General features: G+C 36.8%; 65 protein-coding genes, 1 pseudogene, 2 riboswitches and 1 other annotated feature (2 of these 69 only partly in view). Of the genes and pseudogenes, 20 read left to right on the forward strand and 46 right to left on the reverse strand.

What is annotated here, in order from left to right; all coding sequences use genetic code 11:
- The 11 genes and pseudogenes from IEW44_RS10280 to IEW44_RS10330 form a co-directional block, all read right to left on the reverse strand.
- Positions 1–5 carry the 5' end (the start) of a methionine ABC transporter permease gene (locus tag IEW44_RS10280; protein WP_188614961.1) on the reverse strand. It extends 658 nt beyond the left edge of the window, so only the first 5 of its 663 coding nucleotides appear in the window; the start codon lies at positions 3–5; its stop codon lies beyond the left edge, outside the window.
- Positions 2–1,012 carry a methionine ABC transporter ATP-binding protein gene (locus IEW44_RS10285; RefSeq protein ID WP_188614962.1) on the reverse strand — a complete coding sequence of 337 codons (1,011 nt, stop codon included), beginning with the start codon at positions 1,010–1,012 and terminating at the stop codon, positions 2–4. The genes IEW44_RS10280 and IEW44_RS10285 overlap by 4 nt, the downstream gene beginning before the upstream one ends.
- A gap of 104 nt (positions 1,013–1,116) precedes the next feature.
- A riboswitch (SAM riboswitch) is annotated at positions 1,117–1,222 on the reverse strand.
- A gap of 70 nt (positions 1,223–1,292) precedes the next feature.
- Complete coding sequence (gene speB / locus IEW44_RS10290) at positions 1,293–2,141, reverse strand: agmatinase (RefSeq protein ID WP_188614963.1); 849 nt, start codon at positions 2,139–2,141, stop codon at positions 1,293–1,295.
- Positions 2,134–2,985 (reverse strand): polyamine aminopropyltransferase, encoded by an 852-nt coding sequence (gene speE / locus IEW44_RS10295; protein WP_188614964.1) that lies wholly within the window; start codon positions 2,983–2,985, stop codon positions 2,134–2,136. The genes speB and speE overlap by 8 nt, the downstream gene beginning before the upstream one ends.
- The gene (speD, locus tag IEW44_RS10300; RefSeq protein WP_188614965.1) at positions 2,985–3,416 is read right to left on the reverse strand and encodes an adenosylmethionine decarboxylase; all 432 of its coding nucleotides are present in this window, start codon (positions 3,414–3,416) and stop codon (positions 2,985–2,987) included. Before speD ends, speE begins: the two co-directional genes overlap by 1 nt.
- Positions 3,416–4,906, reverse strand: coding sequence for an aminotransferase class I/II-fold pyridoxal phosphate-dependent enzyme (locus IEW44_RS10305; protein ID WP_188614966.1), 1,491 nt, complete (start codon positions 4,904–4,906; stop codon positions 3,416–3,418). The genes speD and IEW44_RS10305 overlap by 1 nt, the downstream gene beginning before the upstream one ends.
- On the reverse strand, positions 4,903–6,072 hold the full coding sequence (metK, locus tag IEW44_RS10310; protein WP_188614967.1) for a methionine adenosyltransferase: 1,170 nt from the start codon (positions 6,070–6,072) through the stop codon (positions 4,903–4,905). Before metK ends, IEW44_RS10305 begins: the two co-directional genes overlap by 4 nt.
- Positions 6,073–6,452: 380 nt before the next feature.
- A pseudogene (locus tag IEW44_RS10315) lies at positions 6,453–6,893 on the reverse strand (SMI1/KNR4 family protein); the annotation flags it as partial.
- A 116-nt stretch (positions 6,894–7,009) separates the two neighbouring features.
- On the reverse strand, positions 7,010–7,939 hold the full coding sequence (locus IEW44_RS10320) for a bile acid:sodium symporter family protein (protein ID WP_188614969.1): 930 nt from the start codon (positions 7,937–7,939) through the stop codon (positions 7,010–7,012).
- A complete protein-coding gene (locus IEW44_RS10325; protein WP_188614970.1) occupies positions 7,936–9,312 on the reverse strand; it encodes an FAD-binding oxidoreductase in 1,377 nt (458 codons plus the stop codon). Before IEW44_RS10325 ends, IEW44_RS10320 begins: the two co-directional genes overlap by 4 nt.
- Before the next feature lie 66 nt (positions 9,313–9,378).
- On the reverse strand, positions 9,379–10,947 hold the full coding sequence (locus IEW44_RS10330) for a 2-isopropylmalate synthase (RefSeq protein WP_188614971.1): 1,569 nt from the start codon (positions 10,945–10,947) through the stop codon (positions 9,379–9,381).
- Between the two features lie 56 nt (positions 10,948–11,003).
- Positions 11,004–11,247, reverse strand: a binding site (T-box leader).
- A 217-nt stretch (positions 11,248–11,464) separates the two neighbouring features.
- Here IEW44_RS10330 and IEW44_RS10335 point away from each other — a divergent pair.
- Positions 11,465–12,112: an N-acetylmuramoyl-L-alanine amidase family protein gene (locus IEW44_RS10335; protein WP_188614972.1), complete on the forward strand. Its 648-nt coding sequence runs from the start codon at positions 11,465–11,467 to the stop codon at positions 12,110–12,112.
- Between the two features lie 42 nt (positions 12,113–12,154).
- Here the strand turns inward: IEW44_RS10335 and IEW44_RS10340 are convergent, their stop codons facing one another.
- Genes IEW44_RS10340 through IEW44_RS10350 form a run of 3 tightly spaced genes read right to left on the reverse strand, consistent with a single transcriptional unit; the run spans position 12,155 to position 13,388 of the window.
- The gene (locus IEW44_RS10340; protein WP_188614973.1) at positions 12,155–12,472 is read right to left on the reverse strand and encodes a hypothetical protein; all 318 of its coding nucleotides are present in this window, start codon (positions 12,470–12,472) and stop codon (positions 12,155–12,157) included.
- 9 nt (positions 12,473–12,481) lie between these two features.
- Positions 12,482–12,991: a DNA-deoxyinosine glycosylase gene (locus IEW44_RS10345; protein ID WP_229704220.1), complete on the reverse strand. Its 510-nt coding sequence runs from the start codon at positions 12,989–12,991 to the stop codon at positions 12,482–12,484.
- Entirely contained in the window at positions 12,984–13,388 is a 405-nt protein-coding gene (locus IEW44_RS10350; protein ID WP_188614975.1) for a GNAT family N-acetyltransferase, read from the reverse strand. The genes IEW44_RS10345 and IEW44_RS10350 overlap by 8 nt, the downstream gene beginning before the upstream one ends.
- A gap of 425 nt (positions 13,389–13,813) precedes the next feature.
- On the opposite strand from IEW44_RS10350, the gene IEW44_RS10355 reads away from it, so the two are divergent.
- From IEW44_RS10355 to IEW44_RS10365, 3 genes are all read left to right on the forward strand, one after another.
- A complete protein-coding gene (locus IEW44_RS10355) occupies positions 13,814–15,187 on the forward strand; it encodes a hypothetical protein (RefSeq protein WP_188614976.1) in 1,374 nt (457 codons plus the stop codon).
- 73 nt (positions 15,188–15,260) lie between these two features.
- On the forward strand, positions 15,261–15,671 hold the full coding sequence (locus IEW44_RS10360; protein ID WP_188614977.1) for an Rrf2 family transcriptional regulator: 411 nt from the start codon (positions 15,261–15,263) through the stop codon (positions 15,669–15,671).
- A gap of 90 nt (positions 15,672–15,761) precedes the next feature.
- On the forward strand, positions 15,762–16,148 hold the full coding sequence (locus IEW44_RS10365) for a DoxX family protein (RefSeq protein ID WP_188614978.1): 387 nt from the start codon (positions 15,762–15,764) through the stop codon (positions 16,146–16,148).
- A 143-nt stretch (positions 16,149–16,291) separates the two neighbouring features.
- On the opposite strand, the gene abc-f (IEW44_RS10370) is transcribed toward IEW44_RS10365, so the two are convergent.
- The 9 genes from abc-f (IEW44_RS10370) to IEW44_RS10410 all read right to left on the reverse strand — a co-directional run bounded on the left by abc-f (IEW44_RS10370) (position 16,292) and on the right by IEW44_RS10410 (position 24,010).
- Positions 16,292–17,692: a ribosomal protection-like ABC-F family protein gene (gene abc-f / locus IEW44_RS10370; protein ID WP_188614979.1), complete on the reverse strand. Its 1,401-nt coding sequence runs from the start codon at positions 17,690–17,692 to the stop codon at positions 16,292–16,294.
- Between the two features lie 325 nt (positions 17,693–18,017).
- Positions 18,018–18,731 (reverse strand): HAD-IIB family hydrolase, encoded by a 714-nt coding sequence (locus tag IEW44_RS10375; protein ID WP_188614980.1) that lies wholly within the window; start codon positions 18,729–18,731, stop codon positions 18,018–18,020.
- Positions 18,715–19,173: a ribonuclease FAU-1 family protein gene (locus tag IEW44_RS10380; protein ID WP_188614981.1), complete on the reverse strand. Its 459-nt coding sequence runs from the start codon at positions 19,171–19,173 to the stop codon at positions 18,715–18,717. The genes IEW44_RS10375 and IEW44_RS10380 overlap by 17 nt, the downstream gene beginning before the upstream one ends.
- Complete coding sequence (locus IEW44_RS10385; RefSeq protein ID WP_188614982.1) at positions 19,170–19,664, reverse strand: GNAT family N-acetyltransferase; 495 nt, start codon at positions 19,662–19,664, stop codon at positions 19,170–19,172. The genes IEW44_RS10380 and IEW44_RS10385 overlap by 4 nt, the downstream gene beginning before the upstream one ends.
- A 16-nt stretch (positions 19,665–19,680) precedes the next feature.
- A complete protein-coding gene (locus tag IEW44_RS10390) occupies positions 19,681–21,435 on the reverse strand; it encodes a GGDEF domain-containing protein (RefSeq protein ID WP_188614983.1) in 1,755 nt (584 codons plus the stop codon).
- Between the two features lie 153 nt (positions 21,436–21,588).
- Entirely contained in the window at positions 21,589–22,110 is a 522-nt protein-coding gene (locus IEW44_RS10395) for a GNAT family N-acetyltransferase (protein ID WP_188614984.1), read from the reverse strand.
- Between the two features lie 130 nt (positions 22,111–22,240).
- A complete protein-coding gene (locus IEW44_RS10400; RefSeq protein WP_188614985.1) occupies positions 22,241–23,074 on the reverse strand; it encodes an AraC family transcriptional regulator in 834 nt (277 codons plus the stop codon).
- A gap of 123 nt (positions 23,075–23,197) precedes the next feature.
- A complete protein-coding gene (locus tag IEW44_RS10405) occupies positions 23,198–23,623 on the reverse strand; it encodes a MarR family winged helix-turn-helix transcriptional regulator (RefSeq protein WP_188614986.1) in 426 nt (141 codons plus the stop codon).
- A gap of 66 nt (positions 23,624–23,689) precedes the next feature.
- Positions 23,690–24,010 carry a heavy metal-binding domain-containing protein gene (locus tag IEW44_RS10410; protein WP_188614987.1) on the reverse strand — a complete coding sequence of 107 codons (321 nt, stop codon included), beginning with the start codon at positions 24,008–24,010 and terminating at the stop codon, positions 23,690–23,692.
- A 132-nt stretch (positions 24,011–24,142) separates the two neighbouring features.
- Here IEW44_RS10410 and IEW44_RS10415 point away from each other — a divergent pair, with 132 nt between their 5' ends.
- The 3 genes from IEW44_RS10415 (at position 24,143) to IEW44_RS10425 (ending at position 27,471) form a co-directional block, all read left to right on the forward strand.
- Positions 24,143–25,183 (forward strand): hypothetical protein, encoded by a 1,041-nt coding sequence (locus IEW44_RS10415; protein WP_188614988.1) that lies wholly within the window; start codon positions 24,143–24,145, stop codon positions 25,181–25,183.
- 12 nt (positions 25,184–25,195) lie between these two features.
- On the forward strand, positions 25,196–26,434 hold the full coding sequence (locus tag IEW44_RS10420; RefSeq protein ID WP_188614989.1) for a DUF6138 family protein: 1,239 nt from the start codon (positions 25,196–25,198) through the stop codon (positions 26,432–26,434).
- A gap of 107 nt (positions 26,435–26,541) precedes the next feature.
- Positions 26,542–26,642, forward strand: a riboswitch (SAM riboswitch).
- Positions 26,643–26,733: 91 nt separating this feature from the next.
- Positions 26,734–27,471, forward strand: a complete 738-nt coding sequence (locus IEW44_RS10425; protein WP_188614990.1) for a cyclase family protein — start codon at positions 26,734–26,736, stop codon at positions 27,469–27,471.
- Positions 27,472–27,511: 40 nt separating this feature from the next.
- Here the strand turns inward: IEW44_RS10425 and IEW44_RS10430 are convergent, their stop codons facing one another.
- The 5 genes from IEW44_RS10430 to IEW44_RS10445 all read right to left on the reverse strand — a co-directional run bounded on the left by IEW44_RS10430 (position 27,512) and on the right by IEW44_RS10445 (position 31,821).
- Positions 27,512–28,525, reverse strand: coding sequence for a saccharopine dehydrogenase family protein (locus IEW44_RS10430; protein WP_188614991.1), 1,014 nt, complete (start codon positions 28,523–28,525; stop codon positions 27,512–27,514).
- The gene (locus IEW44_RS10435) at positions 28,518–28,949 is read right to left on the reverse strand and encodes a MarR family winged helix-turn-helix transcriptional regulator (RefSeq protein WP_188614992.1); all 432 of its coding nucleotides are present in this window, start codon (positions 28,947–28,949) and stop codon (positions 28,518–28,520) included. The genes IEW44_RS10430 and IEW44_RS10435 overlap by 8 nt, the downstream gene beginning before the upstream one ends.
- A gap of 92 nt (positions 28,950–29,041) precedes the next feature.
- Positions 29,042–30,658, reverse strand: a complete 1,617-nt coding sequence (gene abc-f, locus IEW44_RS10440; RefSeq protein WP_188614993.1) for a ribosomal protection-like ABC-F family protein — start codon at positions 30,656–30,658, stop codon at positions 29,042–29,044.
- Positions 30,659–30,755: 97 nt separating this feature from the next.
- Complete coding sequence (locus IEW44_RS16015) at positions 30,756–30,884, reverse strand: RAxF-45 family protein (RefSeq protein ID WP_268236367.1); 129 nt, start codon at positions 30,882–30,884, stop codon at positions 30,756–30,758.
- Between the two features lie 43 nt (positions 30,885–30,927).
- Positions 30,928–31,821, reverse strand: coding sequence for an NAD-dependent epimerase/dehydratase family protein (locus IEW44_RS10445; protein WP_188614994.1), 894 nt, complete (start codon positions 31,819–31,821; stop codon positions 30,928–30,930).
- Between the two features lie 132 nt (positions 31,822–31,953).
- Here IEW44_RS10445 and IEW44_RS10450 point away from each other — a divergent pair, with 132 nt between their 5' ends.
- Entirely contained in the window at positions 31,954–32,790 is an 837-nt protein-coding gene (locus IEW44_RS10450; protein ID WP_188614995.1) for a methyl-accepting chemotaxis protein, read from the forward strand.
- 40 nt (positions 32,791–32,830) lie between these two features.
- On the opposite strand, the gene IEW44_RS10455 is transcribed toward IEW44_RS10450, so the two are convergent.
- Positions 32,831–33,418, reverse strand: a complete 588-nt coding sequence (locus tag IEW44_RS10455) for an ankyrin repeat domain-containing protein (RefSeq protein ID WP_188614996.1) — start codon at positions 33,416–33,418, stop codon at positions 32,831–32,833.
- Positions 33,419–33,589: 171 nt separating this feature from the next.
- Between IEW44_RS10455 and IEW44_RS10460 the strand changes: the two genes are divergently transcribed.
- Positions 33,590–33,964, forward strand: a complete 375-nt coding sequence (locus IEW44_RS10460; protein ID WP_188614997.1) for a DUF423 domain-containing protein — start codon at positions 33,590–33,592, stop codon at positions 33,962–33,964.
- A 76-nt stretch (positions 33,965–34,040) separates the two neighbouring features.
- Here IEW44_RS10460 and IEW44_RS10465 read toward each other — a convergent pair whose 3' ends face one another.
- The 3 genes from IEW44_RS10465 to IEW44_RS10475 form a co-directional block, all read right to left on the reverse strand.
- Entirely contained in the window at positions 34,041–35,300 is a 1,260-nt protein-coding gene (locus IEW44_RS10465; protein WP_188614998.1) for an NtaA/DmoA family FMN-dependent monooxygenase, read from the reverse strand.
- A 259-nt stretch (positions 35,301–35,559) separates the two neighbouring features.
- Positions 35,560–36,105: a phosphoribosyltransferase family protein gene (locus IEW44_RS10470; RefSeq protein ID WP_188614999.1), complete on the reverse strand. Its 546-nt coding sequence runs from the start codon at positions 36,103–36,105 to the stop codon at positions 35,560–35,562.
- A gap of 16 nt (positions 36,106–36,121) precedes the next feature.
- Complete coding sequence (locus tag IEW44_RS10475; protein WP_188615000.1) at positions 36,122–37,177, reverse strand: solute carrier family 23 protein; 1,056 nt, start codon at positions 37,175–37,177, stop codon at positions 36,122–36,124.
- Between the two features lie 315 nt (positions 37,178–37,492).
- Here IEW44_RS10475 and IEW44_RS10480 point away from each other — a divergent pair, with 315 nt between their 5' ends.
- The 4 genes from IEW44_RS10480 to IEW44_RS10495 all read left to right on the forward strand — a co-directional run bounded on the left by IEW44_RS10480 (position 37,493) and on the right by IEW44_RS10495 (position 40,440).
- Entirely contained in the window at positions 37,493–38,185 is a 693-nt protein-coding gene (locus IEW44_RS10480; RefSeq protein WP_188615001.1) for an AraC family transcriptional regulator, read from the forward strand.
- An 80-nt stretch (positions 38,186–38,265) separates the two neighbouring features.
- Positions 38,266–39,153, forward strand: a complete 888-nt coding sequence (locus IEW44_RS10485; protein ID WP_188615002.1) for a DMT family transporter — start codon at positions 38,266–38,268, stop codon at positions 39,151–39,153.
- Positions 39,154–39,486, forward strand: a complete 333-nt coding sequence (locus IEW44_RS10490) for a tRNA-binding protein (RefSeq protein ID WP_188615003.1) — start codon at positions 39,154–39,156, stop codon at positions 39,484–39,486.
- Positions 39,487–39,675: 189 nt separating this feature from the next.
- Positions 39,676–40,440, forward strand: coding sequence for a TSUP family transporter (locus tag IEW44_RS10495; RefSeq protein ID WP_188615004.1), 765 nt, complete (start codon positions 39,676–39,678; stop codon positions 40,438–40,440).
- Here the strand turns inward: IEW44_RS10495 and IEW44_RS10500 are convergent.
- Both IEW44_RS10500 and rsgA read right to left on the reverse strand, forming a co-directional pair.
- On the reverse strand, positions 40,433–41,080 hold the full coding sequence (locus IEW44_RS10500) for a uridine kinase family protein (RefSeq protein ID WP_188615005.1): 648 nt from the start codon (positions 41,078–41,080) through the stop codon (positions 40,433–40,435). The genes IEW44_RS10495 and IEW44_RS10500 overlap by 8 nt on opposite strands.
- Positions 41,046–42,020: a ribosome small subunit-dependent GTPase A gene (rsgA, locus tag IEW44_RS10505; protein WP_188615006.1), complete on the reverse strand. Its 975-nt coding sequence runs from the start codon at positions 42,018–42,020 to the stop codon at positions 41,046–41,048. Before rsgA ends, IEW44_RS10500 begins: the two co-directional genes overlap by 35 nt.
- A gap of 303 nt (positions 42,021–42,323) precedes the next feature.
- Between rsgA and IEW44_RS10510 the strand changes: the two genes are divergently transcribed.
- The 3 genes from IEW44_RS10510 to IEW44_RS10520 all read left to right on the forward strand — a co-directional run bounded on the left by IEW44_RS10510 (position 42,324) and on the right by IEW44_RS10520 (position 43,871).
- Positions 42,324–42,875: a PadR family transcriptional regulator gene (locus IEW44_RS10510; RefSeq protein WP_188615007.1), complete on the forward strand. Its 552-nt coding sequence runs from the start codon at positions 42,324–42,326 to the stop codon at positions 42,873–42,875.
- A complete protein-coding gene (locus tag IEW44_RS10515; protein WP_188615008.1) occupies positions 42,872–43,342 on the forward strand; it encodes a DUF4188 domain-containing protein in 471 nt (156 codons plus the stop codon). The genes IEW44_RS10510 and IEW44_RS10515 overlap by 4 nt, the downstream gene beginning before the upstream one ends.
- An 82-nt stretch (positions 43,343–43,424) precedes the next feature.
- A complete protein-coding gene (locus tag IEW44_RS10520) occupies positions 43,425–43,871 on the forward strand; it encodes a GNAT family N-acetyltransferase (protein WP_188615009.1) in 447 nt (148 codons plus the stop codon).
- Positions 43,872–43,985: 114 nt separating this feature from the next.
- Here the strand turns inward: IEW44_RS10520 and IEW44_RS10525 are convergent, their stop codons facing one another.
- Genes IEW44_RS10525 through IEW44_RS10535 form a run of 3 tightly spaced genes read right to left on the reverse strand, consistent with a single transcriptional unit; the run spans position 43,986 to position 47,195 of the window.
- Entirely contained in the window at positions 43,986–44,888 is a 903-nt protein-coding gene (locus IEW44_RS10525) for an ABC transporter ATP-binding protein (RefSeq protein WP_188615010.1), read from the reverse strand.
- 12 nt (positions 44,889–44,900) lie between these two features.
- Positions 44,901–46,091: an ABC transporter permease gene (locus IEW44_RS10530; RefSeq protein WP_188615011.1), complete on the reverse strand. Its 1,191-nt coding sequence runs from the start codon at positions 46,089–46,091 to the stop codon at positions 44,901–44,903.
- Positions 46,092–46,097: 6 nt separating this feature from the next.
- Positions 46,098–47,195 (reverse strand): hypothetical protein, encoded by a 1,098-nt coding sequence (locus IEW44_RS10535; protein WP_188615012.1) that lies wholly within the window; start codon positions 47,193–47,195, stop codon positions 46,098–46,100.
- Between the two features lie 108 nt (positions 47,196–47,303).
- Here IEW44_RS10535 and IEW44_RS10540 point away from each other — a divergent pair, with 108 nt between their 5' ends.
- Both IEW44_RS10540 and IEW44_RS10545 read left to right on the forward strand, forming a co-directional pair.
- Positions 47,304–47,984: an AraC family transcriptional regulator gene (locus IEW44_RS10540; RefSeq protein WP_188615013.1), complete on the forward strand. Its 681-nt coding sequence runs from the start codon at positions 47,304–47,306 to the stop codon at positions 47,982–47,984.
- A 52-nt stretch (positions 47,985–48,036) separates the two neighbouring features.
- Positions 48,037–48,741 (forward strand): transglutaminase-like domain-containing protein, encoded by a 705-nt coding sequence (locus tag IEW44_RS10545; RefSeq protein WP_188615014.1) that lies wholly within the window; start codon positions 48,037–48,039, stop codon positions 48,739–48,741.
- 40 nt (positions 48,742–48,781) lie between these two features.
- Here IEW44_RS10545 and IEW44_RS10550 read toward each other — a convergent pair whose 3' ends face one another.
- A complete protein-coding gene (locus tag IEW44_RS10550; RefSeq protein WP_188615015.1) occupies positions 48,782–49,759 on the reverse strand; it encodes an ABC transporter substrate-binding protein in 978 nt (325 codons plus the stop codon).
- A gap of 362 nt (positions 49,760–50,121) precedes the next feature.
- Between IEW44_RS10550 and fabZ the strand changes: the two genes are divergently transcribed.
- On the forward strand, positions 50,122–50,553 hold the full coding sequence (fabZ, locus tag IEW44_RS10555; RefSeq protein WP_188615016.1) for a 3-hydroxyacyl-ACP dehydratase FabZ: 432 nt from the start codon (positions 50,122–50,124) through the stop codon (positions 50,551–50,553).
- A gap of 111 nt (positions 50,554–50,664) precedes the next feature.
- On the opposite strand, the gene IEW44_RS10560 is transcribed toward fabZ, so the two are convergent.
- The 5 genes from IEW44_RS10560 to IEW44_RS10580 form a co-directional block, all read right to left on the reverse strand.
- The gene (locus IEW44_RS10560) at positions 50,665–51,372 is read right to left on the reverse strand and encodes a metallophosphoesterase family protein (RefSeq protein WP_188615017.1); all 708 of its coding nucleotides are present in this window, start codon (positions 51,370–51,372) and stop codon (positions 50,665–50,667) included.
- A gap of 122 nt (positions 51,373–51,494) precedes the next feature.
- Positions 51,495–53,267 (reverse strand): glycerophosphoryl diester phosphodiesterase membrane domain-containing protein, encoded by a 1,773-nt coding sequence (locus IEW44_RS10565; protein WP_188615018.1) that lies wholly within the window; start codon positions 53,265–53,267, stop codon positions 51,495–51,497.
- Between the two features lie 226 nt (positions 53,268–53,493).
- Positions 53,494–53,970 carry a GNAT family N-acetyltransferase gene (locus IEW44_RS10570; protein WP_188615019.1) on the reverse strand — a complete coding sequence of 159 codons (477 nt, stop codon included), beginning with the start codon at positions 53,968–53,970 and terminating at the stop codon, positions 53,494–53,496.
- Positions 53,971–53,982: 12 nt separating this feature from the next.
- Positions 53,983–54,456, reverse strand: coding sequence for a hypothetical protein (locus IEW44_RS10575; RefSeq protein WP_188615020.1), 474 nt, complete (start codon positions 54,454–54,456; stop codon positions 53,983–53,985).
- 247 nt (positions 54,457–54,703) lie between these two features.
- Positions 54,704–54,973 (reverse strand): hypothetical protein, encoded by a 270-nt coding sequence (locus IEW44_RS10580; RefSeq protein WP_188615021.1) that lies wholly within the window; start codon positions 54,971–54,973, stop codon positions 54,704–54,706.
- Positions 54,974–55,175: 202 nt separating this feature from the next.
- On the opposite strand from IEW44_RS10580, the gene IEW44_RS10585 reads away from it, so the two are divergent.
- Positions 55,176–55,505 (forward strand): DUF1700 domain-containing protein, encoded by a 330-nt coding sequence (locus IEW44_RS10585; RefSeq protein WP_188615022.1) that lies wholly within the window; start codon positions 55,176–55,178, stop codon positions 55,503–55,505.
- Positions 55,506–55,570: 65 nt separating this feature from the next.
- On the opposite strand, the gene IEW44_RS10590 is transcribed toward IEW44_RS10585, so the two are convergent.
- From IEW44_RS10590 to IEW44_RS10600, 3 genes are all read right to left on the reverse strand, one after another.
- Positions 55,571–55,921, reverse strand: coding sequence for a DUF2200 domain-containing protein (locus tag IEW44_RS10590; RefSeq protein ID WP_188615023.1), 351 nt, complete (start codon positions 55,919–55,921; stop codon positions 55,571–55,573).
- A gap of 191 nt (positions 55,922–56,112) precedes the next feature.
- Complete coding sequence (locus tag IEW44_RS10595; protein ID WP_188615024.1) at positions 56,113–56,796, reverse strand: MBL fold metallo-hydrolase; 684 nt, start codon at positions 56,794–56,796, stop codon at positions 56,113–56,115.
- A gap of 116 nt (positions 56,797–56,912) precedes the next feature.
- Positions 56,913–57,101 carry the 3' end of a ketoacyl-ACP synthase III gene (locus IEW44_RS10600; protein WP_188615025.1) on the reverse strand. It continues 798 nt past the right edge of the window, so 189 of the gene's 987 nt are visible here — the last part of the coding sequence; its start codon lies beyond the right edge, outside the window; the stop codon is at positions 56,913–56,915.

Raw genomic sequence — 57,101 nt, forward strand, 5'->3', positions numbered from 1 at the left:
TTCATGCGATTGCCACCTCTTTCACTTCAATTGCTTGCCTTAGCTCTTGCAAAACCGCTTGAATTTTTTGTTCTTCGCCTTCAAAAGATACAATGAGATTACCGAAGAAGCGCTGTTGTAACTCTTTTACTGTGCCATAAATAATATTGACATCTACTTGATGTTTTCTCGTAGCCTGTGATAATAAAGGGTCACTTGCTTTATCTCCTTTAAAGATTAAACGGTATAACTGACTACCACTCCACTTTTCTAACAAATGAGCTGATGGTAAGTCTTGCTCTGTCGCGCTAATAAAACGCTTTGTTGTAGCATGTTGAGGATTAGTAAAGGTATCAAAAACGGTACCACTCTCAATAACACGCCCTTCTTCCATAACGGCTACTCGATTACAAATCGCTTCAATTACTTGCATCTCATGCGTAATGAGTAAAACCGTAATACCCAACTCTTTATTTACTTTTTGAATCAGCTGTAAAATATCCGCTGTTGTATTTGGATCTAGTGCTGAAGTTGCTTCATCACAGATTAAAATGCGAGGCGATGTAGCCAATGCTCTCGCAATACCAACACGTTGTTTTTGCCCACCAGACAACTGCTCCGGATAATGTTTAGCCTTATCAGACAAACCAACAAAACGTAGTAACTCCTCCACTTTATGTTTAATTTCCGCTTTTGCTACGCCAGCTAATTCAAGCGGATAAGCGATATTTTTTGCTACCGTGCGAGAGGTAAATAAATTAAAGTTTTGAAAAATCATACCGATGTCGCGGCGTTGTTGACGTAATTCTTTTTTTGTATAGTCGGTTAGAGATTTATCATTAATCAAAACTTCGCCTTCTGTTGGCTTTTCTAATAAGTTGACTAAGCGTAGCAGCGTACTCTTGCCTGCTCCACTAAATCCGATAATGCCAAAAATGTCTCCTGCTTCGACTGTTAGTGATACTTTCTCCACAGCTGTAATAGCTTGGCCTTTTGTTTGGAATGTTTTTGTTACATTTCTAAATTCAATCATGATGATCAACCTCTCTCACATGTTAAAAAGAAAAAACCCTTCTTTTTCTATCTTGTTGAAAGATAAAAAAAGAAGGGTTCATAAATATAATAGTGAAACCTCTTTTCTCATCTTTCAAACAATACTTGTTTGCAGGAATTGGCACAGTATTTATATAAACCTGTTGCCGAGATATCATAGGGCCTGTCCCTCAATCTCTCTGGATAAGAAAAAATAAATTATTAATTTTTTAAGTTGATTACCACTTTACTCGTTGCCTTTTAAAAAGTCAACTAGTTTTTTAAACAAGTGTTAATAACATCTCACGAATTGTTTTACAAGCCATGGCTGTTGAGGCACCTGATGGATCATACTGGGGGGATAACTCTACAACGTCTGCTGAGACGATGTGTTGCAAGGTTTGAAATTGTTGTATCGCATCTAGCAACTCACGATACGTAATGCCACCTGGTTCGGGTGTACCTGTTCCTGCAAAAAATGCAGGGTCTAAAATATCTAAATCAATCGTAATATAGACAGGTACCTCTTTTAGCTTTTCAATCGTTTGTTGTAATGTGTTTAGGGTGAATTTTTCTAAATGTGTATGGGTATTAGCCCACTCAAACTCCTCTTTCGTACCTGAACGAATCCCGAATTGATAAATGCGCTCATCTCCTAAAAAATCATGACAACGCCTAATAACCGATGCATGTGACAATCTTTCACCCATATATTCATCTCTTAAATCGGTATGAGCATCTAAATGAATCACATGTAAATCAGGATATTTTTCATAGGCTGCTTGTATGGCAGGTAAACTTACTAAATGTTCCCCACCTACCATGTAAAATTTTTTATTTGCTTGTAATACATTTTTACAATACTGATGAATTTGTTCCATTACGTTTTCTGTATTACCAAAGGGAAGCTCTAGATCGCCACCATCAAAAATTTGATAATCTTCTAGATCAGCATTCAAATAAGGTGAATACGTTTCTAAACCGTATGAGTCTGGGCGGATGGCTTGCATAGCAAACCGTGTTCCAGGTCTAAAACTCGTTGTACCATCAAAAGGCACACCAAATAAAACGACCTCAGCCTCTTCATAATCTGCCTCACATGCTATAAAAGTACTGACATTTTTATTCATGTGTTAATTGCTCCTTCACATAACTAGATAGTGCAAAAGAACCTTTATGCAAATCTACATTGTAATATTTCGTTTTCAGACCGTAACGCTCCCACTGTGCTAAATCAGCATCTTGTAAAGGATCTAATGATTTAGAAGCGAAGCCAAATAACCAGTGCCCAGAAGGATACGTTGGCATATGGTATTGATACACATGAGTAATAGGAAAAATATCTTTTATTTTTTGATGTGCTTTCTTCATATTCTCTGCATACTCTGCAAAATACGGGGATTCATGTTGGTTAATCAATATCCCTTTATCATTTAACACACGAAAACATTCTTGATAGAATGCCGTTGTAAATAAGCCTTCACCAACTGAAATTGGGTCTGTTGAATCCACTAAAATTAAATCAAATGAATGATCTGGTGCATTCTTCACATAGGCTAAGCCATCTTCAAAATGTAGCGTCATACGTGGGTCTTCTTCCACACCTAAAGCTGTAATTGGCAAATACTCTTGGCTGAGACGGAAAACACGCTCATCAATCTCTGCCATCACGACATTTTCGACATGCCCATAACGTAGCACTTCACGAGCTGTACCCCCGTCGCCCCCGCCAATAATCAATACATTTTTAATAGCAGGATTAGTGGCCATTGCTGGATGTACAATCATATCGTGGTAAATGAACTCGTCTTTTTCATTGACCATCATTAAACCATCTAATGTGAAAAATGTACCAAACTCTTCACCTTTATAAAAATCAATTTGCTGAAAATCTGACTTTTCACTATGCAAATGTTCGTCATATGCGATTGAAAACTTACATTCCTTACTCCACTCTTCTGTATACCATTTCATTATATAACACCTTCTAATTCAGATTTAACTTGAATTTTTTCAATTTCTTTTTCAGCAAACTGACGTATTTTATCGGCCATACCTCTTGGTACTTCAAATGATTCTGTTTGTTTAGCTTTTAATTTTTCGGATAAATAGTCAGCCGCTTTCCACGGATTTACGGAATCACCACAAGTATAGACATCTACTGAGGCAAAACCATATTCTGGCCATGTATGAATGGTTAAATGTGATTCTTCTATAATAACTGCACCCGATACACCATAAGGATTAAAATGATGAAAAACCGACTCTACAATGGTTGCTCCTGAATAGTCAGCAGCTTCTCTCATATACTGTTCAATTAACGCATTGTCTTCCATAATATCACTTGGACAACCATAAAACTCAATTAACACGTGACGACCTAAAGTACGTAATTCTAAACTCATTATGCATGCTCCTTTACGACTGTGATATGATGTTTAACACTGGTTTCCATAAGCACATTGCCGATTGTTTTATTGTAGTAATGATATTGCGAAATAACATCTGCCGTAATTGTTTCACCTGGAATGACTAAAGGTATACCTGGTGGATAAATCATTAAAGTATCTGCACTAACACGCCCCATTGCCTCGTCAATAGCTAACGTATCATGTTCTGCATAATAAGCTTCTCTTGGCAATAAGACTAACTCATTCATGGTGCTAGGTGTAACGTGCAAAGAAAGTACAGTCATACCTTTAGCATATTTCTGCTCAATATCTTGCAATGCGTGTACTAGCTTTTGAATGGATGGTTCTGCATCCCCCATAGTAATAACTGCCATCACAACATACCCCTCCGCTAACTCCATTTGAATATGGTAGTTCTCTTTAAGTAAGGTATATACTTCAAACCCCGTTAGCCCCAAGCGATTGACTCGTATAACCAATTTTGTGAAATCATGTTCTTGTGCAAACTTTTCCTTTAAATATTTAGCTGTCAATACTTCATAATGACCGCCTTCTTCAATTTGTTGAATCGCTTGTTGTATTAGCGGTTTAAGCGATGCATAACGAGGTTTAGCAAACAATGCTAATTCGCGTCTTGCAATGTCGAGCGAGCCCATTAGTAAATAACTCGCACTTGTACTTTGTAACATGCCTAATACTTTTTGCATTTTTTCTTTAGAAATGCGCTTACTCTGCATTAATAATAAGGAGCTTTGTGTGAGTGAACCTGCTGTTTTGTGCATACTTGTTGTGACAGCATCCGCCCCGCAAGCTAATGCATCTTCATAACCTGTCATAAAACCGATGTGTGCACCATGTGCGCTATCAACAATTACTGTCATCTGATGTGCATGTGCTAGCTCGCAGATTTGGCTTAATTCACTCATCGCACCGAAATAAGTAGGATATGTGAGAAGTAATACTTTTGCATTTGGATGTTGTGCAATGGCTTGTTGAATAGCCGTTAAAGAAAGACCATGAGCAATGCCAAAGTGCAAATCTACTTCAGGTTGAATAAAGACGGGCTTAGCACCACTTAAAATAATGCCATCCATTACTGATTTATGCCCATTTCTTGGCACAAGTAACTCATCGCCTGGGGCACAAGTAGCCATAATCATAGCTAAAATACCAACCGTTGTTCCGTTTACAAGAAAGAAAGCCTCATCTGCACCAAAGGCATTTGCTGCTAACAACTGTGCTTCTTTAATAACGGACTGAGGATGACTAAGTAAATCAAGCTCTTTCATCGAATTGACGTCGAAACGTAAAGCGTTACCCATCATATTGTTTAAAGGTGAGGGTTGAGCGCCCATTTTATGACCGGGTACATCAAAAGGTGTAGGATCTGATTTTGCATAACATTGTAAAGCGTTATAAAGGGGCATATCTTGTTGTGTCAACGGTTGCTCTTTTTGCGTCACCTGTTGCACACTAACTGTCATTGCATTGCACCTACTGCTAATGCTTGTTGTAATACATTTACTTTATTTAATCGCTCCCATGGCAAATCTAAATCATTACGTCCAAAGTGGCCATACGCTGCTACTTGTTGATAAATTGGTGTTCGTAAATCTAACATGGCAATAATGCCTGCTGGTGTTAAGTCAAAGTGCTCTCGTACTACTTTTAGCAAAGTCTCCTCTTCCACTTTGGCTGTACCAAATGTTTGAAGTGCAATACTAATTGGCTCACTCACACCAATGGCATACGATAATTGTATTTCACATCTGTCTGCTAAATCTGCAGCTACAATATTTTTCGCAACATAACGTGCCGCATAAGCAGCAGAGCGGTCTACTTTTGTACAATCCTTCCCAGAAAAAGCGCCACCACCATGGCGAGCGGCTCCACCATACGTATCTACAATAATTTTTCGTCCTGTTAAGCCTGCATCACCATGAGGACCACCTACAACAAAACGTCCTGTTGGGTTAATCAAAATGCGGAAATCTTCCGAAAATCCATAAGAGGCAGCTGTTGCTTTGATAATATGTTGTTCGACATATTCCTTAAATTGCACTTCATCATAATCTTCGTCATGTTGAATGGACATCAAAACGGTATCAATTTTAGGAGATTGCGTGTAATCAATCGTTACTTGTGATTTCATATCTGGGCGTGCCCATACAAACTCACCTGACTTGCGTAGTTCGGTTGCTTTACGTACTAGGCTATGCGCCATTTCGATAGCTAAGGGCATATAACTTGTTGTTTCGTTGGTCGCATAACCAAACATAATACCTTGGTCGCCTGCGCCAATATTTTGTGTATCACTCGAAGCATCAACACCTATAGCAATATCAGGAGATTGCGTATGCACAAGTACTTGTATGTCACAAGTATTTGCATTAATGCCATAACTCTCATCTGTATACCCAATAGTTTTTAATGTTTTACGAGCGATTGCCTCAATATCTAACACCGCTTTTGTGGTAATTTCGCCACCTATAATGACACAGTTAGTCGTTGTAAACACTTCACATGCCACACGAGAATAAGGATCCATGGCTAAAGCGGCATCTAATACAGCGTCTGAGATTTGGTCAGCGATTTTATCAGGGTGCCCCTCTGATACCGATTCCGAAGTAAATAAAATCTTTTCAAACATTTAATAACTCCCCTAACATAAAATGTAATTTTATGCATAGAAAAAAGCTCTCCTACAACCAAAGGAAAGCTTCGATGACAATTATCAGCTGCTTATCCTCTTATTGTTCACAAAGCGGTATATACTTTGCGCTCAGGTTGGGCCCCAGTCCTTAACTTAGTTAAGTTGGTTTGCCACCGTATCTTCGACCCCTCGTCTCAACGGCTACTAATAAGATAGACTTTATTCAATGCTGAGGTTAATAATAGGCTATATTTTTTTAGCTGTCAATTTATTTTTCCAGTTTATTTTTGCTCGCAAACTGCAATTTATTCGATAATACGCTCTATTTATACGAATATTTATATATGTAGAAAGTGATAAAATTCGTCATAAGTGATTCATTCAAATTGTGCAAAAAAATTTTCTTCCTCCACAAGACCTGCAACAAATTGTGCGAAATTAGATGCAATAAAAGTGACTTCAAAATCGCCTTCTTGATCTACATGAACTACAGCTGGCTCTCCTTCACTATCCAATTGTCGATAGTCTAGAAATAATAAATCATGTCCTGCTGATGGCGTATCCGCAATGACTATTAATATATTAGGATAATTATATTCCGTTAACCAAAAGGTCCTTCCTAAACTGCCACATCGTGCGTTTGCTTTACGTTTACCAATACTAAATAAGCCTAAAATTTGTATATGTGCATCATCCCAATCTTCACTTTCTAATGGATAGATGGTTTGTTTTGGCACACCTCCATTATGTTTTTTCATAAAATCGATATACGTTTTAGGCAATGGATAACCTAATCGTTGTTCCACTTCATTAATCGTTTTGTCTGTTGGATATTCATCTTCGTACGATGCTACCCATGTTAGCGTGTGCTACCTCCTATTAGCTGTAGTGCCATAAAAAAAGCACATCTCAAGTTGAAATGTGCTTTTTTTTACTATTCTACTTCTTTTTTAGACCAAATTGTTGCAATTATCGGTCCTGAAATATTATGCCAAACAGCTCCAAATGTACTTGGTAATGCGGCAAGCGGTCCTAAATGTGCGGTAGCTAATGCTACACCTAATCCTGAATTTTGCATACCTACTTCAATTGCAAGCGCACGTTGGTCGCTTAATTTTAAACCAAATAATTTGCCGATATAATATCCTAATATCAACCCAAAACTATTGTGTAAAAATACAGCAATAAACACTAAAAAGCCTGCTGTTGCAATTTTCTCCTGATTGGCAGATACTACTGCACCAACAATTACGATAATGGCCATAACCGAAATTAAAGGTACAATCGCAATGCTCTTTCGGATTACTGTTGGCGCTACCTTTTGCGCAATGATACCTAATATAATTGGGAATATAATGACTTGAATAATCATAATAAACATAGACTTAGCATCCACTGGCATCCATTGCCCTGCAAACAGCAATAATAATAATGGCGTCATAATAGGTGCAAGCAATGTAGAAACAGACGTCATAGTAATGGATAATGGTACATTCCCTTTAGCCAAATATACCATCACATTTGAAGCTGTCCCTCCTGGCACAGAGCCTAGTAATACAAGCCCAGCTGCTAATTCTGGTGGCAAACGTAATAAATAAGCGATAGCTACAGCTGTTAATGGCATGATTGTAAATTGTGCTACCACCCCTATTAATACAGCTAGTGGTCGTGTTAAGACTAATTTGAAATCTGCGCCGCTTAATGTTAGCCCCATCCCAAACATTACAACACCTAGTAAAATCGAAATATAGGCCCCGAACGGGAGAAAAGGGGTTGGGAATAAATAAGCTGTGATTGCCATGATCATGACAAGAAGTGCAAAATACTTTCCTGCTAGTTGACTAATTTTTGCTAGTACTTTCATACAGGGTCCACCTTTATAATCTTGCCTGGGTTCATAATATTATTGGGGTCTAATGTTTGTTTAATACTAGCCATCACATCATAGGCTGCCCCATGTTCTTTACGTTGATATTTTTGTTTACCTACACCTACACCATGCTCGCCTGTGCAAGTACCATTTTTGGATAAAGCATATTCTACAATCGCTTCATTCAAAGCATTCGCTCGTGCTACTTCATCTGTATTTTTCATATCTACCATTACAAGCGCATGAAAATTACCGTCTCCAACATGCCCTAATAAGCCACCTGCTAGTTGATACTTTGTCAGCTGCTCACGCGCATGATGAATAGCATGCGCTAATTCTGAAATAGGTACACAAACATCTGTCACCATCATCTTTTTACCTTTATGTGAATGAATATAGGAATACGCTAAATTATGTCTTGCTGTCCATAACTGATTGCGTGCTGCTGTATCTGTTTCAAAAATAATTTCTGTACAACCTGCGTCTTGCATAAGTTCCGTTGTAAATGCTACATCTTGAGCCAAACCTGCTTCATTCCCGTGGAATTCTAAAAACAATGTTGGCTTCTCTGCAAAACTCGTTTCATTATGAGCATTCACTTGGCGAATAGACTCTTCATCGACTAACTCTACTCGTGCAATAGGAATACCTACTTGTAATACGCTCGTTACTGCCTCCACTGCTTCTTCTACAGTGTTAAATGTGGCGCGAGCAGCCGTTTCAAATTCTGGGATACCGTAAACACGTAACGTTAATTCTGTAAAGCAACCTAATGTCCCTTCAGACCCTGTAAATAAACCATTCAAATGATAACCAGATGCAGATTTTGCGGCTAGACTACCCGTATGTATCACTGTACCGTCCGCCAAAACAACTTCTAAATCTCTTACTTGGTCACGCATTACACCGTAGCGTACAGCAGTTGTACCACTTGCATTTGTGGCAACCATGCCTCCTAAAGTCGCATCTGCTCCAGGGTCAACAGAGAAAAATAACCCATGTTGTTTTAATGCTTGATTAAGTTGTGTGCGTGTCACGCCTGGTTGTACCACAACTAATAAATCCTCTGGTTGTATGGCAATAATTTTATCCATTAATGAAAAATCAATCGTAATGCCGTTATCATATGGGATAATATGCCCTTCTAAACTAGAGCCCCGACCAAAAGGCACAACAGGGATTTTATGCGTATTAGCATATTGTAAAATACGACTCACTTCTTCCGTTGTTTTAGGGAATACTACCACATCTGGTTTAGCTACGTCATGATACGACTCATCTTGGCTATGTTGTTCTAAAATTGTTTCATTAATACTTACTTGCTCTTCACTTAATAACTCTTTTAATTGATTAATCATCGTTGTCATCTCCTAAATAGTAGAAAATGAATGAGGCATGGCTGTTGCCTCCCTCATTCATATTTATGTTGTCATTTAAACTGTCGCTGTTTCTGGCATCATTTTTTCCACTATAATGGTATTAATAGCGTTAATATATGCCATGGCACTTGCCATCATAATGTCGGTATGTGTTGCCTTAGCGAGATAAGTTTCTCCTTCGTAAGCTACTTGGATTTTCACCTTACCTAACGCCTCTTTACCACGTGAGACGCTACTAATGTTATATTCTACAAGTTTTGTTTCGATTTCTGTCATCTCTGTAATGGCTGTGTATAATGCAGCAATTGGGCCCGAACCACTTGCGCTATGTTTAATTATAGCTTCACCTTTACGTAATTTGACACTTGCTGATGGGAAAATACTATTACTAATCACTTGTAAGTCTTCAATTTCATAGAAATAATCGCTATATGTTGTTTCTGTCGCCATATTATGCTTTTTAAAATAATCTTCTACTAGGACGTAAAGGTCATGATTGTATACTTCTTTTTTAGCATCTGCTAATGTTAGGAAGTTTTCAAATACACCTTCAAACTGCTCTGCTGTTAAATCAAGATTCAATTTTTCAAGCGCATTTTTTACCGCATGTCGTCCTGAGCGCGCGGTTAGTACTAACTCCATATCGTCCAAACCTACTGCTGTTGGGCTAATAATTTCATAAGCATCACGAGATTTCAGCAGACCATCTTGGTGAATACCTGATGAGTGCGCAAAGGCGTTATCACCTGTAATTGCTTTGTTGACTTGAACATCTAATCCCATGAAGCTACTTACTAAACGAGATGTATTCATAATTTCTTTTGCATTAATATTCGTTTGTGCCCCGTACACTTTATCTCTTGTAATCATGGCCATTACGACTTCTTCTAACGCTGCATTACCTGCACGTTCACCAATACCGTTAATCGTACACTCTACCTTATCAGCACCATTCTTCACAGCAGCTAACGTATTAGCCGTAGCCATCCCTAAGTCATTATGGCAATGCACACTTAGTAAAACCTTGTCATTTAAATTTTTCATGCGATCATTTAATTTATAAATCATCTCGCCAAACTCTTGAGGCTCTGCATATCCTACTGTATCCGGAACGTTAATCATTGTTGCCCCTGCTTTCATCACAGCTTCAATAGTTGACCATAAATATTCAAAGTCTGAGCGAGAAGCATCTTCCGTTGAATACTGTACTTCATTTGTTAATGTCTTAGCGTACTTTACAGCATCAACACCAATTTGAAGGATTTGGTCTTTAGATTTATTAAACTTCTTTTCTACATGAATATCTGATGTACCAAGTACAATATGAATCATCGGATTATTCGCATATTTCACACTATTATAAACAGCATCAATGTCTTGTTTTACTGCACGAGCAAGAGCTGTAATCATAATATCACTTGTATTACCAACTTGTTTTGCCACTTCCATTACAGCATTAAAGTCACCTGTTGAAGATGCGGGGAAACCAGCTTCAATAATATCGACTTGTAATTTTTTAAGCTGTTTAGCTACTTCTACTTTTTCATATAAATTTAATTTTGCACCTGGCACTTGCTCTCCATCTCTTAGCGTCGTATCAAATACCCAAATTTTTCTCGTCATCATCATCTACTCCTTATTTAATCAATATAAATAAAAAAGCCCCGCCTCTATATCACTATAGAGACGAGACATAGCTCGCGGTACCACTCTAATTAGCCAATTATTATTGGCTCACCTTAAACCTACAACTTATAAATTGTAGCTTCTCGTTAACGGGAGAAAGTCGACACAGCCTACGTAAACTTCATTCGGTGTGTTTGCTCATGGATGAGTTCAAAAGAGATAACGTTCAGTTTGCACCAACCACTGACTCTCTTAGCGCTTATCTTACTTTTTACTAGTTCCAATCAACGCAGATATAATTGAATTAATTGCAATACTATATCGAATTATCAAAAAAGTCAATCTATTATTATGATTATTTTATTAAAATTTACCGCTTTGCCACTTTACGAACATTTTTGAGCAATAATCGTTATAAAAGATAGCTTTCTCTCCAAACTGTATTGAAAGCTATAATTCTATACATTTTTTATTTATAATCATGTGTAGCAAGGACAAAACAAAGGAGTTTAAAATGAAGCGAAAAATCCTCTATATTATTCCTATTATTTTAATCGTTAGTTGCATTTTTTTGTTATTTTATGATAACAAAAAACTGACGATTATGATTGATCCGGGGCATGGAGACCAAGACCCTGGCACTATTAGTATACATGGTACTTATGAAAAAGATATTAATTTATCGCTAGCTAAAAAGACAGCTGAAACACTTGCTAAACAGGGTCACACCATTATTTTAACGCGTCATGAAGATACCACTATGTCATTAAAAGAACGTTATCAATTAGCTAATGAAAAACAAGTTGACTTATTTATTAGTGTACATGCTAATGCCATTGAAAATAAACCAGACATCCATGGTATGCAAGTATTATATTATCCTGATGAAACAAATCGTAATGAAGTTTTAGCGTCCGAAATGCTGAAATCTTTGCTCACTACAACTAATGCTGTTGATAAGGGAGCCATTGCGCGCCCCGATTTGGCCGTATTGCGCGGTACAAGGATGCCATCCTTATTGATTGAAAGTGGCTTTTTAACTAATGCACAAGAAGCAACACGTTTAGAAGATCCAAACTATCAACAAAAAATCGCTGATGGTGTAGCACAAGCTGTTCAACATTATTTTGATGAAGAACTTATTGTGAAAAATCAAAAATAACACTAGCCCATGACAAGAAAAATAGTGTCATGGGCTAGTGTCTTATTTTCTTCGCATAATTAAACGCGAACCATCATTAGCTTCTACTTCCACTTTAAACTTTTGCAAAATAGTGATAAAAGGAGCCACACCAATAGCACGAATCATCTGCATAGCCGTGCGAAGTGTCAATCCTGCTTTTTGTGCATACATTGTGGCTACAGATGGTGTGAGTGTATCTTTACCATCCGTAATTGGTAAAGGAGCTGCTTTACCTAGAGGGCGCAATACAATAGCTAATGCACCTTCAATAATAATAGTTGTATTTTCCTGTTTAAGTGCTTGTTGCAAATGTGCCTTGGTTGTTACAACGTTATACATATCTTCACCTCATTGTAAGTAGGGGGTAATGGCGCGCCATAGAACTACTTTTTCGTCAAATGTTTTATTATACTTCCCCGGGACAGGGCTAGATGAGGGGAGTTGTGTATAGAAGCGATGCTGCAAAATCGAAAAGCCCAAATGTTTTTTAAAGACAGCTTGAGCCTTTGTGCCATTAAAAAAGATCGCTTCAATCTGAGGATACGTAGCAAATAGCCAAACAAAATCGTTAGGTACTTCATTTTTTATTTTTGTATCTAGACTGCCCTCTCGCTCACAGGATTGAATAGCATCCCATAAGCCAATACGATGTCGCTTAAGCCATATAAGGCGTTGTTCATACTGTTCTGGTACTTCTTCATTAACAATTTGAGCAATGATTGGCCAAAAATGATTGCGTGGGTGACCATAATATTGCGCTTTTTCTAGTGACTGCACACCTGGCATAGAACCTATAATCATCACTTTAGTTTGTTGGTTCACTAATGGTGGCAGCACATTTTTTAGTATGTTATTCACGATTATATTCCATTCCCATTGATTCTGGTTCCGCTGCTTCAAACCCAAATTTCTCATATAAATGATGCGCTGGTTTATCCGCTATTAACGAAACAAAGGCTTTTTTATTAATATTCGTATCCAAATATTGTTTAATTTCCTTCATAATAATTTTACCTAAACCATTGCCTTGCTCATCAGGGTGTACAGCAATATCAACGACAAAATATGCCGTACCACCATCTCCTATAACACGCCCCATACCGATTAATTCATTATTTTCATTGCGCAAAGTAACAGAAAAATAGCTGTTATCTAAACCTTGTTGCACATAATTAGCATCTCTCTCTCCCATCCCTGCTAATTTACGTAATCTTATATATTCTTCAACACTTGGTACATCATGTACGATTTTCATTATATCATCTCCTTCTATTCAAGCGCTTTGCTTGAATATTATGTGTAAAAAACGTATCGTTACAGTATGGGGCAATATTATGACACTCCCCCCAAACATCATACGCAAAGTTACTTTTAACCGTTTCAAACCTGCTTATAGCAGGTTTTTTTTCATACTAAATGCTCATCGTTATTACTCCTAATATAACGCTATTGTGGCATTGTCAGCCTAGTTATAGTCTTATAAACTTATGAGGAAATGGAGGTTTTATTATAAAAAAGTATAAATCATTATGGAAACTGATTGGTGTTGTCATCATACCAATTGCCCTATTATTTCTCTATACGGCGTCACATCTTTCTGACTTTAACCCGTTCCAAGAAAAAATCGAACAATTACAGCATGAAAATGAAACATTAGCTAGTGAAGCCAACCAAAAAACGATGTTATATCCCTTCCTTAATCACCAAGCACTCTGGCTTAAACCTGCTATCGCGAATGAAGAGAGTCAATTCATTGCTTATGACAAGAAAAATAATAAAGTCGCTCATACACACCCATACGCCTCTGATATTTTCCAACGTTTCATTTATACGTATGAAAATCATTTATTCACTTTTATTACAAAAGATGAGGCCCTCCATGCGTACACATATAATGGCAATAAAGTACAAAAACTCTCCTTACCTCAACTTAAAGTGGAAGATTATTTAGAACAAGCATCACGAACAGATCAAGGCACAATCTATGTGCTAGCAAAAGATGAAGTTGGACAAAGTGTGGCAGTGGCTATTAAAGGAGATAAAGTAGCAACCATAAACCTACAAGACATATTACAACTACCTACCTTAACAGATGTTGCGTTTAGTGTTTTCACAGACCTCCCTATTATTGAAGCGAAAAATTATGAAGGAGAGTCATTCATCTATGGCTTTAGTTTTGATGCATCTTTTCAGGCAAAAAAAGCAAGTGCTACTAGCTTTGAAGGCATCGCTGAAGTAGAGGCACAGCTTTATCATCAAGGCATAACTATTGAACAGGAAAGTAATGATATTGTTGCACTTAATGTATTAAGCAACACAGCAACTAAAATCCCCTTACCTATTTATTTTCCTAAAGTAATGCCCTTAAACACAGAAAATTATCTTGTGGTAGGACAAGCTAACTTTCAAGCAGATGGTCAAATTAAAGCTATGATTATTTCCGCTACAGGAGATAGGATTAAAGAAATACCTGAGGCATCTACTTTATTTGGCTCGTATAAAGAAAGCAACATTTCTGCAAATATTATGGATAATACCTTGTATATCGCCTCTGAATCTAGAGCCGCTACTATTCACCTACAAACAGATGAAATAATGATATTTACCGATAAAGACCGACAACATTATTTTGAAACGCAAATGAATGATAATACCAAAGAAATAGCGCAATTAGAGAGCGATGGTAAGTCATGGAGTTGGTATAAGTTTAAAACATTTTTATTCCATGAAACACGCGGACAAATTTTACTTGTCAATGTGGGTGTTTTTGTCTTTATTATTTCCATTGTATTATTTGCTGCCGCTATTAATTATCGCCGCACTAAAGAAGCACAATATCAAGAAGCCATTATGGTAGAGGCTGTTGTTACGGATGTGATTTCTCCTGAACGCATCCATTTGCCTTATAAAATTACAGTGAATTTTACGTATGATAATGTGTTACTAGAAGGTATGGTTGATTTAATGCCAGAGGAACACTTTGTGCCAGATGTTGGTGAACATATTATGATTGCTTATCATCCTACAAGTAAAAAAATATTTTTAGTCACTTGAGAGATGTTTAAAACATCTCTCTTGACTTTTATATCAGCTGTAACTATTATAGTTACATACAGGTGGTGAGCATATGATTAACACACGTTTTTCTGTCGCGATTCATATTATTTCATTAATTGCATCCAATCCGCATGAGGCAATGTCTTCTGAATGGATTGCAGGTAGTGTCAATACGAATCCCGTAGTTATTCGTCGCATCACTGGTCTTTTAAAGAGAGCAGGTATTGTTGATACAGTACCTGGTGTTGCTGGCATAACATTAAAAAAATGCCCAAGTGAAATTACATTGTTAGATATTTATCATGCTGTCATTTCAGATGATGCTTTATTTTCCATCCATGACGAAACAAATCCCAATTGTTTAGTTGGTCGTAACATTCAAGCTACACTCGATGATAAATTTCAACAAGCACAACACGCAATGGAAGCGGAACTTGCAAAGACCTCAGTGGCAGACGTAGTAACACAGTTAAAAAAATAGTCGGTTAATAGGCTATTGTTTTTCATATCCTACTTGTAACTAATATAATCACATGTTAACTGTATGTGTTTAAAAGGAGTTTATCATTTTATGAACGAAAAAACAATTGGCCTTGTGATTGCTCGGGTTATTTTAGGTATTACATTTGCTTTACATGGGCTAGCCAAATTTCAAGATGGTATTAATGGTACAGCAGAATTTTTTAGCAGTGTTGGTATCCCTTCATTCTTAGCATACATTGTAGCTGGTATTGAGTTAGTTGGCGGTATTTTAATGGTGCTTGGTATATTTACTAAAGTTGTTGCTGCATTACTCATTGTAATTATGTTAGGTGCAATTGGCACAGTAAAATATAGCATGGGCTTTTTAGATGGTTTTGAACTTGATTTAGCGTTATTAGCATTAGCTGTTGTAGCATTTACAACGAACTCATGGACACAATGGTTTGCTTTTACACCTCCTACAAAAGCAGAGTAAGATTAGGTATTTAAAAAAAGCGAAAACCATTTATCGCTTGCTCACTATGTTGAGTAGTGTATATCTGCTTATATTAAAAAATGTTAGACCTGTATAATTGGTCTAACATTTTTTCGTGCTTTTTCCCTCTATCATGTTATGCCTTATAAAGTAGTGATTTTTTGGTCATTAATATGCAATGTTTTTGTTGCATGTCGTTGTAAAAAATAAGCATCATGAGATACGAATATAATCGTCGCCTCATACCCCTCCATAAATTGAGATAGCGCGTCTAATGTTTGAATATCTAAAAAATTCGTTGGTTCATCTAATAATAAAATATTGTATTCACCTAAAAATAATTCACATAAACGTAATCGCATAGCCTCGCCACCGCTTAATGTTTGTACATTTTGTGTGAGGTCATGTAACGCCATACGATGCAGCACCGCGCGCACTAATTTTTCAGGTTGGGTTGTACGGTTTTTTACGTAATGATAAACGGTTTCCACTTGTGCAAAACGATAGCTATGTTGAGTAAAGTAGCCTATCTTTGCTTTAGGTGAAATAGTAATTTGCGCATGCCCTTCATAAATATGCCGAAGCAATGTACTCTTGCCACAACCATTAGGACCTGTAATGGCTACATGCTCTCCTAATAGAATCTGAAACTGCCCTTCTGTAATTAATGTACGCTCACCTGCTGTAAGAGTTAATGCTTGTGCTACGATTGGTGTTTTATTGTGCAATTGTAGCGCTGTTGGTGTATGAAACATAATCGCTTGTTCTTGTTGATTGTCACTTACTTCAGGCAGACGTTCTAAACGCTGTTGAATCGCTTTCGCAGCCCTTTGTATGGATTTTTCACTTGTGCCTTTTGATTTTGTCTCAAACATACGGTTTGCTTTTGCCTTTTTCTCTGACTTGCTCATACTTTTACTTGTGGCTAATTTTTGCGCTTTTTTCTTCTTTTCTTCTACTGCGCTTGTCAAGCGTGCTTTTTCTTTTTGATATATCAAATATTGCTCATGTTGCTGTTGTTTTTGCAGTGCTTTTTGTTGCTCATAGTCACTATAATTCCCTTGATATACTGTAACCTTACCATCATCTATTTCCCATATTGTTGTTACCATATCATCTAAAAAAGCACGGTCATGACTTACTACTAATAATGCGCCATAATAATAAGCTAGCTTCTCACGTAACAATGTCTTTCCTTGTTGGTCTAAGTGCGTGGTTGGTTCATCTAATAATAACAGTGCATAATATTGGCTAAATAAATCTGCTAGTTTCCACTTTGTTTGTTCTCCACCACTATGCATACCTTGTACATTAAATTCACTAAGTAATTTGCCATCTACTTCATATGTTTCCGGCAGTGTGGCTTGTGCGAATAACTTGCTCTGTGCGTATTGGGATGCGATATATTGTAATAATGTACTTTTCCCTGCACCATTTTTACCTACAATACCAATGCGGTCAAAGTCTTGAATAATCAGTTGATCAATAGTAAGAATTAGTTTATCTTGACGAGTTAATTGTTGAGATGTAATTTGAATTGTCATTTTTGCTACCTCCGAAATCGTATTTCGTATCAGTAGCGTTGTACTGATACGTGTCGTTTATGAAGCAACACGTATCAGCTAAATAATAATGTCATCATATCGTTATTCCTCCTTAATAAAAAAAGAGTACGCAAAAATGCGCACTCAAAAAGAATAAACGTATTGCCATTCAAACGTCCACTCTTTCTAAATTAACGCACACTAAAGAAACCGCTGTTTACGGTTAATAGGCGTTAAATTAGAAGTATAGTGGTAATGCCATTTGAATCGCTCCTTCATTAAAGTAGTATCTTTACCCTAAAATAAAACATAAGCATTGTCAAGATTAAAGATAACTTTGTATTTTGGCTGCCACTTGTTGTGCTGTCACACGATAAGTAGCCAAATCGCCCACCTCATGCTCGCCAACACAAATACTTTCTAGCGCCATGTTAAAAAGAGAAATGTCATTTGCATCATTGCCAAATGCAATAAACTCTGTAATACCTAGCTTTTGTAAGCCTTGATATTTTGTTACACCTTGTGGACTAATATCTAAAATATTTTCACCATGATGAATGTTAATTTCTACTGGTAAATGGCGTAATTGCTCCACAATATGGTCGTCTATCGTAAATAAGATCAGTTTTACAACTTCAGATAACGCTGTCAAATCTGCACGACGTGTTGCTACCTGCCATACGTCAATATTTTTCCACAGGCTATGTTCTTCATCACCTGTAAAAGCATAATCCCAAGAGGAGTCTGCCAAATAAGTAAGCTCATAATCATTAATTAAATTTTGCAAATCTTGTAAACATGAAAAAGCCTCAACCTCTGTCGTGTCCTGTTGTTTAACAATAGCGCCATTGCCACCAATCATGGATAAATCCTGCATCCATGTTGGAATTACAGGGTAAATATCGCGAATGGGGCGGGCTGAAGCAATAATGATAGTATGCCCTGCTTGTTGCAATGCTTGTAAACTATCCGTAATAGCCGTCGTTAATGGCTGCCCTTTAAAACAAATCGTGCCATCTAAATCAAATACAAAGTTCATCATTTACCTCTAACTGCTTAGCATGTGCCAAAGCTTCATTCAAGTACTGCTGAGCTAAACCATTCTCAAATTGGTCAAGTGAGCATGGTAGCTCATCTTCATCAAGCACAAAACATTGCCCATCTGGTAATACTAAAACATCGACAATCCAATCATCAAACTGTACCATGTCAGCTGTAATCGTTGTAGCGCCAACAATATTGTAATAAGCACCGATATAAGTTTGATTTCTAAACCAAATGTATAAATTATATGGGCGATCGATCCAGTAATAAGCATAGGTAATATCGCCTTGCTCAATAGTTAATGAAGCGTCCTCTACATTCATAGTGAAAGCTACTTCATTATAATGCACTAGTTTTAATGCCCTTTCTGTTTGCTGTATACGAGTCGTTTTCACATCTACAGTAGTACCATCATAACGCACTTTGCGCTCAATCATTTTGCCCACTCTTCAGCTAATATAGCGTAGTAATATTCGTCCCACCACTCATCTTTATAAGGGATACACTTTTTAAAGAAAGCCTCTCGTCTCATACCAATCTTCTCCATAATGCGGTAAGAACCAATATTTTCGGGTTGGCATGTGGCTACTATACGATGTAATTTTTGCGTCGCAAAACCATAATCAACAACGGCTTGCGCTGCTTCTGTAGCAAAACCTTTATGATAATAATCAGGATTGAATACCCAACCAATCTCATACGTATGCCCACCAAAATAGTCAATAAATGAAATATGGCCAATCACTTTATCTTCATATTGCACGGCAAACATATCTTTCTTTTGTACAAATTGTTTCGCTTCTTCCTCAGTAAATACATCCTCTGGTAAGTAATGCATCACAGCCTCTTGTGATGTATAAGCTAAGACATCTTGCCAATCTGATGCCTGAAAAGCTCTAATTTTTAAACGTTTTGTTGTAATCAACATTATCACCTCTTACTTATTATACTAAAGAGACACCTGTTGTTGACATGTAGTTGCTACCTTTTTGCTGTTTACATTGCTTTTTTAAATGGCTGGCGCATGCTGCAATCTCAAATGTGTTTTCAAAAAATGTATCAATAATTCCAGCAATGGATACTGAAAGTAAGGGATAAACTTCCTCCACACCATGTCGATTTTTGCTTACAATATAGTTTCGTTGTTGGTCCTGCTCATGATATAAGTGATATACAGCCTCATCAAATAACGTGATAAACTGTGTTGTCACCATTTGCACTTCTTCTGCATCCATAATAACAATAAAATCATCGCCACCGATATGACCAATGAAAGCTGTTGATGGTACAACCATTTTTAGTAGTTTTGCGACTAATTTAATAACAACATCACCTTTTTCAAAACCGTATACGTCATTAAAAGGTTTAAAGTTATCTAAGTCAAAATATAATACTGCATATGATTTTTGTTGATATAAACATTGCTCCAATTCTCGCTCAATCAATAAGTTACCTGGCAACTCTGTTAAAGGATTTAATTGCTTGGCATTGTCGCGCTCAATTTGAATCGTCTTTTCTAGTAAATCTTTTACCGTCACAATACCAAGATATTTCCCCTCTTTTGTTACAGTAATAAAATCGTATAATTCATCGACACTTCGATTCATCGCTTTCTTTGCTACTACATCGATAGGCATTAAATAATCGACAGCTAAAAACTGTTTAGCCATAATATGGCGCACAGAACGTTTAGCAAATAGACTATACCCATACTGACCACTCATCTTCTCGTGTACGCGCCTTCTTGTAATAACGCCTATGACTTTATGGTCTTGTGTAATACAAAAGCCTGGTAAAGCTACATCTTGTTTTAATTTGGCATCTACTGCATCTAGTAAATGGGCAGGCTGTATAGCTGGTAAAAAAGTAGTAATCGAATGGATCGTAATATCCGATATACGTACACCTGGCATATTATTACGCTTAGCATTTGCCTTTTGTACGATTTGAATAAATGTAGGTGTAATAGGTTGAATCATTGCTTGCGGACGTTGAATGAAATATCCTTGCCCGTAATGTACACCTAAATCAATTAACTTTAAAAGTTCGCCTTCTGTTTCAATGCCTTCAGCAATTAATAATGTATTAGACATGCTCGCAAAATCGCACATACTCTTAACTAAAGAATGTTTTGTGGTATCTCGGTCAATATCTCTTATTAAATTCATATCTAATTTAATAAAATGTGGCTTAATATCTGAAATCATATTTAAACCTGAGTAACCTGCACCAGCATCATCAATTGCTATGCGATACTCTTGTTCTTTATAATGATCTACCGTTTTTCGGAAATCGGTAATATTGTCTACTGCCTCTCGCTCTGTAATTTCAAAGACAATATTTTCAGACTGCAAAGCATAATTTTGTAAATACGCTTTTGTAAAACCTGTCCGAAATTTGCGATCATGCATCACATTAGGATTAACATTTAAAAAAAGTTTTCCTTGTATTTGCTGTGCTGCTGCCGCTTCTAACGCCTTTGAACGACAAAGTTGCTCTAACTCCCATACTTTATTAAAATGTTTAGCACTTGTAAACAAAATCTCTGGGTTTTGCATTTCTTTAGGGCCTCTACTTAGTGCCTCATACCCAATAGTTTGCCCATCTCGTAACGAAACAATGGGTTGAAATACTGTAGTAATTGTTTCATTTTGTAATACTGCAAGGAATTGCTCCTTGTATGCTTCATAAGCTGCCATATGAGTGTCCGCTCCTCAATTGTGTTATATCATAAGTATGACCTACAAAAGCACTATTCATATTAAATTCATGTAAAATTACTGTAAATCACTAAAAAAAGACATGCCTCAATCGACATGTCTTTTCCTATTATAGAATACACTACTCATACATTAAAATGGCCACTCTTCACGTAAAACACCCATGCGAACGGAATCATAATACTGTCCTTCAAATAAACGTACTTTACGAATGCGAGCCTCTTCACGCATGCCAAGCTTCTCACCAACACGTATCATACGCTCATTACCAGACCACGTTGTGAAACCTACTCGCACTAAAGGTATTGTCGTAAAGAGCTGCGTCATCCATTTTGTTAAAGCTACCGTGCCAATACCTTTGCCCCAATGCTTTGCCTCATGTAAAACAATGCCTACCTCTAACCACAGAGAAGGCTCATGCTCCCAGTAATACGTCACAATACCACACACTTCTTCATTCACTGTAACAACCCAAATATCATCTGCATGACACCATGTCTCCCCTTGCGGTAAAAAAGCCTCATACGTCATCGGCTGATGCGGGAAATAAGGGGCATCCCAACGTTTCCACTCTGGTGCTTGCTCTTTATAAATGAGCTCCCATAACAAAAATAAGTCATTTTTTTGAATGGGGCGAATCGCCACTTTATTCATACTCGTCCTCTTTTCATTAGTCGTTTGTCTATAACGATTGAAAAGAGTCAGTTGACTACTTTTCAATCACGCTCGTTAACTGTGTCATATTGCATCATCCTTTCGTTTTTCATGACCATATTTTAACATATTATTTTACAGGTAGCCATATCTCTGAATAACATGTATCAGTCATCGGATCATCATCTGTGTATAATTCAAATTCTACTGTATGGGCTAATTCATACTGACTTGATGGTAGCCATTCCTTGTAAATACGTTGCCATGTGTGACGCATCGCATGTGGCATGGCACCAATTACCTCGAATACAGCCCATTCCGCTTGTGGTACTTGAATAGCTTCAAAACCTTCAGGTACATCTCCCTCATACGCTACACCAATCATATATTGCATGCCTTCTTTGTGTGGTAAACATACCCCTAATACGCCTTTGATTGGGGTATTGTTTAATAATGCTAAGCGCTCTGTAGTACCATCACGATTTAGCTCATCCCATAATGCTGGAATAGCCTCGTTATTTGGCATTGTTGTTAATCTTCCAATCACTTGAAAAGTATCTTGTTTTGTCATTTGATAGTTCATAGGTTCCGCTCCTTTTAATTGCACCTCTATAGTAAGAGGGTAATATGATGTGATTTTACCTTGTGATTTCCGAACTTGCATAGGTGTTAAACCATGCTGTCTACGAAAAGCCTTCGTAAAAGCTTCTGGTGTTTCATAACCATACTTTAGCGCAATATCAATCACCTTATATGTTGTGCGTTGCAGTTCTTCCGCAGCGAGAGTTAATCGCCTACGCCTTACATATTCCCTTACTGTGATACCTGTTAATAAATGAAATGTGCGTTGAAAGTGAAAACTAGAAAAGCCACTACTACGCGCTAACTCATCCATACTAAATGTCGTTGTTAAATGACTTTCCATGTAGGTGATTGCCTTTTGCAATGATGTTAACCAAACCATAGTTATTCAACTCCTTGTCACTCATTGTAAAATTTTCATCTCGGATAAACCTGTCTTTTTATGTGTTGTTTTGTCCACTATGATAGTAAAAAGGTGGGTACCTATTATGCACCCACCTTTCATTTATGTTGTTGCTTGTAAAATACGCTGTAAAAACTGTTGATACTGCTCAAGTTCTGCTGGTGTAAATTGCTGATACAATTGTGTGATAATTTGTTGTTCAATGGCTGCTCTTTGTTCAAAATAACGATGCCCTTGTTCATCAAGAGATAAAAATACAATGCGTCGATTGTGTTGATTAGCCATGCGCATAATGTATTGCTTGCGCTCTAACTTAGCGACAAGTTGACTTACAGCACTTGAACCAATCCCCATCTCTCTTGCTACATCACTCACCATAATGCGTTCTTTATTATGTACAATTTGTAGTAATGTCTCTTGCTGTATGGTTAAAGTGTCAAACATATGTTGCTCCAATTGAGATTGGATCCATTGATTTTTCTTATGCTCCGCTTCATTGATGTCTTTCACTTGTTTGTACAAAGTCATAAAAATCTCCCTTTAACTTCATTTTGCACCTAACATGCTAAAGGGTTTCATATAAGGTGTCAATTATTATACTGGCTCTACAACAACAGCTGTACCATATGCTATAATTTCACTCATATTTTGACCAATCTCGCCTGAGTCAAAACGCATCATGACAATAGCATTCGCTCCTAAATCTTTTGCATGCTCTTCCATGCGTTGCATAGCCTCACCGCGTGCTTGTTCAAGCATTTCAGTATATTCATCAATCTCGCCACCTACAAATCCTTTAAAGGTGGCAACAATATCTCTACCTATGCCTCTTGCTCGCACTGTAATGCCATAAACAACGCCTTTAGTTGCTATAATTTTATAATGAGGCACTTGCTCAGATGTCACAATTAACACATAATCACTTCCTTTTTGTTATATATTCATTATAACAAAAAGAATAAAGCGATGTAAAATAGCTATTTTTTTATTTTGTCATTCACGTTATACTTAAAAGCGAACATAAGTACGGATAAAGGAGGCTTCATTATGAAGCGAGAAGCAAGGCTTTGCCCTAATTGTTTAGAGCGCACCATTTATTTTGAAGGGATTTGTTTTGATTGTAGGAGCGAAAAGGAATTACATTATTGGCAAACGCAACAACCTACACAATTGATTAAACAGTTTGCTCACCAATTAGAGGATGATGATTTACTCACCGCACTTGCTGTACAAGGCAACATACCATATCCTTTGCAACTTGCTGGCATTCAGCAACGATTTTATGAACAAGAACTTCTCTATTGGCATGCTGATGACGCAATTGTTAATGAGTTGATTGCACAGCTTTTTACTACTACACAACTTGATATTGGCGCAGCTTTATTATGTTGTCTCGCTTTCACACAACACCCTAAAGTGCCTGAAGCATTCGCCCGTTTAGAAACTTACCAACCGTTATGGATAACACAGCTCTATATTACGCCATCTGCTTATGCGCAAGTGGCAGGGTGGCATAGTCATCATGGCACATGTAAAAAGTTACATTATGATGATTGCTATGTATTTGAACGTAAACAAACCAAAACACCTATCGCTACTATTTTTACGAAAGCTGAAGGAAATTGCCCATCTTGTCACTCACCACTCACCATGGTATTAAGTATAGATAATCGCCAACAACAGCTTCCTTTTTTGCAAAAAGGGTGGCTAAACATAACAACTTGTTTACAATGCGTCTGTTATGAGGAGGCTATTTTCAATGATTATTCGTTAGACGGCACAACAACAATACGGCCTTTTCAAGGTGAGACATCACCCTATACATATGAAGATGATCTCTCACATGCCTATCAATTAAACATCATACCTAAACCTGCGACTTTTGGTTTGACGCCTTATGATCTTTCTTTTATTGGTGGTTTACCTCACTGGGTGCAAGACTTTCACTTTCCTAATTGCCCGCACTGCCAACAACCGATGACATTTTTAGCTCAAGCTGACCAAAACATTTTGCAAGCGGAGGGTGTTATTTATATGATGATTTGTGAAGAAGATCGTATAACCGCTTGTACTTATCAACAAACCTAAAGGAGAGCATATATGACAACCGTTAATCCATTACTAACAGACACCTCGTTATGGAAAAATATCGAAAAACAAATTACAGCAAAACTTTACACAATAGATGAACGTACTTATCCACATAAATGTCTTGTAGAAGGGCATTCATTCTCTATTTTTAATTTGTATGAAGCGCTATGTTACAATCAACACTTTGAATTATTACATCATTTTAGACAAACAAGAGGTTTTGAAGAACAACGTTATGCACTAGCACGTTTCACTGAAAACAATAAAACGACACAATACAAAGAAGTTTGGCAGTATTATATTGCCATGTTAAGTAAATTTGGCGCGAGTTTCGAGTCGCTCACTGTTGAACGACTCTTACAAGATCTCCAATTGATAGATGCAAGCACCTATCAACAATTCATAACGACTGGGTCAAACCTTATGAAGGCGCACCATCAATATCAAGAAACAACTTATTTCATTGGTAAGGCAAATGATATTTTAGCTACTATCTACATCGAAATAAAACAAGAAACATTGCAAGCTTACAAGGAGGCTATCACTTATATTAACGCTGTTTTAACAGACGATTTCCCTAAAAGTTTCGGCATTACTTATAACGGTGAAAGTACACTAACCTTACCTATAAAGACGCTACCCATTACTTCATCGCATCACTTCTTTGCCAAAGTGTTACGTTATCCCGCTTTACACGGTGCATTACAAGAATATAGTTACAAAGCTATGGCTGAATATCACTTTTATCATGATGTAGATGAGGAAGAAGCAGCAATGCCTAGTACCTTTGCTGTCTTTGGTCTTGGCTTAACTAACCTCTCCTACCAAAAGCTTGTTATAGATTATATGATGGAGTGCGATGGCGATCACTCGCCAATGCCAGAATACTTTGCCATGGCCATTACCGAACACTATGGTTTAACACCACAATCGTTACCTATGTTTGTCGCTTCTGTCTTAGCGGTTCAAGAAGTGGCTTATCACCCTATTTTTACAACCGCCATACTAGAACATGAAGAAAACTTACATTGGTTAGCGCAATTTATGACAAAACCATTTTATACAATATGTAGCGAAGTGACACAAGAGCAAACCGCACATTGGGAAGAGTATAAAGATATGACGATTAGTCAAATATTATATACGTTATTTGGTATTATCCATCTCAATGATTTTGAGAGCGCACCTTTTAAACGCATACCAGAACCATACCGCACGCGCTATCAACAAATCATTAAAACATTATAGCGTTATCCACATGTGTATAACTTATCATTTAAAACCAAGTGTATCAGTTGACTTTATTTCTTTTTTCATGATAAGATACCATACAACTATTCACAATAATTTTACTTTTCTTATCATGAGAGATGGAGGGACTTGGCCCGACGAAATCTCAGCAACCAGCTAGCAGTATGGTGCTACATCCAAATGGCTTATGCCATAAAGATGAGAATTGAGCGTTTATAGACAAAGTTGCCAGCGCCCTTCTCATGATAAGAAGGGCGTTTTTTGTAATAGAATATAACGCAAAAGTAGGGATGATAATGACCAACGATATTTTACAAGCACTCCAAACATTAAAATCAAAACAATGGGTAGACCTCACACATACCTTTGGCCCTAGCTCACCACATTTCTCTATGTTTAATGATGCTCAATTCAACACATTGTTCTCTCACAACGATGGATTTTTCGCACAACAATTTTCGTTTGCAGGACAGTATGGTACACATATTGATCCACCTATTCATTTTGTTGAAAATGCAAGATATTTGGAAGATATAGAACTAGAAGAATTGGTTTTGCCACTCATTGTGCTTGATTATGCTAATGAAGCGGCACTAGATGCAGACTTCACACTGCATATTGAACACGTTTTAGCTTTTGAAGCCGAGCATGGCATTATTGAGCCCGATACTTTTGTTGCCTTGCGTACAGATTGGAGTAAACGTTGGCCTAATAAAGAATTATTTAATAATCAAGATGATGAAGGTAATAATCACATCCCGGGATGGGGATTAGATGCATTGCAATTTCTATTTGAAGAGCGTGGCATTAAAGCAGTAGGGCACGAAACTTATGATACCGACTCTGCGGTAGACTTTCGAAAAAAAGGCACACTAGAAGGCGAGTACTATGTGCTAGCCCAAGATACTTATCAAGTGGAACTACTCACAAATTTACACTTATTACCTGCTAAAGGTGCTATTATCTTTAATATTGTAGCCAAGCCTGAAAAAGCTTCTGGTTTCCCTGTGCGTTCCTTTGCCATCTTGCCTTAAAAAAACCTATTGGAAATAGATTTTCCAATAGGTTTTTTATTTAAGACTGAAAAGTTACACCTGTTAATAACGATTCAAAATCTGTCCAATCAAATAACTGGTCAATATGATAAATACCTTGAGGCAATGACGTCATCATAACTTTTTGCACTACTGCAGCTGCCATCTGTGCCGTTATTAGTGCCTCTTGATGACCTATTAATAAAGCTTGTGCTCGTTTGCCATCTTTGTTAGCCTCCACTTTAACAGCAAAAATTTCTTTACCAACAATTGGTGTACGCAGTAACGCTAGCATCATTTTTCTCACTTTAGCGTACTGTAAGACTTTTACTACGCCTATTTTTTGGATTATTCGAAAAGCTTGCATCGCTACAGGTACTTCTACACAAAACCTTGTGTCAACAGGTACTTGAAGTGTCTCGGATAAAATATGTTGGTCTGAAAAATTAAAGCGATAGGCTTGATGTGTACCTAATGGTTGAAAGTCGATGGTCTTACCTTGTGTTAATGGCTGTACATACTCGCCTCTTAACATAAATGGTTGAATTAAGCTTTGCAGCGTCCAATCAATCGCTGCATCCCCATGTTGGTCACCTAAACCTAGCATAATGGAAATATCAATTTGTTGTGCACCGTGCAGTAAACGATTGACTTCTTTAGCAAGTAAATTTGTAATACCAGGTGCTAAACCAACGCTTAAAATTGCTGTACCTGTCGTTTGTTTTGTGGATAACTTTTTTAATACCGTATAATTAGCAGAGATATCCACATAATGAATACCATGCGCCATACAAGCCTCTGCAAAAACAGGATTCTCTTGGTCAATACACATCACAACTAATGCTGTAGTAGCTAAAAAATCTGAATGAGGTAGTTGTGTGACGTCTAATTGTAAGGGTTGTACATCCCCACCAAATTGCGCTGCTACTTGCGCCGCCTTTTGTGCACTGCGCCCTGCAATAACAATACGTCCTGCAAAATACTTTGTGAGTTGTTTGGCTATCATTTGCCCTACATGTCCGTACCCACCAACGATAACAATATTTTTAGCCATGTTTTGCATCCTCCAATGCTTTAATTAAAACTTGTAATCCTTTGTGAAAAACAGTGATCGCTTCTTCTGATGATAGCTCAGTCATAAGGCGCGCAATTAATTGGTCATGCATACTTTGATGCTGTAGATAAGCCTCTCGTCCACAAGTTGTTAATGTCACTAATTGTGAGCGTCTATCTTTTGGATTAGGGATTTTTTCTACAATCTCTTTGTCAACTAAATGATTGATCTGTTGCGTCACCGCTCCTTTTGTAATTTGTAAACGTTCAGCAATTACACGCAGCATAACAGCTTCTGTTCCTATCGCATCAATAACATGTAGCTCACTTGCTGATAATGTCACACAGTCAAAATCTTGTCCTTGTTCCATCTTTTGAATTTGGAAAATTAAACGACCAATGTCGTACGATAATATATTTTTCATAAATTTAGTTTAGTAGCTAAACTAAATAAAATCAACTCATATAACTTATAATATAAATAAGGCGTAAAAGGAGAACCTTTTACGCCTGTACACTACAATGAAAATTGTGCTAATTGCTTTTCCTTTGCCCAATCATAATTACCATTATGCATCGTAACTTGCTGGGCCATAATCCATGCCGTCTTATTAAAGAGCTTTCGTAAGAAATAACGGTCATGGCTAACAGCGATTAACGTGCCTTTGAAATTTTCTAATGTTTCTTCTAATACTTCGCAAGAATCAATATCCAAATGATTCGTCGGTTCATCTAATAGTAATACGTTGCAGTCCTCTTGCATCAATTGCGCTAAACGCAAACGCATTTTTTCGCCACCGCTTAAATCCTTTACTTGTTTAAACACATCTTGTCCATAAAACAAAAACTTAGCCAACACATGACGCGCCTCAGGCTCTGTCATCATACAATGCTCTCTAAAAGCATCGATTAAGCGCATTTTAGGCTGAAGCATTTCGAATTGTTGTGAGAGGTAGCCTACCTTTACATTACTGCCTTGTTGGATACTACCTGTTGTTGGTTTTATTTGTTGTAACAGCAACTTTAATAATGTCGACTTACCTGTGCCATTATCACCTACAATCGCTAAGCGATCTTGCCAATAGATAGCAAAATTCACATCATAAAATAAAAAGTCATCTCGTACAATATAAGACATCTCATCCACAGTATAGACACGTTTACCACTGCGTTCTTTTGCCTCTAATTGCAACTGCATATGCTTTGTTATTGCTGGGCGTTTTACCTTCTCCATGCGATGCAACATTTTTTCCATCACTTTAGCTTTGCGGTATAAATCAGGATTAGGTGGGCTCGCTTCATTTGCCCATTGTCTTAGACGTTTAATGGCTTCTTGGATTTTCTTTATTTTCTTTTGTTGTTCCTTATATTGCTCAAATTGTTGAGCATATCTTGCTTCTCGATTACGTAAATAATCATCGTAATTTCCTCTACTCTCCCACAACTCACCCTCTTCTAACTCTACTACTTTATGAATCGTATGATTTAAAAACTCACGGTCATGAGACACAATCACAACAGAGCCTTTATATTGTTGAATAAACTGTTCTAACCATTCAATCGCTGATAAATCTAGGTGATTGGTAGGCTCGTCTAATAATATGGTATCAGGATTACCTAATAAGACGTGTGCTAACATTACTTTTGTTTTCTCACCGCCACTTAATTGTTCAAAGTCTTGCGCTAACAGTGAGGTAATTCCTAAACCATTAGCTACTGTTTGGATTTGGTGGTCAATCTCATAACCCCCTAATTGTATAAACTCTTCTTGTACTTCTCCATACTGTGCGAGTAATTGCTCGGTTGTTGTAACCTGCATTTGTTGTTCATATTGTTGAAGTTGTTGTTCCATTTCGATTAGTGATGAAAATGCTAATCGCAGTACTTCTTGCACCGTAATATTGTGATAGATTGGAATTTGATGGAGATAACTGACTTTACTATTTTTTGCTTTAATGACTCTTCCCGCATCTACAGCTTCAACACCTGCTAGTAATTGAAGTAATGTTGTTTTGCCACAACCATTTCTCCCTACGATTGCTAGACGTTCACCATGTGCAATGGCTAATGTTAAGTCTTTAAATATCGTGTTACCACCTAAAATTTTTGTAATGTTTTCTGCTTTGATTTGCATACTATTTGCCTCCATAGGCATAGCTAAAAGCATACAAAAAAGACTACTCATTAACGAGCAGTCTCCTCTTTGTTGTGAAAAGAATGTAGTTAATCAGCTATGACATATTATTTTGATTTTCTCTAAAAATGGACAGACGAATCCCGTTAGTAGCAAAATCAAAAGTAATGACACGTGAAAAATACATGGCTGTATCTACACTTGTCGTCATAACTAAATCGCTCATTCTCCCCACCTCCGTTCAAAATTTTCTTTATAATAGCAGATTTTTAATCTTTATGCAAACGAATTTCTCTTGTCATAGCTTGAATTAATTGTGGTAACCACTGCGATAATTGAGTAAATTCAAACCCTGCTTTTGTCGCCTTGGCATTACTCATATACCAAGACTGTGAGATTGCATAAGGCGAGCGTGATGTACTATCTCCTAGTAAACTAATCTTTGCATGTTGACCTGTAGCTTCTTCAACTAAAGTGATCAATGCTTGCAATGAGACAGTGCCATTTGCGGTTGCATTATAGGGCCCTTCTAAATTAGATAAGCCGATAAATAATAAAAATGTTGCCGCCTCATCTGCCGTAATAAAGGACATCTCTGCCTCCATATTGCTAAAACCCATCGGCTTTTGTTGTAATACATGTTCAATATGAAAATGGAGGCGACGTGTATAATCATCTAACCCCATGACAATTGGAAAACGAACCGTCGCCACAGGAAAAGTAGCTTCCTTATAAAGTACAGCCTCTGCTAGACGTTTCCCCTCACCGTAACTAAAGTCTGCTGTATCGCCAAATTGAATAGGATAATCATAAGGATTAAAGTCTTCTTCTGTTTTCTCTATGCCATCCATTTCATATGTGCTCATCGTCGAAGTAAATACTAATTTACCAATGTGGCCGTTAAATATTTCACAAAATTGTTGTGCTTCATTTGGTGAATAGCAAATATTATCATATACTACATCAAAATCACGATTAACCACTGCTTGTTTTAACGCTTGTTGGTCTGTGCGATCTACAATGATATGCTCCACTTGTTGCTTAAATGGTTGTTCAGTGTGACCTCTCGTTATGATGGTTACTTGATGCCCTTTTGCTATACATTGTTCCACTAATTTTTTACCAAAAAAACGTGTACCACCTATTACTAGAATTTTTTTCATCGTGCCACCCCTTATCTTCTTTTTATTAAGCACTTTTATTTTAATACAATTTTAAAAATTATGATAAAACTACGATTAGGGCAAGGTTAGGATGCTATAATAAAGGCATCCAATCAAAGGGAGAGATGTTTTATGAACACTGCTAATGCTACGATTCTTGATGCTTTATGTTTAGCTACACCTTATATTCATATGACACTAAAAGGAGAAGCGATTGTGGCTGTTGTTGATAAAAAAAGCGAAATCGTTTTGCGCTATATGGCAGGCCGCAACGTAGACTCTGGTTATCGGGATGGAGAAAAAGTAAACCCTAATGACAATAATGTTTATACAGCTTTTCGTGGACAAAATGCAGATGTACATATTGACCGAAAAGTTTACGGTGTTGCCATCAATGCATTTGCCTTCCCTATTTATGAAGGCAGTAGCGTCGTTGGAGCTTTAGCAATCGGATTACCTGTAGAAAATGAAGAAAAGTTAAATGAATATATGACTTCTATGCAAGAAATCATTAACTCTTTACAAGACCGTGTACATACCATCGCCTCACACTCTGAGGAGCTATCTGCCACTAGTGAAGAAATTCGCGTACAATCTGAACACGCCCTAAAGGATTCCGAACGTACAAACGAAATTACAGTATTAATTAAAAATATCTCGCAACAAACCAACTTACTTGGGCTCAACGCCTCTATTGAAGCTGCACGTGCGGGCCAACATGGAGCTGGCTTTAATATTGTAGCTCAAGAAGTACGTAAACTATCTTCTGAAACATCAAAAGCTACAGACCAAATTGACCAATCATTAGTTAGCATTAAACATAATATTGAAAGTTTGAAAACCAGTATGACACAAATCGCTGAAGCCTCAAACGAACAAGCTCATTTAGTACAAGACTTTAGTGAAATCATTGAAGATCTAAACCAACTCACAGGTCAAATACAAGGCTTTTTAAAAGAAACATTATAGTATTAAAGACTAGAACAAGAGCTACTGTTCTAGTCTTTTTTCAATAACTCGCACCTGCTTCTTGTAAAATATCAGCAATTTCAATATAATTTTTTTGTCTCGCATGTTGCAACGGAGTAACCCCTTCTTTATCTGCTATGGTAAAGTCAGCTTCGTATTGTAATAACATGCGCACAACTTGTTGCTGTGTTTTACTCCCATCTCCCAAAATAATAGCTTTTAATAAAGCGGTCCACCCTAAATCATTCATATGATTAATATCTATATCTGTGTCACGCAATAACAAAGTCATCACGTCCAAATAACCATGCTCTGCTGCCGGAATTAGTGCGGTATCACCGTAACGGTTGTATATTTTAGTATTCGTTTTAGCAGCTAATACTAATTTTAAAATCGTCATATATCCTTCTTTGCTAGCATATAAATAGGGGTTATTTAACTGATTATCTTGGATATTAACGTCTGCTCCTGCTTGAATGAACATGTCTACTAAAGTTGGTTTATTTTGATAAGTAGCTAGCATAACTGGCGTGCGTCCATGTTCATCTTTATGATTAATCGCTGTTGTTAACATCCATTGTTTAATTGCCACTATATTATTTTCTTCAATTGCCTTAAAAATTGTCATCTCTTTTCCTCCTGATTTGCCCATATCATTGCTTCTCAACATTTAAAGCATCGTCATTTCATACCAATCACACTTTATAATGGCTTTTGTACAACTTAAGTATTAATTACTGAAAGCTACCATTAAACAAGTTATACTAAAACAAGACGAGTAAAAGTAGGAGATGACATTATGCAAACATTACTTATTTTAGGCGCCATCTCAGCTGCCATAGCTGTTATATTAGGCGCTTTTGGGGCGCATGCGCTCAAAGATAAATTTAAAGAGGCCCGTTATGCCGCCATTTGGGAGACTGCTGTACAATACCAAATGTATCATGCACTTGGTATGATGGCCGTTGGTATTTTAAGTCACGAACAACTCTTTGGGACGATTAGCACATTAACGTGGGCAGGTTATCTTATGCTCATTGGCACCATCTTTTTCTCAGGTAGCTTGTATATTTTAGCTGTCACAGGTGTTAAAAAACTTGGCGCTATCACACCAATTGGTGGTCTGTTATTTATTATCGCTTGGGTTCTTGTTGTTGTTAGTATTTTAAGTTAAATATAAAAAGGGAATCGCTTATTAAACGCGATTCCCTTTTTAGCTTCCATCATTTCATGTTGAGATTTCGCTTCACTTATAATTGTAAATGTTCTCGTAAAGTACTACCATTGTACTTTTGACGGAATAGACCACTTTCAACTAGGAGTGGAATGACTTGCTCATAAAATTGGGTTAAAGAAGCGTTATTGCCTGGTACACCAATAAAGCCATCTAATGCGCCATTATCATAAAATGTTTTGATTTGGTTTACAATTTGTTTTGGTGTGCCTATGGCTACCAGATGGGCAGAGCCAATAACTTCTGGTCGCCAAAGTAGTTGTTCTAATGTTGGTTGATAATTGGCTACATAGTCTCGTAATAGTGTGGCATGAGTTTTGCTACGAATAGCATCTGTGATTTCTGGTAGCATATCAATTGTGATTGTATCTGTTAATCCCAGATCGCTAAAATCTTTGCCAATAACAGCTTGTAGTGATTGCAATTTACGTTCTACGGTTAAGTGGGCATGTGCTTCGTAATACATTTGCCATGCCTCGTCATACGTATCGCCAATAAAGAAATATAAACCTGGTAATACACGAATAGCATCGGCTGAACGCCCTAAAGCTTGTGCTCGTTGACGCAAGTCTTTTCGTAACGCTATACCTGCCTCCATTGTAGGTGTTGCTGCAAAAATAGCATTTGATACTGTAGCAGCAAACTGACGCCCTACATCTGATGCACCCGCTTGAAATAATGGAATATCTCCCGCCGGATGCATAGGTACACTAAGTGGGCCTTCTACTTTAAAATATTTCCCCTCATAATGAATGGGCTTTACCGATGCTTGAATTTTTTCCATATCTCCTTTAGCTTTCATTGCCTCGTAAGGATAACTATGCCACAGTTGATGTACAACATCCGTACACTCTTTTGCTTTTTCATAACGTTGTTGAGACGGTAACATAGCATCTTCACCAAAATTTTTAGCGCCATCGATTGATGTAACAACATTCCAACCTATACGTCCGTTACTGATCCAATTTAGAGATTGCAACTGCCTTGCAATGACATAGGGCGGATTAAACGATGTAGAAATAGTAGTAACTAAACCAATATGTGTGGTCTCTCTTGCTAATGTAGCAAATAATAAACTAGGATCTAGGTTTACTGTTGTTTTAGTTTTTGCCATTAAGGCTGGATGCGCTACTAAATAATCAGCTTTAAATACAAAATCTAGTTTAGCAGCCTCCGCTCTTTGTACAAATGCAATTTGCTCATCAATAGCTGGTCCTATACTATTCGTGTCACTTGCTGCTGATAAATGAATCCCAATAGTTAATTGTCTTGTCATTTTTTTCTCCTTATCAAATGAAAATACTTATCATTTACATCCTACAATTACATGTATCACAACGCAAGTTTTTTATAAGCAAAAATACATGTATGAAAATAAATACATCTACAAAACAACATTTTTTAAATATCATAAGCGCAAAAGTCCATACAAAAACCTAAACACAGCCTAATACATTACTTTTAAAAGGTATCTACAAAAAAAGTGGTAAAGGAAACGTACTCATTTCCTTTACCACCTATTTTCCATTGTCCAATTACTTTGTGAAAAGCGGCAATTCTTCTAAAAAGATAATATCTTCACGCAATTTAGCATCACCTTCTGCTAAGATAGCAGCCTTTGCCACCACTTCACCGCCTGCTAAAGCAACTAGTTGTGCTAATGCTTCAATCGATTCACCAGTGCTAATTACATCATCAATTAAAGCTACTCTTTTCCCTTTAATCGCAGCCGCATCTTTTGCATCAAAGCATAAGATTTGCTCATCTGTTGTTGTAATAGAATTTACTTTCTTGATAACAGGTGAATCCATATATGCTTTTACACTTTTACGTGCAACATAATAGGTGCCAAACCCTAATTCATTAGCTACTTCATGTGCTAATGGAATACCTTTCGCTTCTGCTGTAACAATAACATCTATTTCGGGTAAACGTTCTACCAGTAATGGTGCACTTTTTTTTACGATTTCAGCATCGCCTAGTATCACAAAACTCGCAATACAAAGTGCGTCATTTAATGCAATGATGGGTAGCTCACGTGTTACACCTGCTACTTGTAATGTATATGTCTCTTTTGTCAAAATGTACACTCCTTCATTAAAATGCGCCTAATAAAAACTCAATAATTAAACCTGATAACATGCCAATAAATGGGTCAAAAATAGCTGTCATCGCCATTGTCATCCCACCGACAATAGCATCATTCCCACCTGCTGCAAAAGTGACAGCTGCATTGGGTGGCATTGTCACAATAGCACCTAAGACAAATAAAAAACCTGCAATTGTTGTACTTGGAATATAACGACCAATTTTAGGTAATAAACCTGCTAATAAAATAACACCCATCATCACCATCATAAGAACACCAGCAAACACCGCATGTGGTGCGCTAGATGTAGCCGAGATCACCACTTCTACTGGCGCACCGCCAAATAAGGCAGACACCATGTCTGCTAAGCTACTAATTACAGTTAAATGATCCACATTCACATCTTGATTAGCAATCTCACCATTGATTTTACCAAAGGCGATATTTGCGCCAATATTTAATGTTACCATCGCTAATGCACCGCGTATGACAGCTCCATTAAGCGTTAATTTTTGTAATTGAATTTTTTCCTTAGGTAGTGCTGGGTGCTCTTTATCTTTATTAACAAAGTGTGCTACAATACTCGCCACCACAACAGACACAAGAATGGTATACACTAAATCTTTAGTGATCATGTAAGTCAGTACAGCAACAATCATAGAGCTACCGCCAATGAGACGCTCATTTTTCATCATATCAAACGCAATCTTAACAAGCATCAAGCCAACACCAGCCATCATACCATGCGTGATAACAGGGCCTATGAAATCCACAATACGTTCTAAGAAGCCAAAGAGACCAATAATTAACATAATGGTTGCGCCAAAGAATATCATTGATAGACGCTCTCTCATATCTTTACCCATAGAGCCTGCTACAGCAATTGTTTCAGCTTGATAAGAAATAACAGATATTGAACCTACTGCTGTATTACCTATTGCACCAATAAAGAAGGCAAAAGCGGTTGGAACAGAAGCAAAGCCAAAAGAAAGTGCTAATAAGCCTTGAGGCAATCCGTTGAGTAAAACACCTATTGCCGCTAATATATCTTTTAAGAATTCCAAATTTGTCACCTTTCCATTTACTTCATATTGTATTTTTTTCGCATTGCAATGTAACGAACATCACTTATTTTATACATGAAACAAGAACATTTCAATCTATTTTTATAATTAATTTATGGTAATTGGCGCTAAAATACGAACAAAAGTCTTGAAAAACACATATAATCAAATAAAACACGAATATTGACAAATTATAAAAGGAAGTAATTATCACTTCATTGTCAATATAAACAAAAAAGGAGTAAACAGGATTTTTATGCCGTTTGTAGGTCTTAACTAACATGTTAGATTATTACATGGAGAAGGAGGTATCCCATGCAACTCATTGCTGAAAAAAGAACATATACGAAAGATGTGGCATCACATTCACATCATCATGCTCATGTCATTATGCCATTGCAAGGTGAATTATTTGTCATTATGGAGGAGAATACTACATCTGTTAGTGCTCAATCTTTATTGTTTGTACCACCTAATGCCTTTCATAGTTTTTATGCTAAAACACAAAACGAATTTTTAGTCTTAGATATTCCAGATATCCTACTCTCATCAGCTACACAAACACAAGCCATTAGCTATACCTTCTCACCACAATGGCAAGCATTGCGGAGTCTCATTTTATATGAATTACAACAAGGGGGGAAAACATTACGGGCCTTATATCCTTATATTTCACAATGCTTACAAAGAGAGCAATCTCCTTCTATACGTTACATTCATGAGCATTATGATGAACCGTTATCTATTCAACAATTAGCTGACCTCGAACATTACAGTCGTACTTACTATACCGAATGGTTTATCAAACAGACTGGTAAAACACCTGCTCATTATATTCGTGATGTGCGCTTAACTCGCGCTAAAGAGCTTTTACAATATACTTCTTTTTCTTTACTTGCTATTGCTATACAAGTTGGATTATCTCATCAATCAGCGCTCACTCGATTATTCCAACAATATGAAGGGATGACACCTAGCGAATTCCGTAAAAAACATACACTATGTTAAAAACAAGCGTCTTATTGTGAAATAAGGCGCTTTTTTTTACGTTATGATAATAGCGATTCTAATGTAACGGGGGCAATGCGATGGCTACAATTTTAGGAATTATTTTTACTATGTTATGGGCAAGTGCTTCTATTGCGACTAAATTTGGTATTGTCTCTACCACACCTTTAACTTTAGCCTTACTACGTTTTGCTATTACAGGTTTTTTACTCTTCATGTTTATCCATATCATCAAATGTGAAGCCTTACCGAAGCGCTCTCATTGGCGTGCACTATTCCTGTTAGGTTTATTGAATACCACCATCTATTTAGGTGCTACATTTTGGGCATTACAGTATGTGTCTGCTGGCCTATTTAATTTATTTGTTACAGTTAACCCTTTTATTGTCGCTTTATTATCCTATATTTGGTTGCGTAGACCATTTGATTATAGGGAGTGGATGGGCATGGGTATCGCTGCAACAGGTCTTATTATTGCCACCTACCCTTCTCTCATCACAAGTAAAGCTAGCCTAACAGGTATTATCGTATTAACCATTGGTATGTTAGCCATGGCTATTGGTAGTGTGTACTTTTCTAAAGTAAAGTTAGATTTGCCCAGTTTGACAATTAACACGTGGCAAATCTTAATAGGAGGCATTTTATTATTGCCTGTTGCTTACTTCACAGAGCGTAAACATTTCTTTATTGTATGGGATTTCCATTTATTTGGCGCACTTTTTTGGTTAACGATTATTATTTCGGTTTTCACGATGTTGCTTTGGTTTTATTTACTCAAAACAGACCCTGTTAAAGCGAATAACTGGCTATTTTTAACGCCTGTTTTTGGTTATTTGTTTGCTTGGCTCTTATTAGGGGAAAAAATCACGTTATATGACATAATAGCAACCTTACTTATTATTTTTGGTTTATTTTTATCTGGCAACATCTCATTTCATAAAACAACAAATGTAAAGGAGACGACATAATTGGCTACAATTGACGATTTTATCGCATTAGATATGAGAGTAGGTACTGTTATCGAAGCTTCTTATTTAGAGGGGGCACGTAAACCTGCCATCAAATTATGTATTGATTTTGGAGAGACCATCGGAAAGAAATACTCCTCAGCACAAATCACTAAACGTTATACACCAGATGCATTACTTCAAACACAAGTAATTGCTATCGTTAACTTTCCACCTAGACGCATTGCAGGTTTTAAATCAGAGGTACTTGTGATCGGTGGCATGCCAACAGAAGATGATGTTGTGCTACTTCGTCCTGATGCCCATGTAGACAATGGGGTTAAAATTGGTTAAAACATATCCCTCAGGTCACTTCGACCTAGGGATATTTTATTACAGCATTATTAAGAGACAACATATTATAGTATATGTAAAATAGGGACTCCTAATTTATTTTGTATGTTCGTTAAGAAAATGGCATAGGCTTGTTGAGATTAGGGTACAATTTAATACATATACTTTTAGGAGAATAAGGTGAGGCTATTGGGGGAATTAGATCCTACAATTATTATAATTTTATTATCATTTGGCTTTTTAGCAGCATTTATTGATGCTGTAGTAGGCGGAGGAGGCTTAATTTCACTTCCTGCTTTACTATTTACAGGTTTGCCACCTGCCACAGCTATCGCTACAAACAAGTTAGCAGGTACGATTGGCTCTTTAACGAGCACTATCATTTTTTATCGCTCAGGCAATGTATCATTGCAAAGTTTAAAAAATTTATTTCCAAGTGTTTTTATAGGCGCCATGTTAGGTGCTTATACGGTGCATTTAATTGACCCTGCGCTCTTAAAGCCATTAATGTTAATTATGCTAGCAGCTGTTGCTATTTACACCATCATAAAAAAAGATTGGGGCGCTGTTTCTCGCTATCAAAAATTAACGCCAGTCAAGCAAGCATTATTTATCGGTTTAATTTTTGGTATCGGTTTTTACGATGGCTTTCTAGGCCCTGGTACAGGCTCATTTTTATTATTTGCTTTTTTATTAATTGGCTTTAATTTTTTACAAGCTGCAGGCAATGCAAAACTATTAAACTTTGGTAGTAATATCGCTGCCTTATTAATGTTCATGTATTTAGGTGAGGTCGTTTATAGCTACGGTTTAATAATGGGGGCTGCACAGTTAGTCGGCTCTATTGTCGGCTCTAAGTTTGCTATCAAAAAAGGAAGCAGTTATGTCCGCCTCCTCTTTATTGTGGTAACTATTGTATTATTAGCCAAAAACACATGGGATTACTTTATGTGAATACTGTACTCGTATTAATGACTGTCGTGAAGTTTTCTGCATAAGGATGCATATAAATGTCATATTGGCGTCTACGATCCGCATGTGTTTCTTGTAAATAACTAAGTGACATACCTCGCTCACTAATATCACGTACTGAGCGTCGTGCAAACTCTGTTTCGGCATTTGTATATAAATAAACGCTATAATCCAGTAGTGATTGGGGTAAAAAAGCAACACTCATACCTTCTATAATAATTAATTCTTGCTTTGCTCTTATGATTGCAGATGCTTGATAGTGGGTTTGCACAGTTGCAATATCCATCCCCATTCTCAACATTGTAATATCTCGCTTTAATAAATCCGTGTGATGTGCCTCTGGATGACAAGCCGTCACCTTAGCATGATAAGTTTGTCCATCATATTCATAAGATACGACACTCTGTTTACGTACCATACCACTTATAATGTATGGGTCTGTATGCATAATGCTTGTTTGCTCGCCAAAATGCGCTTTTAATTGATGAGATAATGTCGTTTTCCCTGCTGCACCATGACCAGCAATACCTATTATTATAGGAGACTGTGTAGTGTGTATGAGCGTTTGGATTGCATCAATCACCGCTTTATAATCGCTTTCGTTTATTACGTTTTCTATCATTTATTCGCTCCTGTTCTTGACGTCGCTTCATTTGAAGTTGAGCCTCTCTCTGCATTTTAAAATAACTTTTTAATTGCGTTTCAGCCAACTCACCATCCTTAATGGCTTGTTGGACTGCACACCCTTTAATAGTGGCTTGATGTGTACAGTCTCTAAACTGGCAAGATGCGCTTAAACGTTCTACCTCTTCAAAATTTGTCGTAATTTCTTCTTCATTTGCCCAAAGTTGTAATTCGCGCATGCCAGGTGTATCAATAATACAACCTTGACCCACTGCAATGAGCTCTCTATGTGTTGTAGTATGTCTTCCCATGGCATCCTTTGCTCTAATCTCACTTGTGCGCATTTTTTCTTGTTGTAATAACGCATTCACTAAAGTGGATTTCCCCACACCTGAAGAACCGACAACAGCCACAGTAATACCTTCTTGCAAAAACTTGTGCAGGCGCTGTAAGCCTTGACCATTGATAGCACTTACTATTTCATAATCCATTGTGTGGAAGGTGCGAAGGGATTGTATAAAAGGCGCAATATCATGACATTCATCCGCCTTAGTTAACACAATAAATGGTATTGCACCAGATTGTTTAGCCCCAATAACATAACGTTGAAGCCTCGCCATATTAAAATCTTCATTCATGCTTGTAACAATCCACAACATATCAATATTTGTTGCAATGACTTGCTCATCTGTTTTCATCCCTGCATGATGACGTGAAAAAACACTTTTACGCGGGAGCACTTGATGGATCACACCTTTATTCTCCTGTGCTTGTAATTCTAGTTCTACATAATCGCCTACTGCTGGGTACGCTGCCAATGACAATACTTGATAACGAAATTTACCTGATACTGTACATAATATTTCACCATATGACGTAGCCACACGATACATTCTCTTATGAACGAGCACTACTCGTCCGTTTATTATACGATTCAATTGTAATTCCTCCATATTTATGCAAAATAAAAACCTTATGACCCGCGTATCGCAGTCATAAGGTTTATTTGCCATTAGGAAAAAATACACACTTTTATTGTAGGTGTGAGCAAATAAAATATGACGTACAATATCGCTTCGTTAAAATAAATTGTTTTGTCATCTTTACTCACCCTTTCTGTTTCAGTAATGTAATTACCTTAAATTAAATTGCTGGACTTGTCAATTTTAATTTTACAAATTCTATTTTTTTATGGTATAAATATATCTGTTAGATATATAACTTTTAGATAGGTGGTTTTTATGAAAAATTATAATCCAACCGTTTATGCTTTACTCGGCATCTTAACAACAAACTGCCGAAATGGATATGACATCAAACAATTAATTGACCGTAGCTTAACCCACTTTTGGAAGATTAGTTATGGGCAAATTTATCCCACTTTAAAAATTTTAGTGCAAGATGAACTAGCTCAAGTCGAAACGATTGAACAAGAAGGTAAACCAAATAAACAACATTACACATTGACGACAAAAGGCTATAGCATATTACAGCAATGGCTCTCGCAAGAAATAACACAAATCCCCACTGAAAAAAATGAAGTGTTATTAAAATTATTTTTTGGCAATCACCAAACAACGGCGATGTTGACAATGCTCACACAATATCAACAAGCGCTACAGCTACGGCTTGAAACCTATCAAACCTTAAAACAAGAGTTATCGCCATCCGTTTCGACTACACAAGATGCATATTTTTGGATTTACACATTAAACTATGGCATTAAAATAACAGAGGCTGCTATTGAATGGTGTCAAGAAACCCTACAAGACTTAGGAGGTCAATTACAATGAGCAAAGTAACACCTGGGCGATTTACCACAGAGAATAAAGAAGATATTGTAGTATTTTTAATTGGCATGCGCATTAATCAATACTGGAAGCCGCATAAGTGGCTACCTGTTTTCGCAAGCATGCCACCACTTATAAAAGAACTTTATCAAAATAAAGAAGCGCTCGGCTTTCTTTCTATGGAAAGTTACTTTGGCTTACGTACTAGTGTAATGATTCAATATTGGCGCTCCATTGATCATTTGCACGCCTATGCACATCAACAACAGCACTTACAGGCTTGGAAAAACTTTATGCAGCGTGTAGGGAAAAGCAATAGTGTTGGGATTTACCATGAGACCTATCCTATTACGAGTGGGCAATATGAGTCTGTTTTTAGCAATATGAATGACTACGGGTTAGCGAAGGCATTACCTAAAATCCCTATCACTGCATCGTTACATACCGCTAAACAACGTCTACAACCTTAATTTCGCTTATCTTTTGCGAAACTCTAAAAGTCTTTGCATCGTCATTATATTAAGGACAAGGTAAAGAAAGAAGGATTTGATTATGAAAATTGAGACGGCTCGATTAGACTTAATTCCATGCACGCCTTCTGCGATGGCTTTAATCGAACACTACACCATTACGGAAAGAGTGAAACAACATATGTATGCAATTGAAGATGACATATCACTCTTTGGATGGGGTACTTGGTTTGTTATGGATCATACTCGTCAGCAAATTATTGGGGATGTGGGTTTTAAGAGTAAGCCCGATCAAGATGGTGTTGTAGAGATGTTGTATCAAATTTCACATGATGCACAAGGGAATGGCTTTGCAACTGAAGCGCTTGATGCTATGATTCACTGGGCTTTAGCGCAAGATGAGGTATACAAGGTGACTGCGAAATGCGAGTCCCATAACGATGCTGCCATCCACGTCTTTAAAAAATTAAAGATGACACCTACTGCCACGCACCACAATGTGTTGCAGTGGGAAATTTGTCAGCACTAACGCACGATTAACAGTTAACAATGTCCAATGATTGCAATACTTGTTTTACGTTTAATTACGATAGTATTAACATAAAAAGCTACGACCTTCTGTAGAAAAGATCGTAGCTTTTTGCTATTGAAAATAAAGGGAATATAAGTCTTGTAAAGTAATCGGGCCAACATGAATATTTGTCACTTGATGCCCTTGTAAAAAATCAATAATTTCCCCCACTGAATGATTGGAGGCTTGTGAGAGATAACATAAGGTAGTACCATTCGGTAACGTTTGTACATCGCTATTTACAAATTGTTGAGTCAATGCTTTAGCAAGCTGTGTTGTGGCATCTTCCATACGAATGGTTGCTTTTGCTGTTGTTGCCACTAACGGCAATAAATCGGCCGCTAATTGTAATTGCCCACCTACTAAAAAGAAAATACGATCGGCATATTTCTCTAGGTTCTCCAGTAAATGCGATGCAATAATAATCGTTTTACCTTCTGCTTTTTTTTGCAACAGTATTTGTGAGATTAATTCTACATGTGTAGGGTCTAAACCATTCATGACTTCGTCCATTAGCATAATGGGTGTATCTGCTACAATTTGCATAGCAAAACATAAGCGTTGACGCATACCTAATGAATACGTGCCTGTCTTTTTATTAACGTAACTAGCCATGCCTAATTGTTCAATCGTTTTTTCAATAAGTGATGGCGAACTCCCCCACATCACACTATACATTTTTAAATGCTCTTTACCTGATAAATGAGGATATAAATCGCTTTGATCAGGCATCATTGACATTTGTTGGTGTATATACACTTCATTCTTCTTCGTCGTATATTGCCATTTCTCCTGTAAAATTACACGTCCTTGATGAGGTTTAACGTAATTCATCATGACGTTCATTAAGGTTGACTTACCTGTGCCATTAGGTGCTACTAGCCCAATAATCTCGCCTTTATGAAACGTCATGCTAATATTTTGCAACACTTGCTTCGTGCCAAATTGCACGGTGATTTGCTGTAATTCAATCATTCTCTATCCCTCCTACATCCAATGACATCGTTTATTGTGACTGCATATTTTAATCAATATGGCTAATACAACAGCGCATAGGCTTAAAACAAGTATGCCCTGTGTCACTTGTAAACCTGGCGTATTATATAAAAAGTTACGATAACCTGTGACAATATCGCCAACTCTTATAAAACTAGTAGGTAACCATTCTACAGGACGATAAGGCCCTATTTCGCGTTCGTAATAAAAGAACTCTAGCGTCATAAATAATGCGCCTATTACCAAAATAATAAACTCGTTTTTAAACACAATACTTATGAGGAGCACAAGTAAAATTGTCATCACGATTAGGAGCAATACTAATAACAATGATTGCCCAATCGCCACACCTAAAGGAACTGTAGTGAAATGACGCCCACTATGCTCAAAAATAGGAACTGCTAAAGACAGTCGACCAAGTCCTTGTTGCATGGCAATTATACTAAAACTAATACCTACAGGAAGCAGTAAGAGGAGAGAGCCAATTAAAGCTACTATGCCTTTCATGCATAAACGATACCACTCTGAAACAGGGAAACCACGCAATATAGTACGATATGCTCTATCCTTTAAAACAATGTCTACACTTAATAATAAGCTGAAACCGAGTATAATAAAGGGTAAGAATGTTTGTAAACTGCGTTGTAACGTTTGCCAAGCCGTTTGCTCATTTAAAATTGGTAGAGTGAGCGCTTTATTATTTTCAGCATAGGCTGTGTATCGACTAGCTTCTCTTAAATAGCCGTATCTGCCATCTTCACGTGCAAATAAATTACCATACGTATAATATAAAGGATGGTAAAAGAACATCTCACCATTAGCAGGGTAAATTAACTCATCTGAAAAGGTGTACCACTCTCCCGTGGCTTGAGCATAGGCGTGGTAATCTTTTTGTGCTAAAGCATCTAATCTGGCTTTATCTAACGCATTCCAATCGGTAAAAACAGCTAAAGCAAAACGAACTGTGGGATGTGTAAATGCTGTAACCTCTGTCGTATCAATGAAATGTTGCCGTGTATCATAACGTGCTTGAATTTCTTTTTCGTTCACTTGCTCAATAGGGTCATATTGAGGTGCTAGTGTCACGGCATAGTAAATGGCTAAACATAGCATAATGACATATAACGCAATATTTTTTTTATTAGTAAAAAATTGTGTCAGCTCTAATTTAAAATAACCCATCGTATCTCACCCCTTCTGATCCCATATTGATGTAAATAAAAAGCGGATAGCTAAGGCTAATAACAGAATGCTAATGCTTATTGTGATTACACCATTCATTACGATTAAAGTAGGCTTCTCTCCCGTTACTAAACTAGCCACGTCCACATAATTAAAGGGATACCATACTGCATGGTTACGCACATAGGGCACTAACATCGGTAAGAGCCACAAAAGCATTTGCGTAAATATCGTTATATAATGATTTTTATATAACAAATTCAATATAATGGTTGTTAATATAACAAATAAGGCGATTAACATAAAGTAACCCATATATAATAAAATAACTTGGTATATTGGCCATGTAACAAACTCACCTGTATAAATAGCAACAGGATACTGTGCGTTGCTTGTGCCTTGCCATAACATCAACCCCATACTCACCACTAGGATTTGAATCATAAGCAGTCCTATGAACCCCCATGAAATAATAGCTTTTGACCAAATATATTGACCAACTGTCACAGGATAACCTCGCAATAAAGTGGCATGTGTAAAATCATCAATTACTGTAGTTGAACTATAGATTACTAAAACAATAAACCATATCCCACTTAATAAAGACATAATAAATAAAATAAAAGGATAATAGGTTAAATGATTTTCCTCAATAGCGATATGCTGTTTTTGCATACTTTCAGAAAAGGCAAGTTGTCGTTTATTTTGTGCAGATGTCGGTAAATTATTTTGCACCACTTCATATCCCTCGATTTGCTGTGCCTTCTCACGTAATTGCGTTAGCTTAATGGAACTATCCCAATACACTTCAATCCGGTTCATGCGCAGCGCCATAGCTTGGCGAGCGGCCTCCTGCTTTTGCAAGACTAAATTAGTATATAAATCGTCCTCATCAAATGTGAGGTCATCCGCAATTTGGAATTTACTAAGTGCCACTGTAATAGATTGTCGTTCGACAGCGGTTTCACGTTCTTTATCCCCAATATGCAAAGTATGTATGTAAATGACACTGCCACATAATACGACTAAAACGGCGACTGCAGCAAAAATATTGCGTGTTGATGTACGCTCTAACATAAATTGTGTACGCAACATATTTAACATTGGTCACACCTCCATATATTTCTCTCTTATTATTGCGTATAATCAAAATATTCAATCGATCATACACAAGCTTTTTTATTATACCTAATTTTATATCGAGGTGTTACTATGTTTCCTATTGAATTTGAGAAAGACTATGTCAGTTTTCATACCAAAAACGTGCAAGCGGAACAACATCAGCATTATTATATCCAAATCACAGTAGCCCTTACAGAGCCCTTTCATGTGAAGACGGCTACACAAAATGAGCACACACATGCTGTTATCATCCAAGCAAATTACCCACATACTTTAACAAGTAAAGGGCCCTTGCTCTTTTTACTCATTAACCCTGAGTCCTTGTTAGGTGAAGCTATACAGCAACTCACTCAGCAACCACTGACCCCATTTTCATTGCGTCAAAACCCTTGTACTAGCAAACAACTCATCCTGTGGCTTACCACACAATACACACCATATAAACAGGGGTTAGATGATCGTATACAACTCGTCTTACAAGCACTACAACAGCATGATGTCACTACTTTTAATATTGCACATTTAGCTAGGTGTGTATTTTTATCAGAAAGTCGGCTATCTCATCTTTTTAAAGAACAAGTGGGTATTTCTATGCGCAGTTATTTTGTACATGAAAAATTAAAAACAGCTTTTTGGTTGGTATGCCAAAATTACTCTTTAACAGATGCTGCTGTTGCTGCTGGCTTTTCAAGCGCTTCTCACTTTACTCGTACAGCTAAAGAAAAGCTTGGAGTAACGCCACGTGATATTAAAAAGATAGCATCTATGTGAAAGTATTTTGCATAGCCTTTACGCTATGCTTATTGATAAGAGGTGAGCATAAATGAAACAATATTTAGAAGAAACGGTGATGCTAAATTATGATCATCCAACCATTCAAACGCTAATTCAACAACAACATTGGCAATCATTAGACGGTATACCACAAATTGCAGCCATTTATGATTATGTGCGCAACCAGATTGTATTTGGTTATAATGTGCGTGATGATTTATGTGCATCTCAAGTGTTAGCAGATGGCTATGGGCAGTGTAATACTAAAACAACATTACTCATGGCTCTGCTACGTGCTGTTGGTATTCCTTGTCGCATACGTGGCTTTTATATCCACAAAACAATGCAAAAAGGGGCACTAACTGGCATTGTTTATTTCTTTGCTCCTCAAAAAATTGTCCATGCTTGGACAGAGGTCTATGTGAATAACTCTTGGGTTGCACTTGAAGGGGTTATTGTGGATGATTGTTTTTTACAATATGCTAAACCTAAACTACAAGCTAAAAATGGTGGCCTTTTAGGTTATGGCATTGCTGTTGACTTGCAAGATACCTTTGATGTTGATTTTTGTGGTAAAAGCACGTATATCCAAAGTTATGCTATTACAGATGAGCTTGGCATATTTTCTAGTCCCGACTTATTTTTTGCACAGTATCACAATACACCTACATGGATTAAACAGCGCCTCTTTGCTATTTTACGCAAACGTATTAACCAACGACTAACTGTAATGCGCAATACGATCAAAAGGTGAGGCCATGAAAAGCGCCCCACCTTTTGATCGTATTCAACATTTAGTCTTCGATATCCATTAGTTTTTGTGCAATAACGCGTACAGCAAGAATACTCGCTGAGTTTAAAGAACCATTATAAATATAAACATGATTATTTTTCACAGCGTCTAGTGATTGCCACGTTTGTAAGCTTGCTACATTAGCAATCGTTGCCTCCGCTACTTTTTCATCGTGTTGTACAATAATATAATCTGGATTCATCTCACCTAAACCCTCTAGTGACAATGCTTCTGCCTCTTCTGGGTATAATTCAGGTGCTTTTAAACCAAAGCTATCCTCTTTATAGTAGACGGCATTTTTACTACCTTGTGCAATAAAATCTTTGCCATCTGCGCGTAATACAGCAAATGTTTTGTCCATTTTATCGCCTAACTTAGTACGTGTTTCATTGACAAGTTCTTCTGTCTCTGCAATATATTCATCTGCTAATGACTCTTTACCTACTAACGCTGCAATGAAGCGTGTTGTGTTTTGCCATGTATCTGTGTAATCAATTTGTATGACAGGTGCGATTTTTACTAAGCTATCATAATTTTTATCGACTTGTCCTTTAAATGCAATGATGATATCTGGTTGTGCTTGTGCAATCATCTCCAGATTAGCCTCACGCCCGCTACCTAAATCTATTACTTCTTCCTCCTTAAAAGGTGCTAATGTTTCATAATCCTCTAATGATTCGGCTGCACTTGTTGATGCGTAAGGTGTTTCTTCTAAGGCAAATAAATAATCCATATATAAAGGGTGCAATACAGCTACTTTTGTTGGCTTAGCTTCCAATGTAATTTCATTGTCTGCTGCATCTGTGATTGTACGTGGCCATGCGGTATCTGTTGTTTGCTCCTCTTTATCACTTTGTGTAGCTTGCTGCTCTATTGATTTTGCTGCTGTGTTCTCTGTAGTTTTGTCGTCTTTCGAACAACCTGCTACTATACCTAATAAAAGAAAGGTAGCCAGAAATAAGAGGCTTAATTTTTTCATACGTGACGAACTCCTTTAATAAACTCTCTATAATTGATAATGATTATCAAATATAGGCGTATTAAGCATAGCATAGCTAAAAAAAATGTACATGCAACTTTATACAAGTGACTTGTACTTTTACATAGTGTTTTTATATTAATTAAAACGATTAATATCATATTAAAATCATAAATATATTAAAATGAAGGTTTTTCTCTCCTAATAATCTATTACCTTATCATTTATGGAGTTAAAATTGGCGAAAGTTAGTCATATAATACCGGCAATTATGAATACCGTATAATACCTCTTTACGCTCTAGAGCATTTTCTTTATAATTATAACTAGGTACTAATATCAAATACTAAGGAGCAATCATTATGTTAAATACACAAGAGATTCAAGCTATTATTCCACATCGTTATCCCTTTTTATTAGTGGATCGTATTTTAGAAGTTGAAGAGGGGAAGCATGCTGTTGGGATTAAAAATGTGACAGCTAACGAAGAATTTTTCAATGGCCATTTCCCTAATTATCCTGTAATGCCAGGTGTGTTAATTGTGGAAGCATTGGCACAAGTGAGCGCTGTTATCATGCTTATGAAAGAGGAAAACAAAGGGCAAATTGGTTTATTCGCAGGCATTGATAAATGCCGATTCAAACGCCAAGTTGTGCCGGGTGACCAGTTACGTTTAGAAGTTACGATGACACGTACACGAGGAAAGATTGCTAAAGCAACGGCTGTAGCTACTGTTGAAGGTGAAGTGGCATGTGAGGCAGAAGTAACATTTGCATTAATGGATCAAGCTTAACTACGAGTTGGCCACTTCTTAGCCATATACATGCAAAATAATAATTACCTAGTGGTCACTAAAAAACAGCAAACCGACATCTGTCACTTTGCTGTTTTCATTATCTATGCATCATTTGTCTGTAGAAGGTATGGCATACGTTTGTACGATTTGTCCATCTTCACGAATTAACAAGCCATTTAACTGCCCACCATATACTGCGCCACCATCAATCGCGACATAACGCCCCTCATCACCTAGCCAAATACGATTGGTTTCATCAGGATTAATATATTTTGTTGGTGTATGACCAAAAACATTGGTATAGCTTGTTTTATTTGGCAATGTATAATGCTCTCTAATCCAAATAAAGTCATCTTTTGCCGTAAGCTGCCAATCTTCAAGGCGCGTATCAAAGCCTGCATGTGTAAATAACACTTGGTTAAACACATAAAAGCGTTTACTCTTTGCTAAAAATGCCAATTCATCAGGCCTTTTTTGTGGAATTAAAGACACATACTCTTCAATAGGGCGCGCAAACTCCTCTGCTAGTAAAGATTGCAGTGTTGCCATACCACCATTGCGCTCATATCTTGACTGCGCCTCTTTAGGATAACGTAAAAAATCAAGTAGCATCTGATCGTGATTTCCCATCACTACCGTTACTTTGTGAGTTTGTTGCAGCTGCATAATTTTTTGGAGCACCTCTAATGATTGTGGCCCACGATCAATCATATCCCCTAAAATGACTAATTCATCTTCTTGTTGCCAATAACTTAATAGTTGTTCAAAGCTCTCATACATCCCGTGAATATCACTTACAACAAATGCTTTTCTCATAAAATCCCCCTATTGTCGTTACTTATGCTTTATCATCGGCTCTTTAGTATTGACTTTGTATTCTTTCCTCACATATTTTATCAAAAAAAGAGATGTTCACATAAAGAACACCTCCACACCTATTATAAATTCTCCTCGATTAAAAATTGCACCCGCTGTAACAATCCTTGATCTTCTTCATAAGAGTCACGCACTTTGACCGCTTCTGTTACATAATTCGTAATTAAACCATATACATCTAAACGCATATAATGGTGCATTAAATCTTCTTGATTAACCGTCCATACAAAAATCTTTTTATCCGCTTCATCAGCTCTTTGCTTTAAAGACTTTGTGACAGAGAAATCTTCTAAACTTAAAAAATCAGCTGTAGTATCTGGAATCTCACCAATATTTAAGGCAATAATTTCACTTGTTGCAATTAAGGGGTCTAGCTCCTTCATCTTTTTCAAATGTTTAGGGTCTAACGATTGCACAACATAATCATAAGCCACATCTTTTTCTTGTAAAAGTTTTATCAAATTGGCTTCCATCTCTGGTGACTCATGCCCATAAATTTTTGTTTCGACAAGCAACTTCATGTCTAATTCTTTAGCACGGTCAATATAATCTTCAAATGTTGGTAAGGGCTCTTTAAATTTACCACTTGTTAATGTAACTTGCTCTAACTCAGCGAGCGTCATCTTACCAATGATATCACTTGAACCACCAAGACGACGCAATGTTTTATCATGATAAACAACAAACTTTTTATCTTTTGTTTCTTGAATATCCATTTCAACCATCTCGGCTCCTGCTTTGTGCGCAGCCTCCAAACTAGCAACTGTATTCTCTAATGCAACTGCGGCATAACCACGATGAGCAACAATTTTTGTTAGCGGCTGATATACGGTCTCTTTTAATGTACTAGTATGAATGAAGGCAAAAATGATAAAGCCTGCTGCTAGCAACCAGCGATATTTTTTTGCATATTGTGTTAATGTCATCCCTTGATATGTGCTTACTACTTGCTGTTGGTCACCTCTTTCAATAATGGTTAATGCCTCTGTTAACATAGGTTGTAACAGAGCGCTTAATACAAAGGCAACACCTTGAATCAAGGTAAAACTAATACCTGCTAAAATGGGCAGTTGAATATGGGCATAATGTTCAGCAATAAATAAAGGCGCTAGACTGATTAGCGTAGTACATGTAATAATCAGTGAAAAACTCACTACAATTAACAGCAAGCTCACTACAATTTTTATGACTTTACCTTTTGTGTTTTGCCAACTCAATTTTAATGATTTACGTAGTGATGCCTCTTTGTCTGTTGCAAAGTATAGTAAGGTGAAAATAAAACGCACATTTACATACAATACAAGCAATAAACTGACTAGCACAATAATTGCACCCATTGTTGTGTTCTCTAATTCATCTGTAATAAATTTAGGGATTTGTAGTGAGGCTGTCCAAGAGGTGTTTAATCCTAGCGAAGCAATAGGCAACATAATTGCCATATACACCGTAAATAATAAAAAATGCAAGCTAAAAAACTTTGGCAACTTCGCATTTAAATCACGAATGATCGTGCGAAACGTGAATTTTTCATTCGAACGTTGATACTTTGCTAATAAAAAATAATACCCAAACTCATAAAAAATAAAAAATGTTAATAAAAACAATAAAATCAATAAACAAACTAATGCGAGTGGGCTTGAGAGTAGTTGTACAAGATTTGTGTTGGTAATACTAGATAACCCAGCCATCTCTAACATCGTGTAAAACAAAAATAACACAATAGGCAGTGCGATAAACCAACGAATACTTTGCAATAAGATAAAGCCAAATAAATATTCTTTCGGGTTTGCTGTAATACGTTTCGCACTCATTTGCAATACGGAAAACATCTTCATTATTTTCACCTCAATAGTATTTTACGTGATATATTTTATTTCTATCATACAAAAGAATGCATCAACTAACAGCTTAATTTTACAATAATTTTCAATAATACAAGATAACTTCATTCATATCAGGCATAAAAAAATACCACTGAATAGTTAACTCAGTAGTATTTTTATTGTTCTCAAATGCAATAAAGTGTAAAAAATATTAGACAAATAAGCTTTCACCATTGTATTACAGCTTTGTTTTACTATAAATATATTGTTGAGCACCAAAGCGCTCCACTTGTTTGTCAATAGTCATGCCGATGCTCTCTAATAATCGACAAGATGCACGATTAGCACATTGCGTTTCGGCAATGATTTTATCTACTTTTAATTGCTCAAAAGCATAGTGCAATACCGCTAGGGCACATTGTTTAGCATACCCTTTTCCCCACCACTCTGGCAAAAATTGATAAGACAGCTCGTAATACTCACCATCATGATGTTGGTCTAAACAAATTAAGCCACATGCGGTGTTTGTCTGCTTTTCATAAACTGCCCAGTAATAAGGCATTGTCAAAAACTCTGCATAAATCACTTGGATTTGTGATTTTGTGCGTGTACCACCTAAATAGGCACGCACTTTATCATTTGTATATAATGCATGGATCAGTGCATCATGCGTCGCATCTAAAGATACTAATTTACAATTTTTTGTCGCTAACATATTACACCTCTTTTATTTCGGACTCTTTTGAAAGGCTGTTAACACCATCGTTAATAAGATGGTGAATAGTGTGCCTCCTATTACGTAATGCCAATTAAAAAAGACAATGGTATTGGCAAAATTAGCTACTGTCTCGTAATGCATCATACCAATATTAGAGCCTTCATCTGCTATAGTTCGCATTATTTTTTTAGGATAAAAGAGTGATATATGATAGTAATAAGCACTTGCACCGTAAATCATCAGACGCTCAATAAAACAAGGTAATAACAAACCTAGTGTATAAAATAATGCGGTTTTATTTTTACAAAATACGGCATAATAAATGGCCCCTATCACATAGGGGACTAATATAAGACTTAAACTCAATGCCCTTTTATCATAATCTTCAGCTGCAAAGAAACTTAAACAAATGATCGTATAGGTCGTTGCCATAAAAAGCCAACCTATCATTAATTTTTTCACTGCATCATTTTTTTGTACCAAACAGATGATACATCCTTTCACTAACTCTGTACTTTTCTTACCGTATACTCATATCTTTTAAAGATAGCATGTGTACAAAAATAGCACAAATATTAACAAAAAATTGTACTCACCTTAGGTATCGCACAAATATTTCACACTAAAATAACAACATATCTTTTATCAATGCATGCCTTAGTATGTACATAATGATTCGCATGCCATTTTGATAGCTACAACACTTATAGCTAAACAATAACGGCGAGCCTTACCCCCAATACATAGCTGTGATAAAAAATAACTTACTCGCTGTATAACCAGCTATAGCTGTCATAACTATAAATAAAATAGAAGATAAGCGCTGTTTCTCCTCTTTGATATGCCATAAATATGTATAAAAAAATAAAATATAACAAAGTAAACTCACAACAAAACAAGCAGTCACAACAATACGCGAATTCACTGGCAGTACACTACCACTCCAACTCACAATAAATCCTATCAGAAAAAATATAAACGCTTTACGTTGTCCTTGCACAAATCCCTCTCCCCTCACTACATTTACCTAAATGGAATATCACTACATAATATCATAGATTATTGTATTTATTAGTAATTGTTGCGTGATATGCAACGCCTTATAAACTTATTTGTACAAGGTGTAACGTTTCGTTGCTTGTTGCCCTGTACACCATCCCTTATCGTAAAAGTATACTAACTGGAAGGGAGTACGGTAACCTATGTATCAAGAGACAAAACGAATCAATTATATCGTGTTAATTAGTTTGCTTTGCTTTAACTTTATTTTTATTACAGGGGTGGCTATCGGCATAGTTGCTCTCATTGCAAGTTTATGGATCGTCATTGCTTCTTTTATAGCATCTCCATTGGCACTGCTTAGTTTAATTGCTTTGGATTTGCAGTCGTTTGTATGGTGGGAGTTTATCGGGAGTATTGTATTATTTGCTATTGGCATATTTTTATATCCGATAGCGAAAAAGATGACTACGTTAACTGCAAAAGCAGCCATCTTATACATTAAGATGAACCAACAGGCGATTTACTACTAAAATCGTTAACCTAATTTAAGCATAAAACCCATTCCGACATGACGCTAGGAATGGGTTTTACTTTATTAGGCGCGTAATATTTTATCCATTGCCCTACCTTTACCTAACTCATCTATTAACTTATCTAAATAACGAATCTCTCGCATGATAGGCTCTTCAATGTCTTCAATACGCACGCCACAAATCACACCTGTAATGAGCAAACGTTTAGGATTTAACTGCGGAGCTTGCGCAAAAAAATCTTCAAAACTTGTTTCATTGGCTAAGTGCTCCCTTAATTGTTGCTGATTGTAACCTGTTAGCCACTGCATAATGACATCTACTTCTTGTTGACCTCGCCCTTTCTTTTCTGCCTTTGTTATATAGTGGGGATATACTTTTATAATAGGCATCTTATAAATATTATGCTTTGCCATATAATAACCTCCTATCTTAATTCAATGATACCCTTTAATCACTACATCTAAAGATGGGTAAACTAGGCATCACGTGCATAAAGCAAGGCTTGATGTTGTGGTTATAGCTTACACCTCATACACTTTTAATGAATAAAAAATGTTACTATTTTATCGCTGAATCGTTACATGTACTCGTCCTATAGTTTCAATTACACTTCGTATCTCCCACCATGATAACAGTAATATACTTTTGCTTGTAAATTTTTCACCGTTTGTAATGATTGCTCTGCTGTTTTCAGATCTAAACCGAATTGAAGGTTTGCAACCGTTAATTGCCCTGCTTCATGTACAGCCGCATCACCTGTAATGATACTATTCAGTGCTGGGAAGAATAACGAAATATGCCCTGCTGTATGACCTGGCGTCGCAATAACTTGACAGGCGTCTTGTAAAATCAGATCTAGATGATTTACTGTTTTGTCTACTCTCACATATTCAAGTGACTGTAATTGTTGGACAAACCATTCACCAAAGTCTTTTTGTTCTTTAGGCATATGTGCAAGTATTTCTTGTGCTTGGATTAAACGTTCTGATGGTTGTGCACCACTAATTGATGGCGCTTCAATAGCACTCACTATAATCGTTACATGTGGGTATTTCTCTTTTAAAGCATATAATGAGCCAATATGGTCATCATAATGCGTAATTATTATATGTTGCAACTGCGTTGTGTCATAACTAGCTTCTTGAATAGCCACTTCAATGAATGGTAGAAAATTCGCATAGCCTGCATCAACTAAAATTAACCCTTCTCCTTGTACAATTAATATGGGAGAAATCCAATTTTCTTGACCATTGAATTCAAATTTTATTAGTAATTCTACTAATTCCATTATCACACCTCCCATAATACATTTTTATTTTACTCTAAACTTTACCACCTAGCTATTATGCTCAAAAAATAAACTGTACCATGAGGAGATGAACTCCTCATAATACAGTTTATTCACTAATAGCGCCACAACATTGTACCTGCTTGATAACCAGAGCCCAATGTCCAAAACATAATATAGTCACCCCTTTTAATTTTGCCAGCTTGTATATCTTCATACAAAGCTAAAAATGGGCTGTTATTGCCTGTATAACCATAGCGATCGCCAACATAGCTCACTTTATCTGCAGGTAAGTTTAATGCTTC

Origin of the sequence: Lysinibacillus alkalisoli, assembly GCF_014643595.1 — a bacterium.
GTDB classification, from domain to species: domain Bacteria; phylum Bacillota; class Bacilli; order Bacillales_A; family Planococcaceae; genus Metalysinibacillus; species Metalysinibacillus alkalisoli.

What these genes read in the sequence shown, in the direction of transcription:
- IEW44_RS10350 (WP_188614975.1), bottom strand. Translation starts at nt 13,388, where the DNA reads ATGAAAATCGTACATGATGTACCAAGTGTTGAAGAATATATAAGATTA.
- metK (WP_188614967.1), bottom strand. Translation starts at nt 6,072, where the DNA reads ATGTTTGAAAAGATTTTATTTACTTCGGAATCGGTATCAGAGGGGCAC.
- IEW44_RS10420 (WP_188614989.1), top strand. Translation starts at nt 25,196, where the DNA reads ATGACAACCGTTAATCCATTACTAACAGACACCTCGTTATGGAAAAAT.
- speD (WP_188614965.1), bottom strand. Translation starts at nt 3,416, where the DNA reads ATGAGTTTAGAATTACGTACTTTAGGTCGTCACGTGTTAATTGAGTTT.
- IEW44_RS10335 (WP_188614972.1), top strand. Translation starts at nt 11,465, where the DNA reads ATGAAGCGAAAAATCCTCTATATTATTCCTATTATTTTAATCGTTAGT.
- IEW44_RS10385 (WP_188614982.1), bottom strand. Translation starts at nt 19,664, where the DNA reads ATGTTGATTACAACAAAACGTTTAAAAATTAGAGCTTTTCAGGCATCA.
- IEW44_RS10390 (WP_188614983.1), bottom strand. Translation starts at nt 21,435, where the DNA reads ATGGCAGCTTATGAAGCATACAAGGAGCAATTCCTTGCAGTATTACAA.
- IEW44_RS10360 (WP_188614977.1), top strand. Translation starts at nt 15,261, where the DNA reads ATGATTAACACACGTTTTTCTGTCGCGATTCATATTATTTCATTAATT.
- abc-f (WP_188614993.1), bottom strand. Translation starts at nt 30,658, where the DNA reads ATGCAAATCAAAGCAGAAAACATTACAAAAATTTTAGGTGGTAACACG.
- IEW44_RS16015 (WP_268236367.1), bottom strand. Translation starts at nt 30,884, where the DNA reads ATGAGCGATTTAGTTATGACGACAAGTGTAGATACAGCCATGTATTTT.
- IEW44_RS10405 (WP_188614986.1), bottom strand. Translation starts at nt 23,623, where the DNA reads ATGACTTTGTACAAACAAGTGAAAGACATCAATGAAGCGGAGCATAAG.
- IEW44_RS10355 (WP_188614976.1), top strand. Translation starts at nt 13,814, where the DNA reads ATGTTATATCCCTTCCTTAATCACCAAGCACTCTGGCTTAAACCTGCT.
- IEW44_RS10525 (WP_188615010.1), bottom strand. Translation starts at nt 44,888, where the DNA reads ATGATTGAATTACAGCAAATCACCGTGCAATTTGGCACGAAGCAAGTG.
- IEW44_RS10395 (WP_188614984.1), bottom strand. Translation starts at nt 22,110, where the DNA reads ATGAATAAAGTGGCGATTCGCCCCATTCAAAAAAATGACTTATTTTTG.
- IEW44_RS10380 (WP_188614981.1), bottom strand. Translation starts at nt 19,173, where the DNA reads ATGATTGAGCGCAAAGTGCGTTATGATGGTACTACTGTAGATGTGAAA.
- IEW44_RS10305 (WP_188614966.1), bottom strand. Translation starts at nt 4,906, where the DNA reads ATGACAGTTAGTGTGCAACAGGTGACGCAAAAAGAGCAACCGTTGACA.
- IEW44_RS10455 (WP_188614996.1), bottom strand. Translation starts at nt 33,418, where the DNA reads ATGACAATTTTTAAGGCAATTGAAGAAAATAATATAGTGGCAATTAAA.
- IEW44_RS10415 (WP_188614988.1), top strand. Translation starts at nt 24,143, where the DNA reads ATGAAGCGAGAAGCAAGGCTTTGCCCTAATTGTTTAGAGCGCACCATT.
- IEW44_RS10425 (WP_188614990.1), top strand. Translation starts at nt 26,734, where the DNA reads ATGACCAACGATATTTTACAAGCACTCCAAACATTAAAATCAAAACAA.
- IEW44_RS10595 (WP_188615024.1), bottom strand. Translation starts at nt 56,796, where the DNA reads ATGGAATTAGTAGAATTACTAATAAAATTTGAATTCAATGGTCAAGAA.
- IEW44_RS10340 (WP_188614973.1), bottom strand. Translation starts at nt 12,472, where the DNA reads ATGTATAACGTTGTAACAACCAAGGCACATTTGCAACAAGCACTTAAA.
- IEW44_RS10330 (WP_188614971.1), bottom strand. Translation starts at nt 10,947, where the DNA reads ATGACGAGAAAAATTTGGGTATTTGATACGACGCTAAGAGATGGAGAG.
- IEW44_RS10445 (WP_188614994.1), bottom strand. Translation starts at nt 31,821, where the DNA reads ATGAAAAAAATTCTAGTAATAGGTGGTACACGTTTTTTTGGTAAAAAA.
- IEW44_RS10365 (WP_188614978.1), top strand. Translation starts at nt 15,762, where the DNA reads ATGAACGAAAAAACAATTGGCCTTGTGATTGCTCGGGTTATTTTAGGT.
- IEW44_RS10570 (WP_188615019.1), bottom strand. Translation starts at nt 53,970, where the DNA reads ATGTTAGCGACAAAAAATTGTAAATTAGTATCTTTAGATGCGACGCAT.
- IEW44_RS10510 (WP_188615007.1), top strand. Translation starts at nt 42,324, where the DNA reads ATGAAAAATTATAATCCAACCGTTTATGCTTTACTCGGCATCTTAACA.
- IEW44_RS10400 (WP_188614985.1), bottom strand. Translation starts at nt 23,074, where the DNA reads ATGGTTTGGTTAACATCATTGCAAAAGGCAATCACCTACATGGAAAGT.
- IEW44_RS10460 (WP_188614997.1), top strand. Translation starts at nt 33,590, where the DNA reads ATGCAAACATTACTTATTTTAGGCGCCATCTCAGCTGCCATAGCTGTT.
- speE (WP_188614964.1), bottom strand. Translation starts at nt 2,985, where the DNA reads ATGAAATGGTATACAGAAGAGTGGAGTAAGGAATGTAAGTTTTCAATC.
- IEW44_RS10325 (WP_188614970.1), bottom strand. Translation starts at nt 9,312, where the DNA reads ATGACAACGATGATTAATCAATTAAAAGAGTTATTAAGTGAAGAGCAA.
- IEW44_RS10500 (WP_188615005.1), bottom strand. Translation starts at nt 41,080, where the DNA reads ATGATAGAAAACGTAATAAACGAAAGCGATTATAAAGCGGTGATTGAT.
- IEW44_RS10465 (WP_188614998.1), bottom strand. Translation starts at nt 35,300, where the DNA reads ATGACAAGACAATTAACTATTGGGATTCATTTATCAGCAGCAAGTGAC.
- IEW44_RS10535 (WP_188615012.1), bottom strand. Translation starts at nt 47,195, where the DNA reads ATGTTAAATATGTTGCGTACACAATTTATGTTAGAGCGTACATCAACA.
- IEW44_RS10430 (WP_188614991.1), bottom strand. Translation starts at nt 28,525, where the DNA reads ATGGCTAAAAATATTGTTATCGTTGGTGGGTACGGACATGTAGGGCAA.
- IEW44_RS10485 (WP_188615002.1), top strand. Translation starts at nt 38,266, where the DNA reads ATGGCTACAATTTTAGGAATTATTTTTACTATGTTATGGGCAAGTGCT.
- IEW44_RS10560 (WP_188615017.1), bottom strand. Translation starts at nt 51,372, where the DNA reads ATGAGAAAAGCATTTGTTGTAAGTGATATTCACGGGATGTATGAGAGC.
- IEW44_RS10545 (WP_188615014.1), top strand. Translation starts at nt 48,037, where the DNA reads ATGAAACAATATTTAGAAGAAACGGTGATGCTAAATTATGATCATCCA.
- IEW44_RS10435 (WP_188614992.1), bottom strand. Translation starts at nt 28,949, where the DNA reads ATGAAAAATATATTATCGTACGACATTGGTCGTTTAATTTTCCAAATT.
- IEW44_RS10550 (WP_188615015.1), bottom strand. Translation starts at nt 49,759, where the DNA reads ATGAAAAAATTAAGCCTCTTATTTCTGGCTACCTTTCTTTTATTAGGT.
- IEW44_RS10375 (WP_188614980.1), bottom strand. Translation starts at nt 18,731, where the DNA reads ATGAACTTTGTATTTGATTTAGATGGCACGATTTGTTTTAAAGGGCAG.
- IEW44_RS10540 (WP_188615013.1), top strand. Translation starts at nt 47,304, where the DNA reads ATGTTTCCTATTGAATTTGAGAAAGACTATGTCAGTTTTCATACCAAA.
- IEW44_RS10515 (WP_188615008.1), top strand. Translation starts at nt 42,872, where the DNA reads ATGAGCAAAGTAACACCTGGGCGATTTACCACAGAGAATAAAGAAGAT.
- fabZ (WP_188615016.1), top strand. Translation starts at nt 50,122, where the DNA reads ATGTTAAATACACAAGAGATTCAAGCTATTATTCCACATCGTTATCCC.
- IEW44_RS10285 (WP_188614962.1), bottom strand. Translation starts at nt 1,012, where the DNA reads ATGATTGAATTTAGAAATGTAACAAAAACATTCCAAACAAAAGGCCAA.
- IEW44_RS10530 (WP_188615011.1), bottom strand. Translation starts at nt 46,091, where the DNA reads ATGGGTTATTTTAAATTAGAGCTGACACAATTTTTTACTAATAAAAAA.
- IEW44_RS10590 (WP_188615023.1), bottom strand. Translation starts at nt 55,921, where the DNA reads ATGGCAAAGCATAATATTTATAAGATGCCTATTATAAAAGTATATCCC.
- abc-f (WP_188614979.1), bottom strand. Translation starts at nt 17,692, where the DNA reads ATGACAATTCAAATTACATCTCAACAATTAACTCGTCAAGATAAACTA.
- IEW44_RS10565 (WP_188615018.1), bottom strand. Translation starts at nt 53,267, where the DNA reads ATGAAGATGTTTTCCGTATTGCAAATGAGTGCGAAACGTATTACAGCA.
- IEW44_RS10585 (WP_188615022.1), top strand. Translation starts at nt 55,176, where the DNA reads ATGTATCAAGAGACAAAACGAATCAATTATATCGTGTTAATTAGTTTG.
- speB (WP_188614963.1), bottom strand. Translation starts at nt 2,141, where the DNA reads ATGAATAAAAATGTCAGTACTTTTATAGCATGTGAGGCAGATTATGAA.
- IEW44_RS10450 (WP_188614995.1), top strand. Translation starts at nt 31,954, where the DNA reads ATGAACACTGCTAATGCTACGATTCTTGATGCTTTATGTTTAGCTACA.
- IEW44_RS10480 (WP_188615001.1), top strand. Translation starts at nt 37,493, where the DNA reads ATGCAACTCATTGCTGAAAAAAGAACATATACGAAAGATGTGGCATCA.
- IEW44_RS10520 (WP_188615009.1), top strand. Translation starts at nt 43,425, where the DNA reads ATGAAAATTGAGACGGCTCGATTAGACTTAATTCCATGCACGCCTTCT.
- IEW44_RS10320 (WP_188614969.1), bottom strand. Translation starts at nt 7,939, where the DNA reads ATGAAAGTACTAGCAAAAATTAGTCAACTAGCAGGAAAGTATTTTGCA.